The organism is Micromonospora sp. WMMD987, from assembly GCF_029581435.1.
Taxonomy (GTDB): Bacteria; Actinomycetota; Actinomycetes; order Mycobacteriales; family Micromonosporaceae; genus Micromonospora; species Micromonospora rifamycinica.
Genome location: NZ_CP120861.1, coordinates 3,512,501 through 3,570,171 on the forward strand (window position 1 = coordinate 3,512,501; position 57,671 = coordinate 3,570,171).

At 70.3% G+C, this 57,671-nt stretch carries 41 protein-coding genes and 2 rRNA genes (2 of these 43 running past the window's edge); 16 read left to right on the forward strand and 27 right to left on the reverse strand.

Annotation, left to right across the window (positions count from 1 at the left end; genetic code table 11):
- From O7612_RS14810 to O7612_RS14825, 4 genes are all read left to right on the forward strand, one after another.
- A 23S ribosomal RNA gene (locus O7612_RS14810) occupies positions 1–1,709 on the forward strand (it extends 1,401 nt beyond the left edge of the window).
- Between the two features lie 93 nt (positions 1,710–1,802).
- Positions 1,803–1,919, forward strand: a 5S ribosomal RNA gene (gene rrf, locus O7612_RS14815).
- Positions 1,920–2,216: 297 nt separating this feature from the next.
- Positions 2,217–2,900, forward strand: a complete 684-nt coding sequence (locus O7612_RS14820) for a response regulator transcription factor (protein WP_282265001.1) — start codon at positions 2,217–2,219, stop codon at positions 2,898–2,900.
- Between the two features lie 110 nt (positions 2,901–3,010).
- Positions 3,011–3,790, forward strand: a complete 780-nt coding sequence (locus O7612_RS14825; protein ID WP_282265002.1) for a response regulator transcription factor — start codon at positions 3,011–3,013, stop codon at positions 3,788–3,790.
- Here O7612_RS14825 and O7612_RS14830 read toward each other — a convergent pair.
- The 16 genes from O7612_RS14830 to O7612_RS14905 all read right to left on the reverse strand — a co-directional run bounded on the left by O7612_RS14830 (position 3,720) and on the right by O7612_RS14905 (position 21,596).
- Entirely contained in the window at positions 3,720–5,606 is a 1,887-nt protein-coding gene (locus O7612_RS14830; protein WP_282265003.1) for an ABC transporter ATP-binding protein, read from the reverse strand. The two genes, O7612_RS14825 and O7612_RS14830, sit on opposite strands and share 71 nt — an antisense overlap.
- Complete coding sequence (locus tag O7612_RS14835; RefSeq protein WP_282265004.1) at positions 5,603–7,270, reverse strand: ABC transporter ATP-binding protein; 1,668 nt, start codon at positions 7,268–7,270, stop codon at positions 5,603–5,605. Before O7612_RS14835 ends, O7612_RS14830 begins: the two co-directional genes overlap by 4 nt.
- Before the next feature lie 70 nt (positions 7,271–7,340).
- The gene (locus O7612_RS14840; RefSeq protein ID WP_067312693.1) at positions 7,341–7,460 is read right to left on the reverse strand and encodes a SapB/AmfS family lanthipeptide; all 120 of its coding nucleotides are present in this window, start codon (positions 7,458–7,460) and stop codon (positions 7,341–7,343) included.
- 74 nt (positions 7,461–7,534) lie between these two features.
- Positions 7,535–7,654, reverse strand: coding sequence for a SapB/AmfS family lanthipeptide (locus tag O7612_RS14845; RefSeq protein WP_067312693.1), 120 nt, complete (start codon positions 7,652–7,654; stop codon positions 7,535–7,537).
- Between the two features lie 89 nt (positions 7,655–7,743).
- Complete coding sequence (locus O7612_RS14850; protein ID WP_067312695.1) at positions 7,744–7,863, reverse strand: SapB/AmfS family lanthipeptide; 120 nt, start codon at positions 7,861–7,863, stop codon at positions 7,744–7,746.
- Positions 7,864–7,933: 70 nt separating this feature from the next.
- Positions 7,934–10,567, reverse strand: a complete 2,634-nt coding sequence (gene lanKC / locus O7612_RS14855; protein ID WP_282265005.1) for a class III lanthionine synthetase LanKC — start codon at positions 10,565–10,567, stop codon at positions 7,934–7,936.
- 366 nt (positions 10,568–10,933) lie between these two features.
- Positions 10,934–11,641, reverse strand: a complete 708-nt coding sequence (locus O7612_RS14860) for an aspartate/glutamate racemase family protein (RefSeq protein ID WP_282265006.1) — start codon at positions 11,639–11,641, stop codon at positions 10,934–10,936.
- Positions 11,638–12,939 (reverse strand): FAD-dependent oxidoreductase, encoded by a 1,302-nt coding sequence (locus O7612_RS14865; protein ID WP_282265007.1) that lies wholly within the window; start codon positions 12,937–12,939, stop codon positions 11,638–11,640. Before O7612_RS14865 ends, O7612_RS14860 begins: the two co-directional genes overlap by 4 nt.
- A 12-nt stretch (positions 12,940–12,951) precedes the next feature.
- The gene (locus O7612_RS14870) at positions 12,952–13,827 is read right to left on the reverse strand and encodes a family 3 encapsulin nanocompartment shell protein (RefSeq protein ID WP_282265008.1); all 876 of its coding nucleotides are present in this window, start codon (positions 13,825–13,827) and stop codon (positions 12,952–12,954) included.
- Positions 13,828–13,894: 67 nt separating this feature from the next.
- Positions 13,895–14,734 (reverse strand): class I SAM-dependent methyltransferase, encoded by an 840-nt coding sequence (locus O7612_RS14875; RefSeq protein WP_282265009.1) that lies wholly within the window; start codon positions 14,732–14,734, stop codon positions 13,895–13,897.
- A 53-nt stretch (positions 14,735–14,787) separates the two neighbouring features.
- Positions 14,788–15,615 (reverse strand): SDR family oxidoreductase, encoded by an 828-nt coding sequence (locus tag O7612_RS14880; RefSeq protein WP_282265010.1) that lies wholly within the window; start codon positions 15,613–15,615, stop codon positions 14,788–14,790.
- Between the two features lie 5 nt (positions 15,616–15,620).
- Positions 15,621–16,580, reverse strand: a complete 960-nt coding sequence (locus O7612_RS14885) for a sulfotransferase (RefSeq protein WP_282265011.1) — start codon at positions 16,578–16,580, stop codon at positions 15,621–15,623.
- Positions 16,577–17,752, reverse strand: coding sequence for an MFS transporter (locus O7612_RS14890; protein ID WP_282265012.1), 1,176 nt, complete (start codon positions 17,750–17,752; stop codon positions 16,577–16,579). The genes O7612_RS14885 and O7612_RS14890 overlap by 4 nt, the downstream gene beginning before the upstream one ends.
- Positions 17,749–19,107, reverse strand: a complete 1,359-nt coding sequence (locus O7612_RS14895) for an aminotransferase class I/II-fold pyridoxal phosphate-dependent enzyme (protein WP_282265013.1) — start codon at positions 19,105–19,107, stop codon at positions 17,749–17,751. Before O7612_RS14895 ends, O7612_RS14890 begins: the two co-directional genes overlap by 4 nt.
- A gap of 443 nt (positions 19,108–19,550) precedes the next feature.
- Positions 19,551–20,924 (reverse strand): M23 family metallopeptidase, encoded by a 1,374-nt coding sequence (locus O7612_RS14900; protein WP_282265014.1) that lies wholly within the window; start codon positions 20,922–20,924, stop codon positions 19,551–19,553.
- 270 nt (positions 20,925–21,194) lie between these two features.
- Positions 21,195–21,596 carry a hypothetical protein gene (locus O7612_RS14905; RefSeq protein ID WP_282265015.1) on the reverse strand — a complete coding sequence of 134 codons (402 nt, stop codon included), beginning with the start codon at positions 21,594–21,596 and terminating at the stop codon, positions 21,195–21,197.
- Between the two features lie 436 nt (positions 21,597–22,032).
- Between O7612_RS14905 and O7612_RS14910 the strand changes: the two genes are divergently transcribed.
- From O7612_RS14910 to O7612_RS14925, 4 genes are all read left to right on the forward strand, one after another.
- Entirely contained in the window at positions 22,033–23,094 is a 1,062-nt protein-coding gene (locus tag O7612_RS14910; RefSeq protein WP_282265016.1) for a serine/threonine-protein kinase, read from the forward strand.
- A gap of 15 nt (positions 23,095–23,109) precedes the next feature.
- The gene (locus O7612_RS14915) at positions 23,110–25,911 is read left to right on the forward strand and encodes an SNF2-related protein (RefSeq protein WP_282265017.1); all 2,802 of its coding nucleotides are present in this window, start codon (positions 23,110–23,112) and stop codon (positions 25,909–25,911) included.
- Positions 25,908–30,815, forward strand: coding sequence for a class I SAM-dependent DNA methyltransferase (locus O7612_RS14920; protein ID WP_282265018.1), 4,908 nt, complete (start codon positions 25,908–25,910; stop codon positions 30,813–30,815). Before O7612_RS14915 ends, O7612_RS14920 begins: the two co-directional genes overlap by 4 nt.
- 329 nt (positions 30,816–31,144) lie before the next feature.
- Positions 31,145–32,425: a PIN-like domain-containing protein gene (locus O7612_RS14925; protein ID WP_282265019.1), complete on the forward strand. Its 1,281-nt coding sequence runs from the start codon at positions 31,145–31,147 to the stop codon at positions 32,423–32,425.
- A gap of 554 nt (positions 32,426–32,979) precedes the next feature.
- Here the strand turns inward: O7612_RS14925 and O7612_RS14930 are convergent.
- Positions 32,980–33,204 (reverse strand): GntR family transcriptional regulator, encoded by a 225-nt coding sequence (locus O7612_RS14930; RefSeq protein WP_282265020.1) that lies wholly within the window; start codon positions 33,202–33,204, stop codon positions 32,980–32,982.
- Positions 33,205–33,599: 395 nt separating this feature from the next.
- Here O7612_RS14930 and O7612_RS14935 point away from each other — a divergent pair, with 395 nt between their 5' ends.
- Positions 33,600–34,541, forward strand: a complete 942-nt coding sequence (locus tag O7612_RS14935) for a helix-turn-helix transcriptional regulator (RefSeq protein ID WP_282265021.1) — start codon at positions 33,600–33,602, stop codon at positions 34,539–34,541.
- 70 nt (positions 34,542–34,611) lie between these two features.
- Here the strand turns inward: O7612_RS14935 and O7612_RS14940 are convergent, their stop codons facing one another.
- Together O7612_RS14940 and O7612_RS14945 are read right to left on the reverse strand one after the other, a co-directional pair.
- On the reverse strand, positions 34,612–36,039 hold the full coding sequence (locus tag O7612_RS14940) for a hypothetical protein (protein WP_282265022.1): 1,428 nt from the start codon (positions 36,037–36,039) through the stop codon (positions 34,612–34,614).
- A 148-nt stretch (positions 36,040–36,187) separates the two neighbouring features.
- A complete protein-coding gene (locus tag O7612_RS14945) occupies positions 36,188–37,054 on the reverse strand; it encodes a hypothetical protein (protein ID WP_282265023.1) in 867 nt (288 codons plus the stop codon).
- A gap of 201 nt (positions 37,055–37,255) precedes the next feature.
- Between O7612_RS14945 and O7612_RS14950 the strand changes: the two genes are divergently transcribed.
- Both O7612_RS14950 and O7612_RS14955 read left to right on the forward strand, forming a co-directional pair.
- Positions 37,256–43,681 (forward strand): DEAD/DEAH box helicase, encoded by a 6,426-nt coding sequence (locus O7612_RS14950; protein WP_282265024.1) that lies wholly within the window; start codon positions 37,256–37,258, stop codon positions 43,679–43,681.
- Positions 43,678–45,867, forward strand: coding sequence for a UvrD-helicase domain-containing protein (locus tag O7612_RS14955; RefSeq protein ID WP_282265025.1), 2,190 nt, complete (start codon positions 43,678–43,680; stop codon positions 45,865–45,867). The genes O7612_RS14950 and O7612_RS14955 overlap by 4 nt, the downstream gene beginning before the upstream one ends.
- A gap of 115 nt (positions 45,868–45,982) precedes the next feature.
- Here O7612_RS14955 and O7612_RS14960 read toward each other — a convergent pair whose 3' ends face one another.
- The 3 genes from O7612_RS14960 to O7612_RS14970 are packed head-to-tail and all read right to left on the reverse strand — an operon-like array spanning position 45,983 to position 49,245.
- On the reverse strand, positions 45,983–48,367 hold the full coding sequence (locus O7612_RS14960; protein WP_282265026.1) for a tetratricopeptide repeat protein: 2,385 nt from the start codon (positions 48,365–48,367) through the stop codon (positions 45,983–45,985).
- A 1-nt stretch (position 48,368) separates the two neighbouring features.
- On the reverse strand, positions 48,369–48,980 hold the full coding sequence (locus O7612_RS14965) for a DUF6879 family protein (protein ID WP_282265027.1): 612 nt from the start codon (positions 48,978–48,980) through the stop codon (positions 48,369–48,371).
- A complete protein-coding gene (locus O7612_RS14970) occupies positions 48,973–49,245 on the reverse strand; it encodes a hypothetical protein (protein ID WP_282265028.1) in 273 nt (90 codons plus the stop codon). Before O7612_RS14970 ends, O7612_RS14965 begins: the two co-directional genes overlap by 8 nt.
- Positions 49,246–49,360: 115 nt before the next feature.
- Here O7612_RS14970 and O7612_RS14975 point away from each other — a divergent pair, with 115 nt between their 5' ends.
- The 4 genes from O7612_RS14975 to O7612_RS14990 all read left to right on the forward strand — a co-directional run bounded on the left by O7612_RS14975 (position 49,361) and on the right by O7612_RS14990 (position 52,209).
- Positions 49,361–49,744, forward strand: a complete 384-nt coding sequence (locus tag O7612_RS14975) for a hypothetical protein (RefSeq protein ID WP_282265029.1) — start codon at positions 49,361–49,363, stop codon at positions 49,742–49,744.
- A 346-nt stretch (positions 49,745–50,090) separates the two neighbouring features.
- A complete protein-coding gene (locus O7612_RS14980; RefSeq protein ID WP_282265030.1) occupies positions 50,091–50,951 on the forward strand; it encodes a DUF6308 family protein in 861 nt (286 codons plus the stop codon).
- Entirely contained in the window at positions 50,948–51,232 is a 285-nt protein-coding gene (locus O7612_RS14985; protein WP_282265031.1) for a hypothetical protein, read from the forward strand. Before O7612_RS14980 ends, O7612_RS14985 begins: the two co-directional genes overlap by 4 nt.
- Complete coding sequence (locus O7612_RS14990) at positions 51,229–52,209, forward strand: hypothetical protein (protein ID WP_282265032.1); 981 nt, start codon at positions 51,229–51,231, stop codon at positions 52,207–52,209. The genes O7612_RS14985 and O7612_RS14990 overlap by 4 nt, the downstream gene beginning before the upstream one ends.
- 56 nt (positions 52,210–52,265) lie before the next feature.
- On the opposite strand, the gene O7612_RS14995 is transcribed toward O7612_RS14990, so the two are convergent.
- Genes O7612_RS14995 through O7612_RS15010 form a run of 4 tightly spaced genes read right to left on the reverse strand, consistent with a single transcriptional unit; the run spans position 52,266 to position 54,400 of the window.
- Entirely contained in the window at positions 52,266–52,550 is a 285-nt protein-coding gene (locus O7612_RS14995) for a hypothetical protein (protein ID WP_282265033.1), read from the reverse strand.
- Positions 52,550–53,695 carry a WXG100 family type VII secretion target gene (locus tag O7612_RS15000; protein WP_282265034.1) on the reverse strand — a complete coding sequence of 382 codons (1,146 nt, stop codon included), beginning with the start codon at positions 53,693–53,695 and terminating at the stop codon, positions 52,550–52,552. Before O7612_RS15000 ends, O7612_RS14995 begins: the two co-directional genes overlap by 1 nt.
- Positions 53,692–54,012 carry a type VII secretion target gene (locus O7612_RS15005; protein ID WP_282265035.1) on the reverse strand — a complete coding sequence of 107 codons (321 nt, stop codon included), beginning with the start codon at positions 54,010–54,012 and terminating at the stop codon, positions 53,692–53,694. The genes O7612_RS15000 and O7612_RS15005 overlap by 4 nt, the downstream gene beginning before the upstream one ends.
- Positions 53,999–54,400, reverse strand: coding sequence for a YbaB/EbfC family DNA-binding protein (locus O7612_RS15010; protein ID WP_282265036.1), 402 nt, complete (start codon positions 54,398–54,400; stop codon positions 53,999–54,001). Before O7612_RS15010 ends, O7612_RS15005 begins: the two co-directional genes overlap by 14 nt.
- Positions 54,401–54,699: 299 nt before the next feature.
- Between O7612_RS15010 and O7612_RS15015 the strand changes: the two genes are divergently transcribed.
- On the forward strand, positions 54,700–56,184 hold the full coding sequence (locus O7612_RS15015) for an SDR family NAD(P)-dependent oxidoreductase (RefSeq protein ID WP_282265038.1): 1,485 nt from the start codon (positions 54,700–54,702) through the stop codon (positions 56,182–56,184).
- Positions 56,185–56,265: 81 nt separating this feature from the next.
- Here the strand turns inward: O7612_RS15015 and O7612_RS15020 are convergent, their stop codons facing one another.
- On the reverse strand, positions 56,266–57,671 hold the 3' portion of the coding sequence (locus O7612_RS15020; RefSeq protein WP_282265039.1) for an FMN-binding glutamate synthase family protein. The gene runs 169 nt beyond the window's last position; the window shows 1,406 of its 1,575 coding nt (coding positions 170–1,575); its start codon lies beyond the right edge, outside the window; its stop codon occupies positions 56,266–56,268.

Here is a 57,671-nt window from a genome sequence, read left to right on the forward strand (position 1 = left end):
AAACCCTTCCGCCGGATGACCAAGGGTTCCAGGGCCAGGCTAATCCGCCCTGGGTGAGTCGGGACCTAAGGCGAGGCCGAGAGGCGTAGTCGATGGACAACGGGTTGATATTCCCGTACCCGCGAAGGAGCGCCCGTGATGAACCTTGCTGTGCTAACCACCTGAACTTGCTGATGTCTTCGGATTGATGTGGGGGAGGCTGGGAACCTGGTGGGTAGTAGTCAAGCGATGGGGTGACGCAGGAAGGTAGCTGAGCCCGGCCGGTGGTTGTGCCGGGGTAAGCGTGTAGGCCGACATGTAGGCAAATCCGCATGTCATGGGGCTGAGACGTGATGCCGAGCCGATTCAGGTGAAGTCAGTGATCCTATGCTGCCGAGAAAAGCCTCTAGCGAGTTCTGAGCGGCCCGTACCCCAAACCGACACAGGTGGTCAGGTAGAGAATACCGAGGCGATCGGGCGAACTGTGGTTAAGGAACTCGGCAAATTGCCCCCGTAACTTAGGGAGAAGGGGGGCCGGAGACGTGAAGCCCCGTGCGGGTGGAGCGTTGTATGGCCGCAGAGAGCAGGGGGAAGCGACTGTTTACTAAAAACACAGGTCCATGCGAAGAAGTAATTCGATGTATATGGACTGACGCCTGCCCGGTGCTGGAACGTTAAGGGGACCTGTTAGCCCGTAAGGGCGAGGCGGAGAACTTAAGCGCCAGTAAACGGCGGTGGTAACTATAACCATCCTAAGGTAGCGAAATTCCTTGTCGGGTAAGTTCCGACCTGCACGAATGGCGTAACGACTTCCCCACTGTCTCAACCACAGGCCCGGCGAAATTGCAGTACGAGTAAAGATGCTCGTTACGCGCGGCAGGACGGAAAGACCCCGGGACCTTTACTATAGCTTGACATTGGTATCTGAATGGGCTTGTGTAGGATAGGTGGGAGCCGGTGAAACCTGTACGCCAGTATGGGTGGAGGCAATCTTGAAATACCACTCTGGTTGATTTGGGTATCTAACTTCGGACCGTTATCCGGTTCAGGGACAGTGTCTGGTGGGTAGTTTAACTGGGGCGGTTGCCTCCTAAAGGGTAACGGAGGCGCCCAAAGGTTCCCTCAGCCTGGTTGGCAATCAGGTGTTGAGTGCAAGTACACAAGGGAGCTTGACTGTGAGACTGACAGGTCGAGCAGGGACGAAAGTCGGGACTAGTGATCCGGCACTTGCGTGTGGAAGCGGTGTCGCTCAACGGATAAAAGGTACCCCGGGGATAACAGGCTGATCTTCCCCAAGAGTCCATATCGACGGGATGGTTTGGCACCTCGATGTCGGCTCGTCGCATCCTGGGGCTGTAGCAGGTCCCAAGGGTTGGGCTGTTCGCCCATTAAAGCGGTACGCGAGCTGGGTTTAGAACGTCGTGAGACAGTTCGGTCCCTATCCGCCGTGCGCGTAGGATACTTGAGAAGGGCTGTCCCTAGTACGAGAGGACCGGGACGGACGAACCTCTGGTGTGCCAGTTGTCCCGCCAGGGGCACGGCTGGTTAGCTACGTTCGGAAGGGATAACCGCTGAAAGCATCTAAGCGGGAAGCCTGCTTCAAGATGAGGTATCCCACCCCACGTTGTGGGGGTAAGGCCCCCAGCTAGACGACTGGGTTGATAGGCCGGAAATGTAAGCTCGGTAACGGGTTCAGTTGACCGGTACTAATAGGCCGAGGACTTGACTACGAAGCTGCTACGCGTCCACTGTGCAACTCTGAACAAATGATCGGCAACCCCCCACGGTGTGGGTGTGTGTGTTGTTTGATATGTTCATAAGGTTACGGCGGTCATGGCGGAGGGGAAACGCCCGGTTACATTCCGAACCCGGAAGCTAAGCCCTCCAGCGCCGATGGTACTGCACTCGGGAGGGTGTGGGAGAGTAGGACACCGCCGGACACACTTCATGGTCGAGGCCCATCCCTTTTTGCAGGGGGTGGGCCTCGACCGTATTCTTTTTCGTGCTCTGATCCGTCCCCGGGCATCCCGCAGCGACAGGGCAACTCCGCAGTAGTCGACCAGGGGGCCGTTTTTGCCCATCTCGTCGGTAAGCCTCGGCCCAGATCGTTCGTCCTGGAAAAACGGGACCTACCGCATACCCCACTCGTGGCGGGGTTCATCCATTTTTGCGACTCCGGTCCGTCGTCATTCTGACAGTTGTGACTTATTCGGCTCTCATTTGGGAAAATGTCATGAGTGGAAGAACTGACGAGCCGGAAACAGTTGTCGTCGGGGGCGGACCGATCATCAGAACCGGAATCCGACTCATGTTCACCGACTATTCGGGTGGTGGTGGTGGGGCCGCCAGGTCTGTTGCGTACCGCGTTGGCGGCGGTCCTGGCCGCCACTCCCGGCTTCGAGTTGGCCGGGGAGAGTGACCCAGGCCGTCATCTCGCCGATGGTGTGATCACCGGGCGTCCGCACGTGGTTCTGGTCGACCTGGACGCGATCGACGACCCCGCCGCCCTGACCGCACAGTTGCACGCGCGGCTACCGGAATGCGCGGTGGTGGTGCTCACCTCCCGACGGACCGCCCGGGTATTGCGCCGGGCGCTCGGTGCGCGGGTGCGCGGAATCATCGCCAAGGATGTGCCGCCCCAGGAATTGCTTGACCAGCTACGACTGGTCGCCGAGGGGCAACGGGCGATCGATCCGGTGATCGCGCTGGCCGCGCTCGACGCAGCGGTCAACCCGTTGAACGAGCGGGAGCGGGAGGTCACCGCCGCCGCGGCTCGTGGGCTGTCGACAAAGGAGATCGCCGGCCAGCTGCACCTGGCACCCGGCACGGTCCGTAACCATCTGTCCGTCGTGCTCCGCAAGACCGGTGCCCGTAACCGGTGGGAGGCTGTCCAGCGGGCGCAGGACGCAGGCTGGATCTGAATACCGGTGGGAAGGGGTGTCGGACCCGTTACGAAGTCAATAAGATTCCCAACCGTGCGTCATCGAACGCACACATTTCGTCAACACGGGGTTTATGTCGGGAGTCGCTTATGGTTCGCACGCTGCTTGCTCTCCAGGGCGGGTTGCTCCGAGGTGCGCTCGCGCAGGTGCTCTCCGCCGAACACGACATCGAGATCGTGGGCGAGGTGGACAGTCCACGCCGTCTGCGGGCGGCTGTCCAGGCCGAACGTCCCGACGTCGCCGTGGTCGAGTTCGACATGCTGACCGTGGCGGAACTGGTCCGCCTGGCCACCGCCGATCCTGCGGCCAGGTCCGCCCCGGGCGCCCGGGGCGAGCCCGGCACCGGCCCGGCGGTCCCCGCCGCCCGGAAGGCGCCTGATACCGATCCGACCAGCCCGGCCGCCGGCACCGGCCCGACCACCACGGCGGCGACCGCGGATACCGACGTCGGCCCGCCGTCCCGGCGTACCGGCCCACCCGTGGGGGCGCTGCTGGTCCTGGTGGAGCAGCGACGGGCCGGTCGGCTCGGACCGCTGCTCGCCGAGCACGGACACCGGATCGGCTTCCTCAGCCGGGAGGTGCCGCCCGCTCGGATCGTCGACGGGGTCCGTCAGCTCGCGGAGGGACGGGTCGTCCTCGACCCCGACCTGGTGGTCGCCGCCCTGGAGGTCGCTGACAGCCCGTTGACCAACCGGGAACGGGAGGTCCTCGACGTGGTCGCCGAGGGGCATCCGGTCCAGGAGATCGCCGAGCGGTTGGTGCTGTCCGCCGGCACGGTCCGTAACCACCTCTCGCGGATCATGGCCAAGACTGGGGCGCGGACCCGCTGGGAAGCGGTGCGGATCGCCCGTGAGGCGGGTTGGTTGTGACCGCCTCCGTCAGCTCCGTCCCCTGCTCGCCGTAGCCGACCAGAGCGCGATAGGCCGGAGACCGGGCAAGCAGTCCCTGGTGGGTGTCCAGCAGAGCGGCACTCCCGTCGAGCAGCAGGACCCGCCGGGCGCGCAGTGCCGAGCTGACCCGGTGGGCGATCACCACGAGGGTGCCGGGCCGGGTGGCGAAGGCACCCTCCAGCCGGGCCTCGGTCGCCGGGTCGAGATGACACGTCGCCTCGTCGAGGATGACCAGGGCGGCGGGGGAGAGCCAGGCCCGTAGGAGTGCCAGCTGCTGGCGCTCCCCGGCGGACAGGTCGGCCGGACGCAGCAGCGCGTCGTAACCACCGAGGCGGGCGATCAGGCCGGTGAGGCCCAGCCGGGCCGCCGCCCGGTCCATCGTGTCGTCCGGCAGGCCGGGGACCAGATAGTCGATGTTCTCCCGGAGCGTGCCGGTGAAGACGTACGCCTCCTGCGGGATGAGCACCCGTCGGTCGGCCAGCTCGCGCGGGGTGGCCCCGGCCACCGGCGATCCGCCGACGTGGACCGTGCCGGACTGCGGGTGCAGCACGCCGGCGACCAGGCCCGCCAGCGTCGACTTGCCGATCCCGCTGGCCCCCACGATCACCAGATGGTCTCCGGCGGGCACCTCGAGGTCGAGGTGGTCGAGCACCGGATCGGCGTGCGGACCGTACCGGAAGGTGACCGCGCGCAACGACAACGCCGATCCGGCCCGCGGTACTGCAGGCTGTGCCGGCGACCCGGTCGTCGCGCAGTCGGCGGGGCCACCGGCAGCGGCGGTCGGCCCGCAGCCGGTGGCGGCGGTCGACGGCCCGGGGTCGGCGGTGGCGGCGGACGATGCGGTGGCGGTCGGCGACCCGGCGGTCTGCAGGAGCCGGTCGAGGGTGACGGCGAACCGCAGACCACCGGCGGCGACCCCCTGGACCAGGCTGTGCAGGGCCGGCTGCACCCCCCGCGTCACGTAGACCAGGGCGCCGAGCACGGCACCCGGCCCCAGCCCCTGGCGGACCAGCCACGGCGTGGCCAGCAGCAGCGCCGGCACCGGCAGCCACCCGCCCAGCGCGAGGGTCAGGCCACGGGTCGCGGCCATGGTCGCCAGTCGTCGCTCCACCCGGGCCTGCGCGTCGACGGACGCTCCGACCCAGCCGGTCACCCGGTCCCGCGCGCCGCTCGCGGAGACGTCCCGGTGACCGGTCACCGCGGTCACCACGGCCCGGCCGAGCCGCTCGTCGGAGAGCACGTACTCCCGTTGCCGGGCCACCATCACCGGCAGCGCCACCGCGAACAGGCCGAGGCCGGCCAGCACCGGCACCGCCACCACCAGGGCCACCGGCGTGGCCAGCGAGAGCAGGCCGAGCACGGCGGCACCGAAGGCGAACAGGAAACCGCGCACCACCATCAGCAACCCGGCGTAGGTGTCCCGGACCAGCTCCACCTGGTGGGTCAGCCGGGCCACCGCCGCGTCGTCGGCCCGACCGCCGGCCGCGCCGGCCACCGCGCCGCGAACCACCCGGCGCAGCAGGTCGTCGCGGAACGGTTCCACCACGTCGCCGAGCAGGGCGTACGACCGGTGGGTGCCGACCGCGCCGACCAGCACCGCGAGCCCGAGCAGCGCCAGCCAGGCCAGCCCGACGCCCGGTCGACCGGCCAGGAAGCCGCTGTCGACGGCGTGTGCGGTGAGCAGCCCGGACAGGGCCGCCGGCAGCACCTCGGCGGCCGACCAGCCGGCCAGCCGCCACAGCTGCGCCCGCCGGTCCCGCAGCGCGGCGCGGGTCACGCCGGTCACCGTGCTCACGACCGGAACACCTCCCGGTAGTCGGGGTCGGCCCAGAGCACCGGGTGCGGGCCGACCGCGCGGATCCGCCCGTCGGCGACCCACGCCACCAGGTCGGCGCGGGCGGCCATGCCGAGCCGGTGGCTGACCACCACCCGGGTACGCCGGTCACCGGGACCGGTCAACGCCCGGGTGACCTGGTACTCGGTGGCGGTGTCCAGGCTGGACGTGGCGTCGTCGAGGATCAGCAACCGGCCGGCGCGCAGCGCGCGGGCCAGCCCGAGCCGCTGCCGTTCACCGCCGGACATGGCGACCTCGGCCAGTGGGGTGTCGTACCGGTCGGGCAGCCGTTCGACGAAGTCGTGGATGGCGGCGGCCCTGGCCAGCGGCACCGGATCCGCGCCCACCCCGACGGCGGCGCCCACCGTGTCGCCGACCAGCACCGGCCGTTCGAATCCGTAACCCACCGCGGTGTGCAGGTCGGCCGGGCTCAGCTCCGGCAGCGGCACCCCGTCCAGGAGCACGGTGCCGTCGTCCGGGTCGCGCAGCCGGCCGGCCACGGCGGCGAGCAGCGACTTGCCCGCCCCCGACGCGCCCACGACGACCAGCAGGGTGCCACCGGGCACCCGCAGGTCCACCCGGTCGAGCAGGGGCCGGCCGTCGGCGTCGCGCACGGTCACCCCGCGGAGTTCCAGGGTGCCCGGTCCGGGTGGCAGGGGACGGCTGCCGTACGGCCGGGCGGGTTCGGCGAGCACGTCGGCGGCCCGGCGGCAGCCGGCGCGGACCCGGACGGCGGTGTTCAGGGCGGCGACCACGGTGCCGAGGCCGGCACCGAGGGCGGCGTACTGGATGGCGGCCAGGAGTTCCCCGGGCGTCAACCGGCCGGCGGTGAGCGAGAGCCCGCCGACGGCCACGATCGCGACCTGGAGCAGCGGGTTGAGCACCGCACCCCGGGTCGCCGCCCCGGCGAGCACCGTCCAGGTCCGCGCACCGTGCCGGTGCAGCGCGGCGAGGGGGGTCAGCACCCGGTCGACCTCCCGGTCGCCGGTGCCGGCGGCGGCGATGGTGCGCGCCCCGGCCAGCGTCTCCACCAGCCGACCGGCGAGATCACCCTGGGCCTGCTGGTAGCCGGCGACGGCGGCGGAGGCGTCGGCGACGAAGCCGCGCAGCAGCAGAGCGAGCAGCAGCAACCCCAGCACGAAGGTGCCGCCGAGCCACGGGTCGATCAGGGTGAGCGCCACCAGGCTGCCCACCGGCGGCAGCACCACGGTGGCGGCCGTCACGACCGTCGGTGCGGCCTGTCCGGCGTCGGCGACCTGCCCGACCACCCGGCCGGCCAGGTCGCCCACCGGGCGGCGGGCGGCGGTGCGCGGGTCGAGGGCGAACAGGTGCCGGACCAGGGTGTGCCGCAGGTGGGCCACCGACCGGGCGGTGGCCGCGCCGGTGCCGTAGTCGCGGAGCACGCCGGCGACGACCAGGAGGGCGATCAGTCCGGCCACGGCGGTCAGCCAGCGGCCGGGGGAGGCCTGGGGTGCGGTGCCGACGGCGGCGTCCACCGCCCGCCCCAGGACCGCCGGCAGGGCCAGCTCGGCCGCCGTGGCGGCCACGGTGGCCACGGTCAGCGTCGGGGTCCACCAGCCGGCGGCGCGGACGGCGCGCAGCAGGAGCCGGTCAGCCGGCGTCATCACACTCCCTCCCACGCCGCGCGGCCCCGGACCGGCAGGTGCCGGTCCGGGGCCATGCGATACCGGTCGATCAGTTGCAGGTGGTGACGCTCAGCGAGCTGTCGCCGCAGAGCAGCAGGCTGGCCTGGCTGCCGCCGCCGGTGCGCTCGGTGGCCGGGAGTTCCATCGCCTGGAGGTCGAGCAGAGCCATGGTCTTACCTCTTTCGGTAGGAAGGACGTTCCTGGTGGTTCACCTCGGTCGGGTCGTCGGTCGACGACCGCGACTCAGTTGCAGGTGGTGACGCTCAGCGAGCTGTCGCCGCAGAGCAGCAGGCTGGCCTGGCTGCCGCCGCCGGTGCGCTCGGTGGCCGGGAGTTCCATCGCCTGGAGGTCGAGCAGAGCCATGGTCTTACCTCTTTCTGTCGATGTGGAGTCCTGTTTACGGAGGTGCCTGATGGTGAGGTCGGTCGGCCGTCGGGTCGACGACCGTCACCTCAGTTGCAGGTCGTGACGCTCAGCGAGCTGTCGCCGCAGAGCAGCAGACTCGCCTGGCTCCCACCGCCGGTACGTCCGGCGGCCGGCAGCTCCATCCCCTGAAGGTCGAGCAGGGCCATGTCTTTCCTCCTTCCGTTGCTCGTCGGGTCGGGTGGACCCCGGGGTGACCCCCGGGGAGCGGGTGGGCCGTCAGTCGGCCGGGGTGGTGCCGTCGTGCCGGCGGGTCAGCAGCGGCAGCCGGACCGGATCGGTGGGCCGGGTGGCGGCCACCCCGGCCAGCACGCCGGCCGTGCCGGTAGCCAGGTCCATGGAGAGCCGCAGCAGTTGGTCGCCGGGGAAGGCGGTGCCACCGGCGTACGGCAGGGCGTGCCAGCCGAGCAGTCGCGCCTGGGTCCGGGCCGCCTCGTGTTCGCCCCGACCGGCCAGATAGGCCACGATGCCGGCGCGGCCGGCGAACAGACCGGACTGGGCGTAGAACGGGAAGTCGGCGCAGCGGCGGATCGCCGCGGCCTGCTCGCGGAGGGTCTCGTCGGGCCGGTGGCGCAGGTACTGGTCGAGCACCAGTCCCACCCCGACGCTGCCCTCGGCGAGGTACGGCATCGTCCGCCAGCCCTCGTTGACCTCCAGGTGCCCCTCGTCGCGACGGACACACCGGCGCAGGTCCTGGCGCAGTGCGGTGGCCGCGTGGTCGAGCAGCCGCTCGTCGGGTTCCCGCTCGTGCCGGCGCAGCAGCAGCAGGGCCGCCCCGGCGCCGCCGCGCATCAGTCCCGCGTACGGGTGCCGGCCGCCGCTGATCTCACCCACCGAGTCGACGTCGCCGAGTCGTTCGACGACCAGGTCGACGGCCCGCCGGGCGGCGGTGGCGTAGCGGGACTCGCCGGTCACCGCGGCGAAGTGGTCCAGGTTCAGACCGACGCCGGCCAGGCCGCCCATCAGGTCGTTGCCGAGGTCGGTCCAGGGCTCGTCGAGACATCGGTCGAGCAGCCGGCGGGCCTTGTCGCGGCGTCCGAGCAGGTCCAGCACGTACGCCACCCCGTGCAGCCCGTCGAAGAAGCCGAGCCGGCTGCCGGAGGCGGGTTCCCGGACCCGGTCGACGAGCCAGTCGACGTGCCGGGGGTCGACGGGTGCGCCGGCGGCGTGCAGCGCCCAGAGCACCCCGGCCGCGCCGTGGGCGAGGTTCAGCCCGCCGTCGGTGCCGCTGAACTGCCGGATGTCGCCGGGGAAGAGCCGGTCGTCGCGGTGCGGCGTGGCGCTGGCGGTGATCGCCCGGACCAGCCGGTCACGCAGACCGGGCCAGTCGTCCGGGTCGACCCGGACCACGTCGGGGCTCAGCGGAGTCGCCGCGGCGGAGCGCGGTGCCGGGCCGCTCCCGGTGCTGGTCGGCGCCGTCGTGGCGGCGGTGGCGGGCGGCGCGTCCGGCGGGTCGCCGACGATCACCGCGACCGTCTGGTCGAGCACCGCCCGGTCGACCGGGAAGTTCTCGGCCACCAGGTCGGCCAGGTGCGCCGCCTTCTCCGGGGCCAGCCGCAGCATCGCGGTCAGCGGTAGGAACAGGGCCAGGCGCAGGCAGGCCAGGGCGTACCGGTCGACGGCGAAACCGACCCGGTCGCGGGGCGCGGCGAACGCCTGGTTGCGCAGGGCCGGTCGGCCCGCCTCGGCGGCCGGCGCGGCGACCTCGAAGTCGATCAGGGTGACCGCGCCGTCGTCGCCGACCATGATGTTGAACATGTGCAGGTCGCCGTAGACGATGCCGTGCGCGTGGATGGCCTCGACGGCCTCGGCGACCTGCCGGTGGACGTCCAGCGCCCAGCGGGTGTACTCGGCCCGGTCGGCGTCGGGGTGCACCAGCGGGTAGCGCTGCACGACGACCTTGTTGAGCGGGTCGCCCTCGACGTAGGCCAGGGCGAGGAACTCGTGGCCGCCGAAGCTGAACTCGTCGTGCACCCGGACCAGGTGCGGCACGTCGGCGAGCTGGCGCAGCACGGTGGCCTCCCGCCGCAGCCGGGTCACCGCGTCCGCCCCGGTGGCGTCGAGACCGGCGTACGGGCGGGCCTCCTTCAACACGACCCGGTCCCCGGTGCGGGTGTCCTGGGCCTGGTAGAGACCGCCGCCGTTGGAGAAGTGGATGACCTTCTCGATCCGGTAGGGCAGCTCGGTGGTGCTGGCGGCGTTGCGGGCGGCCAGGTGCGGGGCGAGGAAGTCCGGCAGGGTGACCCAGTCGGGCAGGTGGAACACCGGGTCGCGACGGTCGGGCACCAGGGTGCCGGTGGCATCGGCGATGGCCGGTACCACCTGGCCCTCGGCCGACAGGCAGTAGCGGGCGGCGAAGCCTCCGTAGCGCAGGTAGACCGGCCCGTCGCCGTAGCGCAGGTCGCTCAGGATGTACGGCCCCTGCTCGCCGTGCAGCAGCGCCGCCAGTTCCTTGGCGGCCAGCTCCAGCTCGGCGTCGTCCCGCGGGTAGATGGTGACGAACTTGCCGCTGCCGCCCCGGCGGGCGTACTTGCTGTTGCGCATCAGCAGCATCCGGGGACCACGCAGGTGCTTGAACGGGATGCCGCGCGGCTGGCAGTAGTCCATCACCCGGGTCAGCACCCGCTCGGCGTTGTCCAGCCGGGCCGACACGTGGATCTTCCAACCCTGGGCCGGCAGGGTGCCGCCGACCGGGGCGTGGATCATCCAGTCGTCCTTGACCTCGGACTCCCAGCCTGCCGGCTGCGGGCGGTCCGCGGCGTAACCGATGCCGGCGGCGGTGGCGCTCGCGCTGGACAACGAGTCGTAGAAGAGCGGGTCGACCGCGCAGTACGAGTCGTACCGTTCGTCCATCTCGGTGCCTCCCATCGCCTGATCGGTTCGGGTCGTCCCCTGTTCGGTTCGGGTCAATCCTGCAATCGGGGGAGGGTGGGGCACAGTGTGATGCGTCATCGACCCACGGTGAGATTCCGGCCGGAAACTCGTGACAATAGCGGAGTTTGAAATCGTGAATACGGCATCACCTGCGGGTTCGCGCATCGACATCGCCCAGCCTGCGGGCACGATCGGGTGCCGGGTGCCGGGTGCCGGGTGCCGGGTGCCGGGTGCGAGGTGCCGGGTGCGGGATGCCCGGCGGAAGGGGGCGGCCCGCGCACGGCGGACCGCCGGCCGGCAGGGTCCGGTCAGGACCCCGCCGGCCGGCGGGAAGAGGCGGTGCGGTTACCGGTCGCCGGTGGCGGCGGTGTAAGGGCGGCGGGCCAGGCCGGAGTGCACCATCGTGGTGAGGGTGACGATGTCGTAGACCGGCACCCCGAGGCGGGCCTGCACCAGGTGCGCGAACGGCACCAGGTCGGTGCACTCGATGACCACCGCGCCCAGGTCCGGCCCGGCCAGCGAGGCCGCCCGCTCCAGCACCTCGGCGGCCAACCGGTCCACGTCCAGGGCGTCGCGTCGGCCCTCCAGCATCACCTCGCGGAACTCCGGAGCGTCGGCCATCCCGGCCACCCGGATCGGCACGTCCTGCGCCCCGATCGCGGCCAGGTGCCGGGGGGTCAGCGCCGCCGCGTCGGCGGTCAGCACGCCGACCGTCCGGCCGGCACCGAGCATCCGGTGCACCATCGGCAGCTGGAGCAGGCTCGACGAGTGCAGCGGCACGTCCACGGCGGCGGCCAGCTCGGCCTGGAACAGCACCAGGAAGCCGCACGCCCCGGTGATCGCGGCCACCCCGGCGGCCTGGAGGTCCCGGGCGGCGGTGACGAACGGTTCCAGCAGGGTCGGATCGGCCTCGCGGACCAGCCGCTGCGGGGTGGCCCCCTCGACGACCCGGTAGACCACCGGGAAGTCGAAGGTGGCCGGGTTACGGATGTGCCCCGGGATCTTGTCGAAGCTGGTCTGGAGGCAGAGCACCCCGACCGCCGGGGTGCTCACCGGTGCCCCCGCCGGTGCCGGTCCACCGCGAACGTCGCCAGTGGCACGTCCGGAGGTGCACCGGTGACGAGCTGGGCGAGCAGCCGCCCACCGGCCGGGGCGAGCCCCATTCCGATGTGCCCGTGCCCGGTGGCGACGCTGACGTTGTGGTAAGACCCGAGCCGGCCGATCAACGGCAGGCTGTCCGGGGTGCACGGGCGCAGCCCGGTCCACACCCGCACCTGACCGCCGGTGTCCATTCCCGGCAGGTACGACCGTACGGTCCGCAGGATCCCCGCCACCCGGCGCGGGGACACCGTGGTGTCCAGCCCGGTCAGCTCCAGGGTGCCGGCGAGCCGGACCCGGTCACCCAACGGCATGACCGCCACCTTCCCCTCGCTGAGCAGCACCGGCAGTGTCGGGGTCGCCGGTCCGGAGTCGACGGTCACCGCGTACCCCTTGGCGGGTTGCAGCGGCAGGCCGACGCCGAGCTGGCGGGCGCAGGCCGCCGACCACACCCCGGCGGCGAGTACCACCTCACCGGGACGCAGGTCACCGCGGCTGGTGCGCACGGCGCGGACCTGCCGGCCGACGGTGTGGAAGCCCCGTACCTCGGTGTCGGTGAGGATCTCCACCCCCGCGGCGCGCAACAGCCGGGCGAACGCCACCAGGAACGTCGGGATGCGCAGGGCCGCCCCCTCCTCGTTGAGCAGCGCCCCGGCGACGGCGAACTCCACCCCCGGCGTCAGCCGGGCCAGCTCCGCCGGGTCCAGGACCCGCAGCGGCACCCCCCGGGCCACCGCCGCCGGCACCGTCGCCCGCGCCTGCGCGTACCCCTCGGGGGTCTTGCAGGCCAGCACCAGGCCGCGGGCGGTGAGGGTGTCGGCCAGCTCGTCGCGGGCGCAGACCTCCCGCAGGATGGCCAGGCTGCGTTGCTTGAGGTCGAGCAGCACCTCGAAGCCGGCCCGGGCCTGCCGCTCGGTGCAGTGCCGGCGGAAGTGCCAGAGCCAGGTCAGCAGCTCCCGATCGAGCCGGGGCCGGACGTGGAACGGGCTCTCCGGGTCGAGCAGCCAGCGCAGCCCCTTGGCGGGCACGCCGGGCTCGGCCAGCGGCGCGGCGCCCTGGGTGCCGACGAAGCCGGTGTTCCCCGACGAGCAGGCGGCCGGGTCACCCACCTCGCCCCGGTCCACCACGGTCACGGTCAGCCCGGCCCGCCGCAGGAACCAGGCGCAGAACAGTCCGGCCACGCCCGCGCCGACGACCAGCACGTCGGGATCGCCGCGCCCGGGTGCGTCACCCGGCGCGGGCGCCGTCGCCACGTCGTCCCCCGACTACAGGGTGACGACGAAGAAGCAGGTGGGCAGGTTGACCACGACCCGCTCCCAGATCTCGGCGCAGAGCGCCCGACCCGGCTCGGCGAAGGTCCCCGGCGGCGGCTCGGCGAACCTGATCGTCGACCGGCCGGCGTCGAACAGCACCGCGCCGTGCCCGAAGTCGCCGACGATCGCGGTGCCCGGATCGACCAGCCGGGTCCGGACGATGAAGACGCCGTTGTCCTCCACGTCGCGCAGCAGGTGGCCCTCGCCGAGCAGCCGGTAGTAGTCGGCCGGGTTGATGATCAGCCCGTCGGCGGTGCTGCCCATCTGCTCCACCTCGTTGCAGGCGGCCAGGATGGTCGAGGCGAACGGCGCGGGGTCGGTGAGCCGGCCGAGCTGCGGCATGTTCAGCAGCCCGCCCTCGCCACGCAGGATGGTGTGGTTCTCGGCGGTGGCCAGCCGTACCACCAGGCGGTAGTCGATGAACTGGGCGAAACCGACCGGGTCGTGCCACAGCTCGTCGGGCACCTGCACCCAGGCCCGGGTGGTCAGCAGCTCCGGGATGGGGGAGCGGTGGAAGTGGTTGGCGGCCTCCCGGCGCAGGTCCGCGCCGTCCACGGTGGGGTCGCCGGGGCGCGGGGGGCTCTCGTGCCAGTAGAACTCCTGCGGTTCCCGGGACAGGTCCACCACCTTGAGCATGTTCCGTGACGGGTAGCGGGGCTTGCGCCGGGAACTGGTCAGCGAGTCGGTGATGGTGACGTCGTAGCCGACGGCGGTGTCGAATCCGTCCCGACCGAACGCCTCGACGAACATGCCACCGGGCGACATCTGGGTCCGACGTTCGGCGACGACCTCGGCGATGGTCCGCTTGACGGTGTCGGTGCGCTGCATGACTTCCCCTCCTGGGCTGAGCTGGTGCGCGGGGCGGGCCGGCGTGGATGCGCTCCGGCGGGCGCGGTCAGGCCGGCTTACGGGCGACGAACAGGCCCCAGCCGAATTCACCCCGGTCGATCGCGGCCTGGATCTCGTCGCAGGAGGCGGCGAAGCCGAGGATCCACGTCCGGGCCGCCTCGTCGTCGGTGGCGGCGGCCCGCTGCCGGGCGGTCTCGCCCAGCACCCGGTAGGTCTGCCGGATGTGGCTGTCCAGGCTGCGCGCGACGGTCACCTCGAACCCGGCCGCCGTCAACGCCTCCCGGTAGCCGTCGAGGGAGTAGCCGCTGCTCCACCGCACCCGGTCGTAGACGTGCCGGCGGGCCGCCTCGCCGATCTCGGCGACGGGTTGCAGGAAGTCGGTGACGGCCAGCGTCCCGCCGGGGGCGAGCACCCGGAACATCTCCGCGTGGCTGCGCGGCTTGTCCGGCACCAGGAACAGCGCGTCCTGGCTGACCACGTGGCTGAAACCGCCGTCGTCGTACGGCAGGGCGGTGGCCGAGCCGTGCCGGAAGGCGACCGGCAACGCGTCGTCGCGTCCGGCGAGTTTGCCCTGGGCGAAGCGGACCCGTTCGATGCTCAGGTCCACCCCCTCGCCGCGGCACCCGGTGCGCTCGGCCAGCCGCAGCAGGAAGTTGCCGCAGCCACAACCGACGTCCAGCACGGTGGCCGAGGCGTCGATGCCGGCGTCGGCGGCGAGCAGGTCGGAGGTCCGGTCGGCCGCCGCCGGGTAGTCGGTGTCCTCCGGCCCGGCGAAGTAGCCGGTGTGCAGCACCCCCTCGCTGTCCCAGAAGCTGAGGTACGTCTGGGTGGTCTGGTCGAAGAACTCGGAGACGTCCCGTTCGGTGAACTGGCTGGTCGTGGACATGCAGGCACTCCTTCGTGCGGGGCGGGCGTGGGGCCGGCGCGGCCGGGCGGGGGTCAGGCGTAGGTGTCCTTGCGGACCCCGGTCAGGTGGGGCAGGTCCGGGCCGGTCGCCGCGGCCCCGCCGTCGATCAGGTGCACCCCGGCGGTGACGAACGAGGCCCGCTCGCTGGCCAGGAAGGCGGCCACTGCGGCCACCTCGTCCGGCCGGGCCAGCCGGCCCAGCGCGCTGTGGTGCCCCATCGCCCGCAGCCGGGCCTCCGCGTCACCGTCGGTGGCGAGCCGGGCCGCGGCGCGTTCCATCGGCGGGGTCCGCACCCCGCCCGGGGCCAGCACGTTGACGGTGATGCCGTCCCGGCCGACGTCCACGGCGAGACCCTGGGCGAAGCGGACCAGCGCCGCCCGGGTCACCCCGGACAACACCAGTGGCCCGATCGGCACGCAGGCGGTCTCGGAGGCGACGAAGAGCAGCCGGCCCCACCCGGCGGCCCGCAGGTGCGGCAGCGCGGCGGTGGCCAGCGCCACCGCCGGCAGCAGCACCCGGTCCACGGCGGCCCGGTAGTCCTCGACGTCGAAGCCGGTGGCGGTGCCGACGGGTGGGCTGCCGCCGCCGGCCACCAGCACGTGCACGCCGCCCAGGTCGGCGGCGACCGCGTCGACCCAGCGGCGGGCCGCGTCGGGGTCGGTCAGGTCCACGCTGGTGGCGCTGACCCGACCGGTCGCCACCTGCGCCACCTCGCGTTCGGCGGCGGCCAGCCGGTCCGGGTCACGGCCACAGATCGCCACCTGGGCGCCCTCGGCGGCGAACTCCTTCGCGCAGGCCAGCCCGATGCCGCTGGAACCCCCCGCGACCAGGGCCACCCGCCCCTTGAGCCCGAGATCCACGCCCGTTACCTCCCGTTGTCCGGTGCGGTGTCGACCCGTGCCGCGCCGGGACCGGCCGGGGACCGGTAGCCGTAGCGGCCGAACAGTGGCCAGGCCAGCGCGGTGGCGGCCAGCCGGCGGCGGGGTGACAGGGTGCGCCGCCAGCCGTCGTCGGAGTCCCGGATCACGGTCGGCCCGGTGCGGAACCGGTCCGGGTTGCCGGTCACCGTGTGGTTGGGGTGCAACCGCACGGTGCGCCCGTGCACCGGGTTGCCGGCCGGGTCGGCGTCGCAGAGCCGCAGCAGCGCGTCGACGGTGCCGGTCGGGTCGGCGGTGAACTCCTCGTAGCGCAGGAACATCGACCGCTCCGGGTGCCGGCGGGTGATCGCGGCGGACGCCAGGTTGAAGCCGTGCCAGTAGGCGGTGCTCCGGGCGGCGGACATCGCGTAGACGTACTGCTTCGGTTCCCGCCACGAGTGCGCCACCGCCCGGGGGTCGCGGACCAGGTGCACGTAGTACGGCCGGATGCCGGGCAGGTGGGACAGCAGCGCGGCCTCCCCGGGGATCTTCGTGGTGTCCACGATCACCCGCGCGCCGGTGCGTTCGGCGATGCCCCGGTAGACCCGGCCCATCAGGTCGGCGTGCGCCCGGATCTCGTCGTCGTACAGGCCGCGCCGCAGCACCCGCCAGGTGTGCCTCGTCCGCACCCGGCTCCACTGCCGACGGATCACCGTCTCGGCGTGCGCGTCGGGCGACGTGCCCTCGGGGCGGCCGATCGGCAGCACCGACGACCAGATCGGGCAGCCGGTCAGCGCCTCGCCGCAGCCGCACCGGTCGTTGACCCCCCGGCCGGTGGCGTTCTTCCACAGGAAATGCAGCTCACCGACGTGGAAGAAGCCGGGCACCTCGTTGAGGACGTTGCCGATGATGGTGCTGCCGTTACGGCACCAGCCGGTGACGCAGAGGACGGTCAACGGTGCGCTCATCCCGCGGTCACCCCCGTCGGCGCGGCGGCCGGGCGGCCGATCCGTACCGCGAGGACGGCGGCGAGCAGCGCGCAGGCCGCGCCGACGGTGAAGACCGCCGGATAGCCGAAGCCGGCGGCGACCAGGCCGGTGACCGGCCCCCACACCGCGAGCCCCAGATCCCAGAACGAGGTGTACGCGCCGATCGCCGCGCCCTGCCGCGCCGGGTCGGTCCGGTTCATCACCATCAGCGCCAGCGACGGGTGCAGCAGCGAGAAGCCGACCCCCATGATCACGCTGCCGACGACGGCGACCGGCAGGTTGGGGGCGACCGCGATGACGGCCAGCCCGACCGCCTCGCCGACCCCGCACCAGGCGGCCACCCGGCGCGGGCCGAGCCGGTCGGGCAGGTGGCCGATGACCAGCCGGGTGCCGGCGTAGACGGCGCTGAAGCAGCTCAGCACCACCACCCCGTGGCCGATGTCGCGGGTGTCCAGGTGCAGCACCACGAACGCGGCGAGCCCGGCGTAACCGGCCGCGCCGAAGGTCAGCGCGATCCCGGGCAGCAGCGCCGGCCGCAGCAGCAGCCCACCGCCGCCACCGGTCGGGGCGGTCCGGGGCGGCGTCGGCACCATGGCGATCAGCCCGGCGGCGACCAGCGGCGCGGCGGCGCTGAGCACCCAGACCGCGGTGAAGGAGACCTGTTGCAGGGTGGCGCCGAGGAACGTGCCGGCGGAGATGCCGCCCCACATGCTCACCCCGTACAGGCCGATGAGCTGGCCGCGCCGGTGGTGCGGGGCCAGCGCCACCGTCCACACCGCGCCGGCGGTGAACAGGGCGGCCTCCCCCGCGCCGAGCAGCAGCCGGACCGCGACCAGCGCGGGCACGCTCAGCGGCAGCAGGTAGAGCAGGCCCCCGGCGGCGACGACCAGCGCCCCGGTCAGCATCACCGTGCGGTGGCCGTGCCGGTCGGCCAGCGCGCCGGCGACCGGGCGGACCAGCAGTGCGGTCGCCGCGGTCACGGTGACCACCAGGCCGACGGTGAAGTCCCCGGCGTCGTGCCGGTCGCGCAGGAACGCCGGCAGCACCGGGATGACGGCGGTGAGCCCCAGGTAGCCGGCGAAGAGGCCACCGAAGATGCCCACCATCGCCAGCCGGGGGACGGCGGTGTCCCGGGTGGGGGTGGCGGTCATGCGCGCACCGGCTCCACCCCGACGGGTGCCGGGTCGGACGCCGCCGACCCGACCGCCACGGGGGCCGAGGCGGCGGCCACCTTGCGGACGGCGCGGATCAGCTGGTCGCAGTCGTCGGGGGTCAGACTGGACGACAGCGGCACGTCGACCGTCTCGGCGAGCAGCCGGGCGGTGCGCGGCAGGGTGGCGCGGATCCGCGCCGGGTCGGTCTCGTCGTACATGAACCGCCAGTTCCAGAAGGCGCGCACGTTGAGGTCGTCGTCCGCGCCGATGTTGCGGGCGTCGATGCCCTCGGCCCGCAGGGCGCGGGTGAACCAGCCCGCGTCGCCGCCGGGCACCCGGAACACGAACGCCTCGCCGAGGTACGCCCCGGGCGCGACCGGGTTGCGCACCGCGATCCCCGGCAGGTCGGCCAGCGCGCCGCTGACCTGGGCGTAGTTGCGGTGGAACAGGGCCAGCCGTTGCGGCAGCCGGGTCAACTCGGCCCGCAGCAGGGCGGCCCGGATCTCGTCCATCCGTAGGCTGAGCAGGGGCAGTTCCAACCCGTCGACGGGTGGCTCGGTGTCCGGGAAGTGCCGCCGCAACCGTCCCTCGTACGCGCCGGAGAGCGCCACCGCCCGCCCGAACAGGGTGCTGTCGTCGGTGACCAGGAAGCCGCCCTCGCCGCAGTTGAGCGCCTTGTCGGACTGGGTGCTGAACGCCCCCGCCACGCCGAACGTGCCGAGCTTGCGGCCGTCCAGCTCGGCGCCGAGGGCGGGCACCGCGTCCTCGATCAGCGGGACGCCCATCTCGGCGGCGAACGCGGCCAGCGCCGCCACGTCGGCGGCGAAGCCCCGCATGTGCACCACCAGGATCGCCTTGATCTCCGGTCGCCAGCGGCGGCGCAGGTCGTCCAGATCCATCCGTAGGTCGTCGTCGACCTCGACCAGGAATGGTCGGCAGCCGGCCAGCACAATGGCGCTGGGGGTGGCCACGAAGGTGAATCCGGGGCAGGCCACCAATGCGCCGGGCGGAACGGCGGCCCCCATGATGGCCAGCGCGAGCGCGGCGGTGCCACTGGATACCGCGAGTGCGTGCCGGGTGCCGAAGTAGCGGCACAATTCGGCCTCGAACTGCCCGCACTCGGTTTCCGACTCGTTACGGTGGTCGTAGCGGAAGTAGAGGTGGCTGCGGATTGCCCGCATCGCCGCTTCCTCGTCCTCCTGGCAGACGTGCACGGCACCCTTGTCGTAGGTCGGCCAGGGGGTGCGCCGGACCGGTGCACCGCCGTGGAGGGCGAGCTGTTGGTGCAGCTCGACGCCGTGCGACCCGGCTTCGGGCCGGGTTGACGCGGGAGCTTCGTCGTTCCCGTTCACCGGTGTGCTCCTGACTGCCTGCGGTGGTTTTTCCGAGTTAGTCGATAGGAAATGCGCGCGGGGCTTCCACCTCGCGGGCAACCGCATCGAAATGCCGAAACAACCACCAGATCCGACATTTGCGCGGGCCGGGAATCCAGTGAACAACATGATTGCCCTCGGGATGCGGGCCGTCAACCGTCGATCTCGTGTGGAGCGCCGACTTAGCATCCGTTGAGGAGGGTCGACCGTGCCCGTCATCGCGCACAGTGACGATTGGCAATGGCGAATGGCCAGGCGCGTCGGTGCGTCGTATTGCCCGGCCTGCACGAAGGCGACGCCGGTGGGCCGCCGGCCTCCTACCGTCCGTGCGGGGCTGCCCCGCGGGGCAGACATCCCGGCACACGGTGGCCCGCCGGCCGCCGACCGGGGCGGCGGGTTGACCGGACGGGTCGGGACGGCCGTCAGACGGTGTAGAGGACCTTGACGCCGCTGATGCTCGTCGCCGAGACGGCGGTGCCCCGGACGCCGGAGTTGAGGTTGCGCCAGCCGTTGTCGCTGGCGGCCTCGTGCACCATGCCGCCGGCCACGGTGTAGATGATCTTCACGCCGTTGAAGGCGATCGCGGCCAGGGCGTCGGGGCTGACCCCGGAGATCCCCGAGTTGAGGTTGCGCCAGCCGTTGACGCTGTTCGCCTCGTGCACCCAGCCGCCGACCACGGTGTAGACGTACTTCACGCCGTTCAGGCTGATCACGGCCAGCGCGTTGGGGCTGACGCCGGAGATGCCGGAGTTGAGGTTGCGCCAGCCGTTGTTGCTGGCGGCCTCGTGCACCCAGCCACCGACCACCGTGTAGATGATCTTCACGCCGTTGTGGTTGATGGCGGCGAGAGCGTTGCTGCTGACCCCGGAGATGCCGGTGTTCAGGTTGCGCCAGCCGTTGGCGCTGCTCGCCTCGTGCACCCACCCGCCGACCACGGTGTAGATGTACTTCACGCCGTCCACGTTGATCACGGCCAGCGCGTTGTTGCTGACCCCGGAGATGCCGGTCCACAGGTTGCGCCAACCGGTGTCGCTGGACGCCTCGTACACCCGGCCGTCGTTGACCGTGTAGAGCAGCTTGTTGCCGCCCATGACCATCGACGCGGTGGCCGAGCCGGTGATGCTGTTGACCGGCAGCATCTGCCAGCCGCTGTGGCTGCCGGACTCGTACACCTGGCGGTTGGCGGCCTGGCCGCAGTTGCGGCTGGTCATGTTCCGGGCCGGCGAGGTGGGGCCGGAGACGTACAGCGGGCCGGTGGACGGGCTGCCGTCGGAGGTGATGCCGGAGGGCACGCCGTCGAAGTACGACTCGGTCTTGACGCCGTCGCGGACCTGCTCGTAGTGCAGGTGCGGGCCGGTGGAGTTGCCGGTGCTGCCGACCCGGCCGAGCTGCTGGCCGGTCGCCACCCACTGCCCGGTGGCGACCATCGGCGTCTCGATCATGTGCAGGTAGAGCGTCCGCCAACCGCCGCCGTGTTCGACGATCACATGCCAGCCACCGCCGCTGCCCCAACCGGCGAAGGCGACGGTGCCCCCGTACGAGGCGAGGATCGGCCGGCCGTTGCTGGCCCCGCCGGTGAAGGTCAGGTCGATGTCGTAGTCGTCGTGACCGTAGTAGGTGGCCAGCCGCCAGGTCTCGCCGCAGGGCACCGGCATCTGGAAGTTCGGTCGGGGTCCGGCGGCCCGGGCCGGGCCAGCCACGACGGTGGCGACACCCCCGGCGGCGAGCACCACGACACCGACGGTCGCGAGCGCCAGGCGGGCCGAGGTGAGGACCCGGGCGAGTGGACCCGTCATGACGGACTTCCCTCCTGAGCGGAGCATCGTTCGAAGGAAGTCGATCCTACGGGTCGGACGTCCCTCCGGGGGGAGCTGTGCGGGCGGAGCACGCGGTCCCGGTCCGGATCCGTCGGGCGTCGTCGAGGCCGGACGGGCCGGGCCGCCCGCCGGTGATCGCCCCGTAGAGGAAACGGGCGACCCTCCCGTCGGTATCGGACCGGGGCGCGATGCCGCGGACGTGAGCGGTCCCCGCCACCGACCGGTGGCGGGGACCTGGATGCGCCGGTGTCACGACGAGATCGTCAGGTGGAACGCCCGGTCGGCGGGTGCGCCCGCCGAGGTGAACGTCTGGACGAACACGCCGTTCGGCACGCCGGCCCGGCCGACCACCGCGATCTCACCGCTGGGTGAGCCCCCGACGGAACCGGTCAGACCGATGCTCCCCACGTACGCGGAACGGGTCACGTCGTGGCTGAACACCACCTGGTACTGCCCGACGGCCAGGCGGGTGGACGAGACCACCCCGAAACCACGGTTCAGCACGCCTGTCGACTCGACCACCGCCCAGAAGAGCTGCGCTGTCGGCGGCATGCCGGCGGAGGTGGCCGGGACGAGGAGCGCGGTGGCCTCGGCGACGTCGCTGGGGCTCGCGACGGGCTGGGCGGTCTGCTTGGTGGACTCGGTGGACATGGTGCCTCCTTCGGTGGGCCGCACGGATGCGGCGGTGTGGTGGTAAAAGGGCGAATTTGCTGATCAGATACCAGATGCTGGTTGAATCTGATCAATGCACCTTTATAAGTTGAACGGTACGTACTCCGGCCCGGGTCAAGCCAGGGGTAAGGGTGTCCAATCATGGACAGGCGACTATTTGATCACGCTACTGAGCTGCGTATATACCGCGAGTGGCCGGTGGGCGGGAGGGCGTGGGAACCCGCCGCGCGGGGTGGAGTCGTAGCGGGGACCTGAACCGCAGGGCACGCCGTCGGATATCTGACGGCCTGGTGACGGCAGGGCGGTCGTTCCACGGCTGGTCGCATGATCGTCCACCGTGTACGGTCGCGTCCGTTGCTCGCTAGGTCGGCCCGGTGGTAGTCGAGGCGGGTGGATGTCGCCGTGAGGGGGCCGGATGGCGTGGGACAGGATCGGCGGCTACGAGATCGTCGCACCGCTCGGGTCGGGCGGAATGGGCGACGTGTTCTTCGCGGTGTCGCCTACCGCGGAGCGGGTCGCGGTCAAGGTGATCAAACAGCACCTCATCGAGGCGCCGACGGTCCGGGAGCGGTTCGCCGCCGAGGTCGACAGCCTGAAGCTCGTCTACGGTTCCCGGGTCGCCCGGCTGGAGGGCGCCGACCCGTACGCTCAGCCGGCCTGGCTGGCTGTCGAGTACGTCCCCGGTGCGACGCTGCGTCAGCACGTCGACGCCCGGGGGCCGTTGCCGTTGCCGCTGGCCGCCCTGGCCGGCGCGATGCTCGCCGAGGGCCTCGACAAGGTGCACCAGGTGAAACTGCTGCACCGCGACCTGAAACCGCAGAACATCATCCTGGGGCCGGACGGACCGAAGCTGATCGACTTCGGCCTCGCCATCCTGATCGAACGCCACGCCTACCTGACCGAGCCGGGCGCCCTGGCCGGCACCCCCGCCTACATGTCACCCGAGCAGGTCAAGGGCGATCGGAAGCTGACCGAGGCGGTGGACATCTACGGGCTGGCCGCGACGCTGGTCTTCGCGCTCACCGGCCACGGCCTCTACCCCTCGACCAACTCGTGGAATCTGCTGCTGCGGATCAGCGAGCCGGACGACCTACCCGATCTGTCCGGTGTGCCGGGCGAGCTGGCCCAGCTGCTCGGCACGATGCTCGCCTTCGACCCCACCGCCCGTCCCGGGCTGCACGACGTCCGTACCCGGCTGTTGGCGGTCGCCACCGCCACGAGCGGCCGGAGCATCCACGCCCTGCGGCAGGAGCTGGCCGCGCTCACCTACGACGGGGAAACCGAGCTGCTCGTCCCACCGGACCTGGACGACCCGAAGCAGGACCCGGAGGGTGGCCCGCTCGTCGAAGGCGACACCGGCACCACACCGGAATCGACCCCGACCACAGCCGATCCCGACCGGCCCGCCGGCCGATCGGACGTCACCTGGCTGGTCGACAAGATCCGCCGTCAGTACGCCCGCCGCGCGACCCTGTAGGAAGGCTCCACCCCGATGACCACCCCCCAGGCCACCACCTTCGCCCCGGGTTCCCGCATCGTCGTGCGGGACGAGGAGTGGCTGGTCCGCAGCGTCAGGACCGGCACCGCGGACGGCACGATGGTGAAGGCCGTCGGCGTGTCCGAGTTCGTGCAGGACGTCGAGGCGAGCTTCTTCACCGCCCTCGACGAGATCACCCCGCTGGTGCCCGAGGACACGGCGCTCGTCCAGGACACCTCGTCGCGGTTCCGGCAGAGCCGACTCTTCCTGGAGGCGGTGCTGCGGCGTACGCCGTTGCCGCGTACCGAGCGGGGGTTGGCGCTGGCCGACCGCTTCCTGTTGGATCTGCTGCCCTACCAGCAGCGGCCCGTCGAGCTGGCGTTGTCCGGGCTGCGGCCCCGGATCCTGCTGGCCGACGTGGTGGGGTTGGGCAAGACGCTGGAGATCGGGCTGATCCTCGCCGAGCTGATCCGCCGGGGCCGGGGCGACCGCATCCTGGTGGTGTCACCGCAGCAGGTCCTGGAGCAGTTCCAGCGGGAACTGTGGACCCGGTTCGCGATCCCGTTGGTCCGGCTCGACTCGACCGGCATCCAGCGGATCCAGCAGGAGATCCCCGCCGGGCGCAACCCGTTCACCTACTTCAAGCGGGCCATCATCTCGGTCGACACCCTCAAGGACGCCGGCCAGTTCGGGCACCACCTGGAGGCCACCACCTGGGACGCCGTGGTCATCGACGAATCGCACAATCTGATCAACAAGGGCACCCAGCGCAACGAGCTGGCCCGCCGGCTGGCCGCCAAGACCGACGCGTTGCTGCTGGCCAGCGCCACTCCGCACAACGGCGACAAGGAGTCCTTCGCCCGGTTGATCTCGTTGCTCGACCCGGCGGCGATCGCCAACGAGAAGGACTACCAGGCCAGCGACATCGCGCACCTCTACCTGCGCCGCACCAAGATCAGCCCGGAGGTGCGCGACCAGATCGGCGACACGTGGGCCGACCGGGGACCGTCGCAGGCTCTGCACTGCCCGGCGGGCCCGATCGAGGAGCGGATCTTCGACGAGCTGACCGACGTGTGGTTGGCCGGCAGGTGGACCGACAGGGCGATCACCGGTCAGGACCGGCTCTTTCCGTACACGCTGCTGAAGTCGTTCCTGTCGTCGCACCGAGCGCTGCACGAGACGGTGACCAACCGGCGGAAGAAGGCCACCGGCACCGAGCGGGCGGCGCTGGACCGGCTCGCGGAGCTGACCACGGCGATGACCGACCAGGACTCCAGCAAGCTGCGTCGGCTGGTCGACGCGCTGCGGGAGATCGGGGTCGGCCGGGGCAGCGACACCCGGGCGGTGGTCTTCTCCGAACGGGTGCCGACCATCACATGGCTCGCCGACGTCGTCCCCGGGATGCTCGGCCTCAAGCCGACCGCCATCCGGGTGCTGCACGGCGGGGTGGCCGACTCCGACGAGCAGCGGATCCTGCAGGAGTTCGAGCTCGCCGGCAGCGAGGTCCGGCTGCTGTTCACCGGGGACGTCGCCTCCGAGGGCGTCAACCTGCACCGGCAGTGCCACCACCTGTTCCACTACGACATTCCGTGGAGTTTGATCCGGATCGAGCAACGTAACGGCCGGGTCGACCGCTACGGGCAGCAGCACCAGCCGCAGTTCCGGGCGCTGATCCTCACCTCCGCCCGCCCGGACGCCAAGGACGACCGGACGGTCGCCGAGAAGCTGCTGCGGCGGGAGGAGACCGCCCACCGCAGCCTCGGCAGCGTGGAGGCGGTCACCGGCCGGTACGACCCCAGGGCCGAGGAGGACCGCCTGGTCCGGGACCTGCTCGCCGGAAAGACGGTGGACGAGTCCTACGACGCCGCGCACGCCGAGATCGACGTGATGGCCGACCTGTTCGGCGAGGTGGGTACCGCCCCGGTGGCGGCGGACATCCCCCGTGCCCGGGTGCCGAAGCTGTTCGACTCGACCCGGGACTTCGTCGACGCCGCCCTCGCCGAGATCTACGACGACCGCCCTGAGGACCACCTCGACCTGCGCCGCGAGGACGAACTGTTCACCTTCCTCGCCCCCGACGACCTGGTGCACCGGCTCACCGACCTGCCCCGCTCCTACCTGCGTGCCCACCGCGAGGGCGAGGACCTGCGGCTGAAGGTCACCTTCGACCGCCGGCTGGCCCAACGCAAGCTCGACCAGGCCCGGCAGAGCAGGACGCCGACCTGGCCGGAGATCGCCTTCCTCAGCGACGTGCACCCGATGGTCGACTGGCTGGTCGACAAGGTGCTGATCCGGTTGGGCCGCCAGCAGGCCCCGGTGCTCACCGCCGACGTCGCCGCACCGACGTTCCTGATCCAGGGCGTCTACGCCAACCGCCTCGGCCAACCCACCGTCGTGCAGTGGATGGCGGTGACCGACCTGCCGGCGGCCCCGACGATCCGGCCGATGGACGAGGTGCTGCGCGAGGCAAACGTCGGTCCGACGATGGTCAACCGCGCCGAGCCCATCGCGATCGACCCGTTGCAGGCGCTGCTGCCGGCGGCCGTCCACGCCGCCCGGCAGTACCTCGAGGGCAAGCGCGCCGACTGGGCCGAGGCCAACGCCGAACCGCTGCGCCGGCACCGCCGGCAGTTGGCGGCCTTCGAGCAGACCAGCCTGCTCGACGAGCTGCCGGGTGTGCACCGGGAGAAACGTCGCCGCCGCGTCGACACCACCGTCAAGGAGCAGCACGACCTGCTGGACCGGCTGGAAACCACCGGCGATCCGCTGCTGCGGGTGCTCGCCGTCCTCGTACCGTCGCAGGGGAGTGCCGCATGAGTTTCGAGTCGCTGACCAACCGCGGCGAGTACCTTTCCGCGCACTACCTCGCCGAGCTCCTGCCCAGCACCCTCAAGGGTGGGCTGCTCAAGAAGTGGGCCGGGGACGAGAAGTCCGGGCGGGTCACCCCGCGCGCCGGGCTGCGCGGTATCCGCCGGCAGTTCTTCGACGCCAAGACCGAGCTGACCGACGTCGACCTGTTCGATCCGGAGCGGCTGCGTAAACACCACCACGAGGTGCTCAAGGCCCTCGGGTTCGACCCGCGGCCGCAGACCATCACCGTCGAACGCTCCGGCCAGGAGCACGAGGTGGTGGTGGCGCACGCCGAGTTGACCACCGCGCACGGCATCGTCGCGCTGGACTGCGGGTGGGCGGTCGACACCGAGGCCGCGCAGGACCCGGACGACGCCGGCCGGCTGCTCGACCCGCTCACCCTGTCGGGCACCGAGACCATCGCCACGGGCGCGAAGCTCGCGTCGCTGCTGTTCGCCGCCGACAGCCCGAAGCCCCGGTACGTGCTGATCCTCAGCGGTGGCGTGCTCACCCTCGCCGACCGCACCGCCTGGGGGGAGGGTCGTTACCTGGCGGTCAGCCTCGACACCGCGTACGCCCGCAACGACGAGCGGGAACTCGACGTCGTCGCCGCGTTGTTCGGCGCGGACTCGCTGCGCCCGCCGGCTGAGGGCGGCACCGAACCCCTCGCCGAGCTGGTCGCCGGCTCCCGGCAGCACGCCGTCGGGGTGTCCAGCGAACTCCGCGAGGGCCTGAAGGTCTCCGTCGAACTCATCGCCAACGAGGTGCTCGACCAGATCCGGCAGGCCGGCTTCCAACCGCAGGACGTGATGGACCTCGACGAGTTGGCCAAGGAGCTGGGCCGGGAGGCGCTGCGCTACCTCTACCGGATCCTGTTCCTGCTCTATGCCGAGGCCCGCCCCGAGCTGGGGGTGCTGCCGGTCAACGACCCGCAGTACGTCGAGGGTTACAGCCTGGCCCGCCTCGGTGACCTGGTGTCCCGCCGGTTGGCCCCCTCCGGCGAGGGCGGCTACCACCTCTACGAGTCGCTGGACCTGCTGTTCCGCATGGTCAACGACGGGCACCGGCCGCGCGGCGGTGTGGCGGTCGACGACCATGCCAGCGAGGGGGAGGGGCTGCGGTTCGAGCCGATGAAGTCGGACCTGTTCCTGCCGGAGCGGACCAGACTCATCGGCCGGCTGATCCCCGAGCCGGGCAGCGACCCCGACGACGAGCACGGCCCGAAGATCGACACCCGGCTGCGCAACAAGGTCCTCTACGAGGTGCTGCGCCGGCTGATGCTCACCCGGGGCGGCAAGCGGCGGCGCGGCGGTTTCATCTCGTACGCGCAGCTCGGCATCAACCAGCTCGGCGCGGTCTACGAGGGACTGATGTCGTACACCGGGTTCGTGGCCACCGAGCAGCTCTACGAGGTTGCCAAGAACGGCGACCCGAAGGACGGCTCGTGGATGATCCCGGCGTCCAAGGTCGACGACTACGACGACGGCGTCTTCGTCTACCGGGAGCACCCGTACACGGGCGTCCGCAGCCGGGTCAGTCACCAGCCCGGCGAGTTCGTCTACCGGCTCGCCGGCCGGGACCGGCAGACCAGCGCCTCCTACTACACGCCGCAGTCGTTGACCGAGGTCACCGTCCAACTCGCCCTGAAGTACCGGCTCGACCAGGACGGCACCGTCACCCCGGCCCGCGAGCTGCTGGACTGGACGATCTGCGAACCGGCGCTCGGCTCCGGCGCGTTCCTCAACGAGGCGATCAACCAGGTCGCCGCCGAATACCTGCGCCGCCGCGCCCGCGAGTTGCAGGTCGACCTGGAACCGGAGCAGTACCACCTGGAACTCCAGCGGGTGAAGGCGTACATCGCGCTGCACAACTGCTACGGCGTCGACCTCAACCGCACCGCCGTCGAGCTGGCCGAGGTGTCGCTCTGGCTCAACGTCATGCATGCCGGCCTGCAAGCGCCGTGGTTCGGCCTGCACCTGCAACGTGGCAACTCGCTCATCGGCTGCGGGCGCAAGACCTACACCCCGGCGCAGCTCGCCGACAAGTCGTGGCTGACCACCGCGCCCAAGGAACAGCCGTTCCGGGACGGCCCGATCGACCCCGACACCATCCACCACTTCCTGCTCCCCGCCGATGGCTGGGGCGCGGTCGCGGGCGAGAAGGAGGCCCGCGAGCTGGCGCCGGCCGAAACCGCCAAACTCAAAGCCTGGCGTACGGCGATGAAGCGCACGCCCTCCACCAAGGGCAAGAACTCGCAGGTCAAGCGGTTGCAGGGGCTGGCGCGGCGGGTCGAGTTCCTGTGGGGGCTGGTGCAGCAGCGCCTCGACATCTCTGAGCGGGAGATCCGCCGGCACATCCCGGTGTGGGGGGCCGACGACCTGCCGCCGGTCACCGAGGCGGTGCCCCGGGACGAGATCCTGGCCGACCTGACCGCGCCCGGCACGCCGTACTGGCGGCTCAAGACACTGATGGACGTCTGGTGCGCGCTGTGGTTCTGGCCGCTGGACAAGGTCGGCCTCCTCGACGGCACCGACCCGGCATACCCAACCACGCCCGTCCAGGTCACCCACGTCAAAGACGAGCCGGCGTACGACGAACCGGTGGTCTATGAGACGACGGACATCTTCGGCAACGTGCAGCCCCAGCAGCTGAAGATGCCGACGAAGGCAACCGGAACCCGACGGATGACGGTGGCGGAACAACTCCGCCAGCAGGTCCCCCTGACCAACCTGGACGACTGGCTCACCTTCGCCGAAGCACTCATCGGGCGCAGTGACGTGGACGAAAACACCGAGCGTTTCTATGGGCGGACTCTCACGAGTCTGAGCGAGATGAGTGACTTCGAACGGAAGCTCGACGGCGTCATCGGTGTCGACTCGCCGTGGATGCTTTCGGACCGGTTCCCGTGGTTGCTGGCTGGGGAACAGCTCGCCGAGCATCATGGCTTCTTCCACTGGGAGCTTAGGTTTGCTAGAGCCTTTTCGAACGGCGGGTTTGATTTGCAGGTGGGCAACCCGCCTTGGGTGAGGCCGAGATGGATAGAAGATACGGTTCTTGCCGAGTGTGATCCCTGGTTTGGACTCGTCGACAGGCCGGATCCTCCGACTGTCATCGCTCGCAAGGCTCACGTTCTGACTCCACATTCTATCGCGCGGCAATATTCTGAAGAGTTGTCTGCCCATTCCGCAACAATGAGTTACTTCTCGTCGCAGTCTGAGTACCCCCTCTTGGTGAACACTCAACCGAATTTGTATCGGGCCTTCATTGTTCGTGCATGGGCTAACTCCAGGGCTGTGGGGGTGGTTGGCTTTCTTCATCCGAACTCACATCTGAGTGGTACGAATGAGGGGGCACTTCGCGCTGCTTGTTACAAAAGAATGAGATTTCACGCCCACTTCATTAACCAAAGAAGGCAGTACCTGTTCAGCGAAGTCGATAACCATGTAGAGTTCGGTGTTCATGTTTATGGTCACAGTCGAGCGGTATTATTCAGACAGGCCGCTTGGCTATATGATCCTTCAACGCTCGTTGGCTCCCTTTCCCACGATGGTGTAGGTGATCTTCCTGGATTGAAATTCGCAGGGGATTGGGATTTGCGTCCGCACGCAGCTCGGATCGTGGAGGTCGACGAAGGGGTTTTGGCCGAGTGGCATATGATGGCGGGACATACAGATATGTCAGCCGGCGAAGCGAAGGTCCTTTATCCAGTAAGCTCGGCAGAGCAGGGTGCAATAAATGTGCTGGCGGGCTTTTCTCGGCGGCTTTCTGCCGACAGTATCAACCTTAGCCGCGGCTTTGTGGAGCGCGATGCGCAGCGTGAGGGCTTAGTCCGATGGGATACGGGCGCTGTGTCAGACTGGGGTGGCGTGGTGCTGCAAGGTCCGATGATTGGCATTGCGAATCCACTTGCAAAGCAACCGAACATGCCTTGCAGAAGCAATAAAGACTATCGGTTGATAGACCTCGTGAATGCGTCTGACGACTTCGTTCCGCGGACTAACTATCGGCAAGGCGTCGATGTGGTCGCTTTCAGGAGAGCGTTGGAGGAATGGAATGGTAGGCCCTTTACTGAATACTACCGGCTTGCGTGGAGGGAGATGATTTCGGTTAGCGGAGAGCGTAGTTTGTATTCTGCTCTCTACCCGCCGGGGCCGTCGCATGTTAAAGCAGTCCATACTCTTTGGCTGGGCAGCGACCGGAAGACTGCTTTGAATGCGGGGTTCTGGGCATCTCTGCCGTTGGACTACAGCGTGCGCATGTCTGGGAAGTCAACGCTGTATGGTAAAGAGATACTCGCTATTCCGGCTGCAAGCGAGTTTCATCCCTTGGCCGAGGCGCTTCTGCTGCGCATCCTTCGGCTGAATTGTGTCACCAATGCTTACTCCTCGCTGTGGAGTTCGCTCTTTAGCGTTTCTTGGGTAGGTAGCGAACAGTGGGCGGTGGCCTGGCCCAGGATTAACTCCCTATGTCCATCTCGGTCGCTATGGACGACGGAAACCCCCCTCCGCACCGAGTTCGAGCGACGTGCTGCTCTCGTGGAAATCGACGCATTGGTGGCAGCCTGGCTTGGCATCAATGCAGACGAGTTGGTTGCGCTGTTCAGGGCGCGCTACGCCGTGCTCGACTCGTACGAAGGCGAGATGTGGTTTGACGCCGCTGGGCGCAAGATCTCCCGTGAATTCCATGCTCAAGGCGTTGATCAGTCGAAAGATACATATAGTAAATTAAAAGCATATTTTGATGGCGAGGGTCAGTTGCCAATTCCGGAAGGCTATACCGCACCCTTTTATAAGGCGGATCGTGAGTCGGAGTACCGACAGGCTCATGAGTTCTTTAGTAGGCGATTGCAGGATGCTTCTGCGGGAGGCTGAGAGGATTGGCTGCCGGCCCTGACCGAGATGCCTAGCTTGCCTGCATCGAGTAGGTCTGCGTGTATGTCCCGCAACGGGTGTCCGCTGTGACGGGCTCGGAACACTGCTCACCCGTCCGTAGGCTACAGGTACTCTAAACAACTACCGTTGAAGTATTAAGGGTTGCTCCACTTAGGTTCGTAGCTATCCTGGCTCTCGTTTGAGGCCTTGCAACGGGCGTGCAATGTGTCTGCTGGTTGACAGCAGTGCGACTCCTGAGAGATTAAACTGCCGCAGTGGCGACTGTCAATCATGGCTCAAGCGTGTCCTCTTCTAGTCAAGCACGGGGAATGACCGACGGCTTCGAAGGATATGTGACCCCGACCCCTGAAGAATACGCGGAGGTTTTACGGACGGGCTTGGTCGTGCTCGATGCCAACGTCTTGTTAAACCTCTATCGTTACACGGAGGCTCTCCGTAATGATTTACTCGCTGTTATGTCGAGTTTGGCGGATAGGCTCTGGATTCCGCACCAGGTGTTGACAGAGTTCTGGCGCAACCGGGATCGGGTGTTACGAGATCCGCGGGAAACTGCGAAGACTGCCGTTGAGTTGCAGAAGATCCGTGGGCAAGCGGTGAGTGTCGTGCAGAGTTGGGTGAATCGAGTTGCGCTAAAACCTGAACAGGCCTCAGTGATCATTAAGGGTCTCACCGAAGGGTTTGATTCGGTGCTAGCCAGCGTGGGCGAATTGAACGACACTGTCGCGATTGACGCTGCTCGCGATACAAATAAAGATATGGCGCTTGCCTCGCTGAACATGATCTTGCGCGGCAAGGTCGGTGAGCCATTGAGTGAGGATAAACTCGCAGCCGCACTCATCGAGGCGCAGCGTCGGATCGATGAAAAGGTTCCGCCAGGATACATGGACCGAAAGAAGGATAGCGCCGAAGGTGCTGGCGACTATCTGATTTGGGAGCAAACTCTCATAGAGGTAGAGAGGCGCCGTGTTAATGTTCTCTTTGTGACCGGTGATGCTAAGGAAGATTGGTGGCGGGGGGAGGGTGGGGAACGGCGTGGCCCCCGCGTCGAGCTGGTGGACGAGTTGCGCGAACGGGCTGGTGTACGGCTATTCATGGTCCGGCCCGCGCAGCTACTTGCCTATGCAAGCGAGATTCTCTCCGTTTCCATCCAAGAGGACTCTGTCCAAGACGCGGATCGAGTCGACACCTTCCTGGCCGAACCGGAGCCTTACATGGAGCATGGCGGTTGGAACCAGGAAGCACTTAACTACCTGCTCAGTCGTCTGGTAGACGAAGCCCCCAGTCAAGCGCTCGTACTTGTGCAGGCGGCCAATCAGGGTGGGTATGTGACTAGGAGCCAGGTGTTCGAGGTTGCTAATTATCCTGAGGAACGCAGTTTGCGCGGCTTTACCCGGCCGTTCAACCGGATCGCGCAGCTGATGCGTGAGGAAGGCCGCCTTCCTGAGCAGGCAGTCGATCTTTTTCGTGCTGTCTACAATGAAGACTCACCGGCAGTCGGCGTGGCTGCCGGATTTCAAATCCACGACGACGTTCTGCCGCTGTTCCTGCGACGTATCCGAGAGCGCGTGCCTGAGGCAGAGGACGATTAGTCGGCAGGTACGAAGACGCGATGCCAGTCGAGTACTCAGCTACGCCTACGAGGCCGTCCGCTCAAAGCCCAACTCGGCTGGCTCAGTTCGAGAGCCGTGTCGAAACGGACGAGGTGGTCGTAGCTATCAGCCCGGATCGCGACCAAGGATGGTTTCGTAGTGGTCGATGATGGGAGAGGAGCCCTTCGACGGTCCATTCACCGTGATCGGCGTGCGGATCCGTGGGATCCCGGCTAAGCTCATAACCATGCCGGTGCAGGTGAACCCCAGCGGCTGGCTGTTGACCACGAACGCCGTTTTTCGGGGTTCAGCACACGATAACAGTGGTGACCAGGAAGGCACACAGGCCAAGACAACCGTCGTGTGACTGGGAGGTGTGTAGGGCCGGCCGTTGTCAGCGTGCCGGCCAGGTACCGGGAATGCTCAACAGCCGAGTGCCGCTACTCTCGTCCACCAGACTAGATGCCGACGTAGGGCCAGCCATCTCGTCATGTCCACCTGATGGCTGAGGAGGGCGTTGGTAGTAGGGCTAGTCAGATCGATTAGGGGGTCTGCTATGAGGTATCGGCAACAAAGACGCCCAAGCCTTGCCGGCCGATGAGCTCACCGGACTCGATCATGGAGTCGACCGCTCTGCGTACGGTGGCAGAGGTCGTCGAGTGCTGGGCCATCAGTTCACGAGTGGTGGGGATCTTCTCGCCCGGCTTCAGTAGACCTGCCTTGATCCGTGCCCTCAGATCATCACGGATGGATCTCCAAAGGGGCTGGGCGTAGGGCATACCCGATGGGATCACCGGACCCGACGAGGTGGACGGGTAACCCTAGGTTTACTAGGAACCCTAGGAAAGATGCGCTAGCCTGAACGAACGACAGGAGGGAGTAGCCATGAACCGGCCGTGGAAGTGGTTCTTGCGGGTGGGGCGGGTCAGCGCTGACCTGGTGGGGGAGGTCGTGCCGGAGGGGAGTAGGTCGGGGCGTGCGCGGCCCTCGGGCGGGTTGGTGGGCGTACCCGATGGGGCTGGGGCCTTGCCGGGCGGCGGTGCGGTGGGGTGCGGGCGGGCCGTGCGGCGGGTGGGGGTGGCGCGGAACCAGCGGGCGGGCCGGTACGCGCTGCTGCCGTCAGGCGGGGGCCGTCGGCGGCGGGGGAGCGGGGTGGGCGAGGGGCGGCGGGCCGATGGTTGACGACGGGTCGTCGGTGCCGCGTCGGCACCTCGGGCGGGTGCTGCGGCAGTTGCGGGTCGAGGCGGGGATGACGGTGGACGGCGCGGCCGAGGCGTTGCAGTTCAGCCGGCGCAAGCTGTGGCAGATCGAGGCGGGCCGGTCCGCCGTGAGCCGTAGCGACGTGCGGGTCATGTGCGAGCGTTACGCTGCGCGGCCCGAGCTGACCGCCGCGCTGGTCACCCTCGCCGGGGAGACGCGGGCGAAGGGCTGGTGGCACGCCTACGGTGATCCGCTGCCCCGCTGGTGCGAGCCGTACGTCAGCCTGGCCGCCGACGCCTGTCGGCTTCGTGAGCACGCCGACGGGATGATCCCCGTGCTGCTACAGACCCGCGACTACGCGACGGCTGTGTGCCGGCAACGGCCGGACCTCACCGTGGGGGATCGGGACCGGCTGATCGAGGTACGGCTGCGGCGGCGGGAGGCGCTGCTGCGGCGGCTGCCGGCGGCACCCCGGTTGGAGGTGGTGCTCGCCGAGTCTGTGCTGCTGCGTGCCGTCGGTGATCCGGCAGTCATGGTCGCGCAGTTGCGGCACCTGGTCGAGACGAGCCGGTTGCCGCAGGTGTCGTTGCGGGTGGTGCCGCTCGCCGTCGGGGTGCACCGGGCCCTGGTGGCGGGTCCGTTCCTGCTGCTCGACTTCCCGCCGGTCAACCGGGTGGAGCCGGACCCGCCGGTGGTCTACCGCGAGTTGTTGACCGGCGCGCTCTATCTCGACCGGGCGGCGGAGGTGATCGAATACGAGGAGGCGTGGGCCGGTCTGGACGCGGTGGCCCTGGACCACGACGAGTCCCGCCGGTTGATCGAGAAGATCAGCGCCGAGGTCCACCGCGGCGGCGACCGTCAGCGGCCACCCGGTGCGCAACCGGAGCCCCGACTGCTCCGGGCCAGGGCGATATGAGTTGGACGGTCCGCGCCGACCCACCCGCAGCCGCGCCAGACCCGCTGGACCGACGTCGGGGAGGTGCCGCTCAGCCGCTGCCGTCGAGTGCCCGGACGACGAGGATGGTCCCGTCGGAGCCGTACGAGTAGATCCCGCCGTCGACCGGCGCTGCCGACCGCTTGCGGGAGAAGGCCGGTGCGTCCCGCAGGTAGGCGCCGATCCGGCCCCCGGCCAGCTCGCGGTAGAGCTGGCTCTCCACGCCACGGAACACCTCCAGAACCCGGCCGCCGCCCAGAGGCGCACGGTGCCGGGTGCCCTCCGCCGAGATCCCGTGCGGCAGGTGGAGGGTCGTCGCGCTGCTCGTCGCCCATGCCGGGTCCAGGTCGAACAGGCCCGGTGGGGATGCCAGATCCTCCGTACCGCGCTGCCGTGGGGTGGCGTACTCGCTGGCGGCGGAGCTGTTGCCGGCGAAGAGCAGCGCGGTGGCCGCCACGGCGCGGGTGAGGATCTGGGTGAACCAGCCACGCTCCGGCTCGGGTATGTCGAAGACCTGGGGTGCGCCGGGTGGCAACTCCTCGACCGGGTCGGATCCGGTGCCGGTCGCGCCCACCGGCGACGGGGACGTGGTGGGGGCCAGTGCCGTTCGGATGTCATCCCGGGTGGCCGTGCGCGGTCGCCAGAACTGGTCCTCGGGGCGGGTGCTCAGCAGGCCGTCCAGCTCCTCGTCATCACCGGACCACAGCTCGTCGTCGCCGGGCGGATCGAGCACGTAAGCGGTGATCCCGGTCTGGGTGAGGTGCGAGGCGACCATCAGCGCCGGCGGATGCCTACCACCCACCGACAGCGCCTCCACCTGGACGGCGGCCCGGGCGAGCTGGCCATGGAGGAAATTCGGCGGCTGGTGGGTGCCCTTGCACTCCAGGATCACGATCTTCATCCGGCGGCGGGTCTTCGTGGCGTGGTGCCCGAGCAGGATGTAGTCCGGTCGTTTCTTGGTCGGCGAGACGGATTCCACCGCACCGCCCCCGTCCACGAAACCGGCTTTCAACGCCACCTCGGCGTCGACCGCGTGGAACGTCCACCCCGGGTACTGCCGGCGGAGCACGTGCCTGGCGACGACGAGGGCCAGGCCGATGCCCAACTGCTCGGACTGGGTCACCTTGTGGTGGTAGACGACCTCGTTGGCGTCGCGTGTCAGCGCGAGACGCCCATTGTTGGCCCTGGTCAAGGTCGCGCAGTAGCGTACGGCGGCCCAGTGCCGGGCGACCTGCGACAGCGGAGACGCCGTCAGCAGGGTGGTGGCCACCCCCAGCTCGTGCAGCACCCGAGCCGGGCTGGTCCGCAGCCCGCCGCTACCGACGTCCACCGTGGTCAACCGCTTGTGATACCAGTACGCCTCGCGGCTCTTGGCGTTTGTCTCGGCATACCGCAGCACATCAGCGACGAGGTCCGGAGAGGATTCCAGCGCGAGCAGCGACCGTTGGCTCAGAGCCCTGACGAAGGAATCAATCTCCACGCCCACCCCCGGTGCTGGCACATGGCACAAGCGGATACCCAGAGTGTTTGAGTGATCTCAATCTGTCAATGGCTGATGCTGGCTGCCTTCGCCAGTTGCCCGGGGTGCTCCGATGGTCGACCAAGCCGCCCGGCGGGTCGACCTGGGGTCAGGAACAGCGGCACGTTCCCAGTAGCGACGGCACGACCCCGCATGCGAAACAGGCTCCGGGGTGAGTCATGCGTTCCGCCGGGGACGGCAGCGGCTTCAGAGGCCTGCGAGGCGTCCGGGCGGGTTGCGACTTCTGGAGGACAGCTTGCACCTGCTGCGCCGTCGCGTTCGGCCAGCCCCGTGACCTGACCTTGCTGGTCAGCTTGCGGATGCCGATGCCGGGAATTTGCGCGCGTACCTCGCGGACGACCTCGGCCAGGGACGGCTGCTGGCGAGCAGGCTTGGCGGTCTTTGCCGGCTTCCGGGTGGCCTTCGGCGCAGTGATGATGGTGATGGGGCCGTTGGTTTGTGGTTTCCGCCGCTGCGGTGCGACTGCTCGCGCTGGGGCGGATCCTCCCCGCGCCGGCCTCTTCTCAGGCTGCGCGGGATGATCGCTCAGTGCCTTGCGGATCTTCTCGGCGGAGAGACCTGACCAACCGAGGCTCTGCTGCAGATGCCGGACGATCGTCTTGTCCTTGATACCGGGCATCCGCGCCTTCAGCACGCGGGCGGCATCCGCCAGCTCGCGCGGGGCAGGAGTGGAACGGCGACCGTTGTTCAGCGTGCCCCGTGGGTTGCTGGACCCACGCGCTGCCCGTGCGGGCGGTACCCGGTTCGTCCGTGGGAGCCGGTCGAGCCATACGTCGGGGGTGCGGTCGGGCTGGTCGTCGTTCTCCCAGTCGTGCCGGGAGTCCATCGAGCCCCGACCCTCCGCATTGGTGTACCAGTCGTTAATGGTGTGCCGGATGACCAACGCTGCCTCCGCTGCCGTCGGGGCCGAGATCAGCCGCAGCTCCACCCGAAAGGGCGCCTGCCGCAACATCACGCAAGTCGCTCGATGTTAGGGCGCGGTCGCGTTTCTTCGGAAGGGACGCTCTGTCGTCTCTGGACGCCGAATGGCCAATGGTGGACCGAATCAAGACAATTGCGGGTCCGAACAGTCGCCAATCCGACTCGGTGTCGCTGAGTGGCGGTGAGATGGCAGACCACTGTGGATGCTGACGTAGCATCCTCGGGTGATTCGCTCATGAGGCCGACCATCGCCGCCGATACGTTGCGTCGGACCCTCACCCAGTACCTCACCACCACCTTCGGCCTCACCGAGGACGGCGTACGCCAAGGTTTGGAGGGCTTCCTCTCCCACCCCGAGCAGGGCATCTTCCGTGGGCCGTACCTACGGATCCGCACCCCCTTCCGCCCGGCGGTGGGGGAGTGGAAAGCATGCCTGGACTGGGCGCCGGCCAACTTCACCCCCTACCTGCACCAGGCGAACGCGTTCGCCCGGCTGTCGAGCAGGGGCCGGACGCCCGAGCCGACCCTGATCACCACCGGCACCGGCTCGGGCAAGACGGAGTCGTTCCTGATCCCGGTGCTCGACCACTGCCGACGACAGAAACAGCAGGGTCGGCCCGGGATCAAGGCGATCCTGCTCTACCCGATGAACGCCCTCGCCACCGACCAGACCCAGCGGATCAACGAGCTGCTCACCGACCCGGCGCTCAACGGGGTCACCGCCGGCCTCTACATCGGCGACGTCGCGGCCATCGAATACGCGCACGTGCTCACCAAACGCTCCGAGATGCGGCGTACCCCGCCGGACATCCTGATCACCAACTACAAGATGCTGGACCTGTTGCTGCAGCGCGACGACGACCTGCCGCTGTGGGAACACGCCGAGCCGGCGTACGTGGTGCTGGACGAGTTCCACACCTACGACGGCGCGCAGGGTACCGACGTGGCGATGCTGCTGCGCCGGCTCGCCGCCGCGCTCGGCCTCGCCGAGCCGGACCGGCCGCTCGGGCCGATCTGCCCGGTGGCCACCTCCGCCACCCTCGGCGAGGGCGGCGGCCGGGACGGCCGAACCGCGATCCGGGAGGTCGCCGAGCAGGTCTTCGGCGTCGCCTTCGACGCCGGATCGCTGGTGGGGGAGGACCGTTACGGGGCCGGCGAGTTCGTCGCCCACCAGGACTTCAGCCTGCCGCTACCCAGCCCCGAGCAGCTCGCGGCGGTCGACGACCGCGACCCCGCACACATGCTGGCCGACATCGCCGAGCTGCTGCTCGGAGAGCGCTGCCTGGACGATCCGCCGCGTCTCGGCGCGCTGCTGCGGCGGCACCCGCTGACCAAGGCGGTGCTCGACTCCCTCCAGGCCCGACCGTGCACCCTCGACGAGATCATCGACGTGTTGCCCCGCAAGAACGCCACCGGCTGGGGCAGCGTGATGAAGACCCGGCCCGAGATCACCGCGAAGGCCCTCGCCCGGTTCGTCGGCCTGCTCTCCGTCGCACAGAACCCGCAAGCGCCCGGCCGTCCCCTGCTCAACATCGAAACCCACCTGTGGGTACGCGCCGTCTCCCGGCTGCTGCGCGGCACCTCCCACCGGGCCACCTTCGGCTGGTACGGCGAAGCGCCGCGCGAGTTGGACCCGTACGCCACCGACGCCGACCTGGTTGTGGCCGACGGCCGGCACCCCCGGCTGCCGGCCGTCTACTGCCGGCACTGCGGTCGTTCCGGGTGGATGGCGCTGTCACCGGAGAAGGATCCCCACGAGCTGGAGACCGACCCGGACAAGATCTACCGGGCCAGTGTCGGTCGGGACAAGCGCCGGGTGCGCGCCCTGATCGCCGCCACCGACGACGAGGTACGCCAGCGTGTGCGGGGCCTGCTGGTCCTGGAGTACGGCCGACGGGTGCGCCCCTTCGACGAACACCGGGACCGGGAGGTCGGCGACGACGAGATCGTCGTGCTGGGCGACATCGTCGACACCGACGGCGCCGAGAAGGACCGCTGCCCGTCCTGCGAACTCGACCACGGCATCCGGTTCCTCGGCGCCGGCCTGGCCACCCTCGCCTCGGTGGCGATCACCCAGCTCTTCACCGGCGGCGAGCTGGACGAGACCGAGAAGAAGACCCTGCTCTTCAACGACTCGGTGCAGGACGCCGCGCACCGCGCCGGATTCGTCGCCAACCGGTCCTACTCGTTCTCGCTGCGTTCCCTGCTTGCCAGCCAACTGGTCACCGGGGAGTCGATCGGGCTCGACGACCTCGTCGCCCGGATGATCGAGGCCGCGGCGCAGCCGGAGATCCTCTGCACCGTCGTACCGCCGGACCTGCACGACCAGCCGGGGGTCGACAGCCTGCTCGCCGGCGAGCACAACGGCAGCCGGGACACCTGGGAGCTGATCAGCGAACGGCTCGTCTTCGCCACCGTGATGGAGACCGGGCTGCGTTCCCGCCAGGGCCGCACCCTGGAGCTGACCCGCAGCGTCGCCGTCGAGGTGGCACTCGACGATCCGGTCCGCGCCGCCGCGATCTGCCGGGACGTGCACCTGACCGGACCGGCCGGCATCCTCGGCACACCGCCCGACGACGCCCGTTACCTCGCCTTCCTGCGTGGTCTGCTGGAACGGCTGCGTACCCGGGGTGCGATCTACCACGAGTGGCTGGTGCCGTACCTCAAGCGTGGCGGCACCCGGTGGCAGGTCTGGGGCGGCCGGCCGGCGGGGATGCCCGCCTTTCCGAAGGGCCTCTCCGCGCCCGCCTTCCTGCTGGCGACGCCGAAGTCCCGCTCGGAGTTCGACGTGGTCACCGCACGTGGCAACTGGTACCAGGACTGGGCGTCGCGTTGCCTCGGGCTGGACCTCGGTGACGCCGCCGGGCTCCTCGCCCGACTGCTGCCGGCGCTCGCCGCCGCCGACATCCTCGCCGTGGGCGACACCGACGACGGCAACACGGTGTACGGCCTGCTGCCCGGCCACCTACGGGTGACCCGGCTCGACGACACCTCCGCCACGTCGGCCGGGGTCGGCTGCGACACCTGCCACTGGCAGCAGACCGAACACCCCGACCGGGTCGGCGACTGGCTCGGCCAGCCGTGCCGCCAGTACCGCTGTCGCGGTCGACTCCGGGCCGCCCCCGACGAGACCGCCCCCGACGACTACTACCGCCGGCTCTACCTGGACAGCCCGGTGTTTCGCGTGGTCACCGGCGAACACACCGGCATGCTCACCCGCGCCCAGCGGGAGACGGTGGAGCGGCAGTTCCGCGACGGCGAGCGGTACACCGACCCGAACGTGCTGTCCTGCACGCCCACCCTGGAGATGGGCATCGACATCGGAGCCCTCTCGGCGGTGGTGCTGGCGTCCCTGCCGCACGGCCCGGCCAACTACGTCCAGCGGGCCGGTCGCGCCGGCCGTCGGAGCGGCAACGCGCTGGTGCTGACCCTGGTCGGACGGTCCGAGCGGGACCGCTACTACCTCACCGACCCGCGCGACATGATCGCCGGGCAGATCGTCCCGCCCGGCTGTTTCCTGTCCGCCGTGGAGATCCTGCGCCGCCAGTACCTCGCCCACCTGATCGACCTGGCCGCCCGGGGTCGGCTGGCCGGTGTGCTGCCGATGCCCCGCCGGGCGCACGTGCTGTTCGGGCCGACCGGCTGGTTGACCGCCCTCGCCGAGGCGGGTCGCCGCGACGGCGGCCGGCTGGTGGGGGAGTTCCTCCGGCTCTTCGGAGACAGGATCCTGCCGGCCGCCGCCGACCAGCTGCGCGAGTTCGCGGTCGACGGCATCGTGCACCGGGTCACGGAGGCCGACGAGGTGTGGGAGTCCCGGTTGGCCGACCTGCGACGCCGGTTGCGGGAACTCGCCGCCGCCCGGGGCACGCTGGTGTCCAGCGACCCCGACCACGCCCGTGAGATCAAGATGTTGAAGGCGGAGGAGGGCGCGGTGCGTCGCCGGCTGCGCGACCTCAGCGCCGCGCCCGCGCATGGCACGCTCGTCGAGTTCGGGCTGTTGCCGAACTATGCGCTCGTCGACACCCGCACCGACCTGGAAGCCACCCTGACCTGGGAGGACAAGTCCAACGGTGACCGTCGGTTCCACAGCGAACTGCGCGAGTACGCCCGCCCCGCCCGGCAGGCGCTGGTCGAGATCGCCCCCGGCAACAGCTACTACGTCCGGGGCTACCGGCACGAGATCTCCGGGCTCGACGTCGGCCCGGCCGATCGGCCCGCGTACGAGCAGTGGCGGATCTGCGCCCTGTGCGGCTATGCCCGTACCCACCTGGCCAAGGAGGACACCAGCGCCTGCCCGCGCTGCACCGACTCCGGCATCGCCGACCACGGGCGGCTCTTCCAGGTTCTCCAACCGACCCGGGTGCTCAGCCGTGACCGGCGCGATGATGCCCGCATCCGCGACGACAGCGACGACCGGGTGCGGCGCTTCTACGCCACCGCCGTCGCCGTCGACATCGACCCCGCCAGGGTCGACTCCTCCTGGCGGCACGCGCGGGACACCTTCGGTGTCGACTACAGCCGGCACGCGGTGATCCGCCACTTCAACCTCGGTGCGCAGCGCTACGACCGGACCGCCGAGTTCTTCGCGGGCCACGAGGTGCGGATCAACCGGTTCCACACCTGCACCTCCTGCGGCGGTACCACGGTCGACGGCGCACCGGCGGTGGGGCAGCAACTCGCCGCGCAGGCCGCCGGGTCGACAGTGGCGCAGGGTGCCGAGCACCACCGGCCGTGGTGCCCGTACCGACGCTCGCCGGCCGGGCCGGACACCCACGTGGAGCTGATCCTGGCGCACCGATTGGAGACCGAGGCCCTACGCATCCTCATCCCGGCGGCGACAGCCGTCGTGGCGGAGCGGGTGGTCTCCTTCGCCGCCGCCGTCCGCCTGGGCATCGCCGCCCAGTACGGCGGCGACCCGGCGCACCTGCAGGTCGTGTCGTCCACCATGCCCGACGGGCAGAGCGACGGCACCCGCAACTTCGTCGTCGTCTATGACACCCAGCCGCAGGGCACCGGATACCTGCACCGGCTCGCCCGGCCCGAGGAGTTCCGCCGCATCCTCGACCTGGCCCGCACCCGGATCGCCGACTGCGTCTGCCGGCACGAGGGCCGGGACGTCTGCCACCGCTGCCTGCTGCGGTACGCCCGCAACGAGGAGTTCGCGCTGATGAGCCGCGACGAGGCGTTGGGCATGCTGGACCGGCTCCTGGACACCTGGACCGTCGAGGAGGGCACCCGCACCGACGAGATCTCGCTGATCCACCAGGTGGAGAGCGAACTGGAGATGCGGTTCCTCACCAAGCTGCTCGCCCTCGGCGACGCGCCGGGGTCGGGTCTGCGCATCGAGCGGCGCACCGACCACGACGGTGCCCGGATCGCCGACCTGCGGTTCGTCAGCGCCGACGGGCACAACGCCACGCACTGGCAGATGAAGCTGCAGAACACCGTCAAGGGCACCCGACCCGACGTGCACTTCAAGCGTCTGGACGGCTCGTCGCCCGAGGTGGCCGTCTACCTCGACGGCTTCAAGTACCACGCCACCGCCCGGCACAACCGGCTCGCCGACGACGCCGAGAAGCGGGCCCGCCTGCGCGCCCACGGATACCTGGTCTTCGCCGCCACCTGGGACGACGTCATATCCTGGGGGAACACCGACGGATCGGGGCGGTGGACCCCGTACGGAGGGGTCTGCAAGCAGGCGGCCAGGGAAAACTACCGCAAGTTCCTTCCGGGCGCTGACCCGGACGAGCTCGAGACCACCGTCTGGGTGAACCCCGTCGAACAGCTGATGCGGTTCCTCGCCGAGCCGGACCTCGCCCGCTGGCAGCGCCGTGCCGAAGCCACCGCGGCAGGCCTGCTGAAACAGGCCCGGGAGAACACCGCCACCGACTCCGGCGGGGTGCCGCAGCGGGTGCTGGCCGCCCTGCGCGGGGAGCCCCTGCCGGGACCGAACGCCCGACACATCATGATCGCGCGGGCTAGCGACAACGCCGACTGCCCGGTGACCCTCGTCATCGACGGTCGCGGCAAGCCGCTGCCCACCTGGACCGCCCTGACCCTCGTCGACGACCGTCCCGGCGCGATCGCCGACCCGGCCCACAAGGAACGTTGGGCCGGCTGGCTCACCTGGGGCAACGTGATCCAGTTCCTGACCAACGGCGGCGGGGACGCCGGCCAGCTCGCCGTGTCTGCCCTCGACGCCTTCGAGCCGGCCTCGCTGGCGGTCACCGAAGGCACCGGTCTCGCCCTGGCCCGACGCGCGCTGCCGCTCGACGAGGAGACAGCGACGTGGCTCGGCGTCACCACCGAGCCGCCCGCCGACATGGCGACGCTCGACGAGGAATCACCGTGGCGCGACGTCCTGCGCCTCCTGGACCCGGACGAGAACACCCTCGACCAGCTGGCCCGGCAGCTCGCCCGGCAGGACCTGCCCGCGCCGGTCGTCGGCTACGAGCTGGGTGACCAGGGCTGGCCCGCCGAGCTCGCCTGGCCCGACCAGCGCATCGCCGTGGTGCTCACCGGTCGCGACGACGACCCGGAGACCGAGGACCGCGACCGGGCGTACGCCGCGGCGGGTTGGCACGCCCGTACCGCTCGGGAATGGGCGGTGGACGAGTTGACGGCACAGATCAGGGCGACAGGCGGGGGAGAACGTCGATGAACAACGGGGCAACCCTGCGCATGCTGGACCGCGCCGACAAGGAGGTCATGAAGCTCACCCGGGCCGACATCGGCGCGGTCTACGAGTTCATGCACAAGTTCCGCCACAACCCGGAGAACCCCGGGCTGAGCCTGAAGGCGCTCAACGGCGACTCCCGGCTGATGTCCGCACGGGTCAACAAGGACTACCGCGCGCTGCTGCTGCACATCGTCGAACGCGACTACCTGCTCGTCGCGGTCAAGCACCGGGGCGAGGTGTACGACGATCTCAGCCGGTACGCGTACCGGATCAACCGGATCACCGGCGGCATCGAGGTCGTCGACCTGGGACCGGTGGGCGACAGCATCATCGGGCGGGTCGTCCCACCAGAGCCGGAGATCGCGTCGGTCCCTGCGCGTGAGCCGCTCTTCGCCGCGTACACCGACAGGCAACTGCTGGAGCTCGGCGTCTCCGAACCGCTGTTGCCGCAGATCCGCGCCCTCACCGCCGAGGCGCAACTGCTGGAGTTACTCGACCGGGCGCCCCAGCTCACCACCGACGTGCTCTTCGCGCTCTTCGACGGCACCCCCTACGACGCGGTCCTCCAGCAGGTCACCGAACCGGTACGCGCCGACGGCCAGGTCGACCCGGACGACTTCGAGACGGCGGTGGAACGCCCGGCCACGCAGGTGACCTCCGACGACGAGGCGTTGCAGGCGATGCTGGGTGAGGCGTTCGAACGGTGGCAGATCTTCCTGCACCCGACCCAGCGGAAACTGGTGGAACATCCCTACCGCGGGCCGGCCAGGGTCGGCGGCGGGCCGGGCACCGGCAAGACCATCGTCGCCCTGCACCGGGTCGCCCACCTGGCCCGGCAACTGCCGCCCGGAGCGGACAAGCCGATCCTGCTCACCACCTTCAACCGCAATCTCGCCGCCGACCTGCGCACCCGGCTGATGGCGCTGGGTGGCCAGGAACTGGTGTCCCGGGTGGACATCATCAACATCGACCGGCTCGCCAGCCGGGTGGTCGCCGAGGCGAAGGCCGGCGGCGGTCGTCGGGTGGTCGACGACAACCAGGTGCCCGACCTGTGGGCCGCCTTCCTCGTCGAGACCGGCGAATCCGGATGGGAGGCGGAGTTCCTCGCCGCCGAGTGGACGCAGGTGATCCTGGGCCAGGTGCTCACCTCCCGTACCGACTACTTCAAGGCCCGCCGTCCCCAACGCGGTCGCCGCCTCACCCGCATCGAGCGGGACCAGGTCTGGCAGCTGACCGAACGCTTCACCAACTGGCTGGAGAGCCGGGGGGTGTGGACCTGGCGTCAGGTCGCCCAGCGTGCCGCCCGCCTGGAGATGGACCGGACAGCGGCGCACCCCGGCACCCTCTCCGGCGAGTCCTCCGGCGGGTTCTACCGGCCCCGCTACCGTCACGTCGTCGTCGACGAGGCACAGGATCTCAGCGCCGCGCACTGGAAGATGCTGCGCGCGATGGTCGCGCCCGGCCCGGACGACATGTTCCTCACCGGCGACACCCACCAGCGCATCTATGACAACCACGTCACCCTGGGCAGCCTCGGCGTCAACATCCGGGGCCGCGCGTCCCGGCTCACCCTGAGCTACCGCACCACCCGGCAGATCCTGGCGGACGCTCTGGAGATCATGACCGGGGAGGTGTACGACGACCTCGACGGCGGCGAGGAGGACCTGGCGGGATACCGGTCGCTCCTGCGGGGTAACCGGCCGACCTTTCGTGGCGCGGCCACCTGGGCGCAGGAACGGGAGCTCGTCATCGAGCAGTTGCGCGACTGGGGACGCCCGACCGACGGCTCCGTGGCCGTCTGCGTACCCACCCGGGAGATGGCGACGGAGGTGATCGCCAGCCTGGAGGCCGACGGGCTGCCGGTGGCGGAGATCGGCCCGGACGGCCCGAAGCAGCCCGACGGCGTCCACGTCGGCACGATGCACCGGTTCAAGGGCCTGGAATACCAGCGGATGATCATTGCCGGCGTGGCCGACGGCCTCGTGCCCCGCCAGATCATCAACCGGTACCGGGACACCGACCCCAAGCGTTACCAGCGGGAGCGCCAGCGCGACCGGTCGCTGCTCTTCGTCGCCGCCACCCGACCCCGTGACGAACTGGCGGTGTTCTGGCACGGCACCCCCAGTCCGTTCCTCACCAGCCGCCTCGTGCAACGCCAACAACCGTGACTGAGCGCGTCATCTGTCCGACTCCCACAGTCGTGAAACACCCCGCTGCGCCGAAGAGTGCTCGACCAGTGGCGGTCGACGCCGTTCGCCGGAGGGCTGGGCTGAGCGGCCAGGTTCAGCTGTCTCCGGCGGCGTCGAGACTGCCGAGCAGGGCGACGGCGCGGGCGTCGTCGAACCCGGCGAGCAGGTCCCGTGCCTCCCGGCGCGGCGACTCGGCCTCCCCGGGGCGACCCGCCCCGACCAGGGCCGCGGCCAGGTTCGCCAGGGAAACCGCCAGGTGCCAGGCGTCACCGAGCCCCCGGTGGGTGGCCGCCGCCCGCAGATGGAACGCCACGGCCTCCTCCGCCCGGCCCGACTCCAGGTATGCCTCGCCCGCGCCGTCGAGTGCCATCGCCTCGCGGCTGCGGTCGCCCAACCGCCGCTGGATCGTGGCCGCGCGATGTGCGGCTTCCAGTGCCTCCGCCGGCCGCCCCGACGCGCACAGGACGCGGGCCTGCTCGACCAGCCAGTGCGCCAGCCACACCGGACTACCGGCATCCTCGGCGATGGCGAGTGCCCGCCCGATGGCGGCCTCGGCCTCCCCGACGCGTCCGAGTTCCCGCAACGCCATGCTGAGGAAGAACAGCGAGTTGCCCTCCTGCCCCCGGTCGGCGATCTCCCGCTGCACGGCGAGCGCCCGCTCCAGTAACTCGACAGCCTGTGCCGGATACCCGAGTTCGTAGCGGGTCTCGGCGAGATTGCTCAGCAGCAGGGCCTGCCAGCGTCGGCTACCGAGCCGTTCGAACCGGGTGAGCGCGTCCGTGAAATGGGCGAGTGCTTCGGTGAGCCGGCGGTGCCGCAGCCCCAGCAGGCCGAGGGCGTTCACCGACACCGCCGTGCCGTGCTCGTCGCCGATGTCGCGGCGGATCGCCAACGCCGCCCGGTGGTGTTCGGCCGCCTCGTCGAGCTGACGGGCCTGGAAGTGGGCCTTGCCCAGGCTTTCCAGCGCCTCCGCCTCGCCCCGGCGGTCGCCGAGCGAGCGGGCCGCCGCCAACCCGATCCGGGCGGTGGTGAACCAGCCGTCGAAGGCGTTGCGGTGCATGAAGACGCTACGGAGGATCGCGGCGAGCTGCCACGCCACGCGCGACAGGTCGGTCTCGGCGGCGATCCGGGTGGCGGCGACCAGGTTGTCGCGTTCCCCGTCGAACCAGGCGTCCGCCTCGGCGGGGCTGGCGAAGGCCAGCGGCACGACGCCGGCCGGTGGTTCCAGCGGCACGGTGCGGTTGAACGGCAGGGTCCGCGCCAGCGCGGCGTCCGCCGAGTGCAGATACCACGCCAGTACGCGACGTAGCGCCTCCAGCCGGTTCTCCTCGTCCTCGAACTGCCGTACCTGGTCGACCGCGTACGCGCGCAACAGGTCGTGCAGCTGGTAACGCCCGGACGCGTGCTGCTCCACCAGATGGGCGGTGACCAGCGCATCCAGCGGCTGCCGCACCTGCGCGGTGGGAACCCCGGCCAGCGCGGCAACCGCCGGCACGCTGAAATCCGGCCCGGGATGCAGCCCGATCAGCCGGAACAACCGGGCCGGCACGGTGCTCAGCCCACGGTAGGACCAGGCGAAGACGGTCCGCACCGCGTCGGCCTCCTCGTCGTCTTCGGCGGTGAGCGCGTCCCACAGTGCCGACTCGTCGCGCAGGTCCTGGATGAGATCCCCGAGCGGCATGAACGGGCGGCCCGCGGCCCGTTCCGCGGCGATCCGTAAGGCGAGCGGCAGACGGGCGCAGAGCCGCGCCAACTCGATGAGCTCGTCGGGATCATCGCCGGCTCGATGGTCCGCTGTGACGGTGCGCAGCAGGGCGACGGCGTCGTCCTCGGTCAGCATGGGCAGGGTGAGCCGCCGACCGCCGTCACGGGTGACCAGCCCGGAGAGCATGCTCCTACTGGTGACGATGGTCAGACAGGTGTCCGAGCCGGGCAGGAGCGGACGCACCTGTCGGGCGGTGGCGGCATTGTCGAGGACCAGCAGCACCCGCCGGTCGGCCAACCGGGAGCGGTACAACGCCTCGCGGTCCTCCCGGTCGGTGGGAATGGCGGCAGCCGGGACGCCGAGCGCCCGCAGGAACCGGTCGAGCACCGCTTCCGGTCGGGTCGGCTCGCCCGGGTCGTATCCGCGCAGGTTGGCGTAGAGCTGTCCATCCGGGAAGCGGTGCCGGGCGCGGTGCGCCCAGCGCAGGGCGAGGGAGGTCTTGCCCACCCCGGCCGTTCCCGTGATCACCGAGAGGGTCACCTGGGCGTCGCCGTCGCCGGTCAGCCGGTCGAGGGCACTCAGCTCCACGATCCGGTTGACGAAACCGCGCACGTCGCCGGGGAGCTGCCGAGGTGGCGGCTCGCGGTCGGCCGCGTCGCCGTGGAAGTGCACTCCGCCGAAGACGTCGCGCGCCTGGACCAGATCGGCGGGACCGTCCAGCTCCGACCGGTTGACATGGCGGGGCGTCGGCTCCTGACCGTCCCGCTCACTCACGTCAGTCGACCCGCGGGGGCTCCAGGGGCGCCACGGCGCGGGCGAAGAACGCGTCGAGAGGCTCGCCATCGCGGTAGAGCGACTCGATGAACGCCTGGCAACGCGCCACCAGCTCCGGATCGCGCCAGCGGCGGGCCGCCGCCAGCACCCCCTCGCCGTCGTACACCGCTTCGTACATGACCTCGGTGCCGAGGGTGTAGATCTCCGGTAGCACACCTGTCGACTCGGCGCTGGCGACCCGTGCGGAGTCGACCACCCGGGTCAGGCCGCCGTACTCGTGGCGCAGCCGCAGCACGTGCAACTCCCACTGAAGGTAGGGCGTGAGTGGTTCGTCGACGACACGTACCCGTCGGGTGGCGAAGCCGGTGTCGGCGATCCGGCGGTAGTAGTCGGCGAACTCGGGACGACGAGCCTCCAGGATGCGCAGCGAATCGGCCCAATAACCCTCGGCGAAGGCCCGCCAGCCCTCGTCTCCGGGCTCCTGGAACGTCTGCTGCCGTTCCAGTTTCCAGAACCCCGGCGCTGCCGTCTTCCAGAACCGGTCCTCGAAGTCTGCCCAGTAGTCCGCCAGGTCGAGCCGCTCGCCGGGATCGCCGCCGAGGAGGTCATGCATCGGGGATGTCCACCTTCGCCGCGACGACGGTGGAACGGGGAACGATGATCAGTCGTTCGCCCGGGTCGATCGACACTCCATCGGGCAGCCGGCCGCGATACTCCTCCGTGGCGTCCTGCCCGATCATCGCGACGTCGCCGTTGCTCAGCTCCCAGATGTCCGGGCAGCTACCGTCGCCGGAGGTGTTGCCCAACTCGTGCGACGACTTTCCCCAGCGTCGAGTGAGTTCGGCGGAGGTGTCCGCCCGCCAACGGTTCCCACTCATCTGGACCTCCAGATGGGTTCACGAATGGAATATCGACCGTATTATCGAGTTGCCCGACTTCGTCGCTCTGTCAGCTGTCGTATTTCCGACGCAAAGCGCATTCGAGGAGAACCGGATGACGGACCCGATCATGCTTGCCGCCGTCACCACGCTCGTCACATGGGGCACCACCCAACTGGCCCAGGGCGGTCGGGAAGCGGTGGGTTCCCTGGTCGCCTTCCTGCGTGAACGCCTCCGGCGCGAACCGGCCGCGCAGGCAGCGATCGAAGCGGCGTTCGCAGAGCCCTCACCTGCGGCTACCCGCCTGCTGGCTGCCGTCGTAGCCGAGGAGGCGCAGCGCGACCCCGGCTTCGCCGCCGAGTTCCACGACCGGTGGGCGCGGGTCGAGGCGACCCTCGCCGCCGGCGCGGGCGGGGTGGTGAACTCGGTCTCCGGCGACGTCGGTGGCCCGGTCGTCCAGGCACGCGACATCCACGGCGGTATCTCCTTCGGCAGGTGACGGCGCGCGAGATCGCGGTAACGCTCGTTTGCCCACGCGGTCATTGATCTGATTGTCTTGCCGGCTCAGAGACGAGACCACAGGGGACGGGGTCGGCATGGTCACAGCGCAGGAAACCACGTTGCAACGTCTGCTGGCTGCCGGGTGCCGAGATCGCCGCCGCCAAGCTCGCCCTGCGGCCGAACTTCCCGTTGACGGTCCTCGCCGACGCCGACGCCGAGGCCCGGGACGCGCTGCTCGACCATCTGCGCTGGTTCTACGACCAGGCGCAGGTAAGCGCCGCCGAAAAAGTCGCCCCGGTCTAGCCGGTCCAGCCGCTTCGATCCCTTGACCCGGAGGTCCGTCCGTGCCGCAGCTCGCCTTCGCCCACAGCTTCCGGCACAGCTACGACACGCTGGAGAAGCCGGCCAAGGCCGGCGTACGCAAGGCGATGAAGAAGGCCCGGACATTGCCGATGGTGGCCCTCAACGCCGAGACCATCCTCTTCGCCAAGGAGGTCACGCCGCCGTTGACCGCTAGACCCCGAAGGAGAACAGTGCCGCAACCCTTGACTCTCGCCGAGATGCTGGCCGTGCTCGACATCCCCCGGTCGGTCTCCGACCTGCGACGTTACTATCTGGCCACCGGCGACGCGGCGTTCACCGGTGGCCAGTTCGACCATCTCGGTGGCGGCGGCGACCGCCCCGAAACGGCCGGTGCCATCACCGCCGAGGATCTGGTCGCGGTGGAACTGCTCAACGTGCGGGTGCCGCCCCGGAGCGCGCTCGACCTGTTGCAGGGGCCGCTCGGTGAACGGGTCGCCGTCGAACTGGCGAGGATTCCGGTCGACGTCGCGCTGGGCGCCGACAAGGCGTACCCCCTGGTGGTGGCGGGCGGTGCTGCGGACACCGCATGGCGGGCGCTGCGTGGCGCAGACGGCATCGGGCGGGTCATCGCCGGCAAGCTGCTCGCCCGCAAGCGTCCCAGGCTGGTGCCGGTGTACGACGCGGTGGTGTCCTGCGCTTACCGCACCGGCACCGGTTTCTGGGAGTGGCTGCACGGCAGGCTCCGCGAGGAGGACGGCGTGTTGGGGCAGCGGCTCCGCGCACTGCACGAGAAGGCGGAACTGCCCGACGTGGTGAGCCTGATCCGCGTCCTGGACGTGGTCTTCTGGATGCGGCACCGCCCCGCGCACAGCAATCCCTGCACCGGAATCCGCCTGCCGTGAGCCAGGACGAGCGACAGTTCACGGTACGCCTCCGGGGCGTGGGACCAGAGAAGTACGCCGACATCGTCAACGCGGTGTGGATGCAGATGCAGGCGATCGGTTGCGACTTCACCGTCACGCCGGACGGGCAGAGCGACGCGGCCAAGCTCGACGCCCGCTGGGACGACTACAGCGGGGTCTCCTGGACGGAGGGCGGCCGGGACGGAACCCCGCAGGCGAAGGCGGCGCGCGCCCGCGCCCACCGGACCCGCAACCGGCGCTCCGCCGACACCGGCGAATGACGACGCGAAGGTCGGCAGCCAGCCGACCCACGGAGCGCGTCTGCGTCAACTGCGGGGAGATCGTCGACGGTCGGGCGAACACCCGTCGGCGTGGCCCGGACATCGCCTGGTTCGTCCACTGCCGACCGTGCGCGGACCTGGTCGCCGACCAGATGCAACCACTCAACCGGCTGCCGGACAGCGGCGTCGATCTCTACCGGTGCCGGGTGTGCGGCAGCCTCCGGGTCTGTCGCACCGGCTGGCGTACCCGGTGCCACATCTGCCTGGACGAGCGCTCCGCCGGCACGGGCCTCGCCGCCGGGGCACGCCTGCTGTCTCGACTGTCCGACGAGCCGGGACTCGCGGACCAGGTACGCCGCTTCGCCGGCCTGGCCGTCACCGACACCATCCCCACCCGGGCCGCCGCCGAGTTCCAGGCCGTGATCGCGCTCGACGCGGAACTCGACAGGCGTCGCCGCGACGGCTGGGTCGACCTGGCCGGCGACGTCCACGGCCTACCCTGGTACGGCGAGCGGCAGGAATCCTTCTCGCACGGCACCTGGGGACGGCACCTGCGCTGCGACTCGTGGCAACGGCTCCGCGACCGCAGTTGCGCCCGGTGTCCACCCGAGCACGAGGACCGGACCTTCGCCGCACTGCGCGACACGCCGTACCTGCTGTATCTGGTGCGGCACCGGGGGGTGCAGAAGTTCGGCGTCGGCGGGGTGGATCGGGTGCGGCAACATCTGCGGGCGGGTGCCCAGGTGGTGGAGGTCGTCGAGGGCCGGCACGCCGACGTCATCGAGGCGGAGGCGGACCTCAAGCGGGAGAAACGGGCGGCGGGGGAGTCGCTGAGCTGGTGGCGAACCCGCCGGATGCCGCCGACGTTCGGAGCGGGCACCGAAGTGGTCCGGGCCGGCGTACGGATCAGACTCGCCGACCACCTCCGCGACGGAAGCGACGTGACCAGCCGCTTCACGGGCACCGGCGAGACATGACCCGATGATCCCACGCTATCGGACGAGCGGAATGGTGAACGGACTGGCTGTCGGCACTACGTGATGAGGCGGTAATTGGGGATGCCCCGATTGCGTTCCTCGGCGGGCAGGTCAAGGGAGAGCGCACTGACCCCTTCGGGGACGAGCGCTCTGGAGAGGTGGATTCCCTCCAGGCAGGTTCCGCACCAGAATGAGGCGTAGCCGTGTCGTGCCCCTAGAGGAGCGGTGAAGACCAGGCGGAGCGTCTCATGGCCGCAGTTCGGGCACGGAAGATCGGAGGAGGCCGGCAGAGTGCGGTACACGACGTCGTACGCATCCAGCCACTCGTCGAAGTTAGCCATCACTGTCCTCCGTCTGGCCTGACCGGATGGTCGTTCCACCATCGTTCTTCGTGGGCGTATGCTCGGTCCTCGAAGGCGTCGGCCTCGTCACGTGTCGTAGGGTAGGGATGCCCGTCCCGGAGTTCCGACACGTGGAACCTCTCGTGCTCAAGGGTCCGGGCCAGATCCTCCTCGCTGCGGAACGCCTCGCGGCAGAGCATGACCGATTGATCGGGTCTGGTCACCCCACACACGCCCGAGATCCGGTTGTTAATGCTGAACCGGATGCCGGACACCTCGATGCCGTATTTGGTGGCGATCCCCTGAACCGATTCCAGGCTCATCGGCATCCGGGGTCCATGGCCTCTGCCCCGTACCCGATTGAGGTCATCAGCGGTGGGGCCGGCGTGCCGGAGCCGGTTGAGGGCCTGCTTGAGCGCGTCGATCAGGTCGCCGAGGCGGCGGAGTTCCGGCAGCAACCGTCGCAGGCTGGCCAGCAACCCGCGTAGCAGTCGCGCGATCCGGGCCGCCCAGGAGCCCACCAGCGTGGTCACCTGCTCCACCACCAGCGGTGTCGCCAACCCGCCGGTGATGAGCAGTTCGCCCGCGTACACGATGAGGCGGGAGACGCAGGCGGCGATGGCGTCGCGGACGAGGAGCCGGACGGCGGCGACCAGGCCGGCGGCGCCCTCGGTGGCGGCGGCGAGGGTGTCCGCGCCCTGGGCGAGCCCGGTGACGGCCCGGTGCTGCTCGGCGGCCCAGGCCCGGTAGGCGGGGCCGGCGCTGCCGCCCCAGCCGGCGACCTCGGTGCGGACCGCGTGGGTCAGTTCGGCGGCGTCGGCGCGCAGCGAAGCGGCGACGTTGCGCCAGGTCCGGGCGTGCGCGGTGATCTGCGCGGGGTCACCGGCGAGCCAGTCCAGGGCCTCGCTGAGCGGTCTGACGTGCTCGATGAGCCAGGCGATGCCGTACTGGAGCAGGGCACCTACCGGGTCGGACACGAGGGCGAGGGCGTCCAGGCCGGCACTGACCACGCCGAGGCTGCCGTCGATCCAGTTGCCGGTGCGGACGCCCTGGGCGATGAGGTCGATGTCCTCGCAGATCCAGATCCCGGCCCAGGCGGTGGGGCCGGCGGACGACGGGGTGGCGACCAGCGGGTTGCCGGTCACCGGCGGTCCCGTAGCCGGTCGAGCTGCCGGGCGGCCCGGGCGTCGGCGGCCCGGTAGCCGTCGGCGCCGGACCGGAGTTTTCCGGCGGTGTCGCGGACCGAGCGGGCGGCGGTGCCGACACCGTCGACCAGGGTCCGCTGGAGGTCGGCGAGCAGCACCGGCATGATCGCGCAGAGCTGTCCGTACGCGTCGGTGTCGAGCTGGACGTGTTGGCCGGCCCGGCGGGCGGTGTCGAGGCTGTCGGCGCAGCGGTCCAGGTGGGCGGCGTGGGTGGTCAGGTCGTCCGGGTCGACCCGGATGTGGTCACCGGCCGGCATCCGGTGTGCCCTGGCCGGGGTGGAGCCGCTGCCGGTGCGACTCGATGATCGCCCGGGCGGTCGGGTCGTCGGGGCCGAGGCTGCGGGTGGTGGCCTCGGTGATCCGTCGCAGCAGGTCGGCGCGGGCGGCGCGGCTGGTCGCCATGATCTGCCGGGCGGTGTGGGTCGCGCTGTGCTGCCGGGTCTGTTCGTCCAGCCGCAGGTCGACCAGCAGGCCGGTGGGGTCGACGGTGACCTCGACGGTCCGGTCGGGACTGCGGGCGGTGCCGGTCAGGGCCTGCACCTGCGCCGCGAGCTGCCTCGCCCGCTCCGCCCGGTCGGTGAACGATGCTTCCCACTCGTCCAGTCGACGGGCCGTCGCGTCCAGCGCCGCCTCGTCCGCCCACATCCCACCCTCCCCGGGGAGCACCGGCCACGGCCGCGCCGACACCGTGCCTGACAATGCCGCGAGCTCCGGTGACCGGCAGACCGTGATCACCGACAGGCTATCAACCGGTCACTCCGCGGAGTGTCCCCTGGTATCGATAAATGCTGATGCAGTGTGGCGTTCGCGCCCTCGGGGCCGGCGGTGGCCCAGCTCACCGCCGCTACCGGGCCCGGACGTCGCGCCGGTCCGGTCCGGGTGCGTAGAGTTCCCGGGTCGGGCCGGCGGTCGGCCCCGGAGGCCAGGGCGGGACGATAGCGGACATGACGGTGGACAACGTCGGACAACCGGGCGACGCCGACGGCCGGGGGCACGGGCCCGGCGGCCCGGGGGTCGACCAGGACGAGTTGGCGGTCGCCCTGCGCGTCTTCGCGGCGTTGGAGTCGCTGCCCAGCGACCATCCGGACGTGGTGCGGGTGCAGCGGGCCACCGCCCGGCTGTTCAAGATGGTCAAGCAGCGCCGACGCGAGGAGCGGCGGGAGGCCGTGCTCGCCCACGACCGCGCGGTCACCGCCGCCACCGCCACCGGCGCACCGGGCCGGATCGACGACGAGACCAGGGGCATCCCGCTCGCCTCGCCGACCGCCGGGGACAGCGCCGGTACGCTGATCAACCCGCGCGGCTGCTACATCTGCAAGACCCGCTACCGCCAGGTCGACGCGTTCTACCACCAGCTCTGCCCCGACTGCGCCACCCTCAACCGGCAGCGCCGCGACGCGCGGTGCGACCTGACCGGACGGCGGGCGCTGCTCACCGGGGGACGCGCCAAGATCGGCATGTACATCGCGCTGCGGCTGCTGCGCGACGGCGCGCACACCACGATCACCACCCGGTTCCCGCACGACGCGGTCCGTCGGTTCACCGCCATGCCGGACAGCGCCGACTGGCTGCACCGGCTGCGGGTCGTCGGCATCGACCTGCGCGACCCCGCCCAGGTGGTGGCGCTGGCCGACGCGGTGGCCGCGCAGGGTCCGCTGGACATCCTGATCAACAACGCCGCCCAGACGGTACGCCGCACCCCCGGCGCGTACGCCCACCTGGTCGCCGCCGAGGCGGCGGCGCTGCCCGAGGGTCCGCTGCCGGAGCTGCTCACCTTCACCGGCGGCCGGGGGGTCACCCTGGCGCTGCCGGACGGCACCCTGCCGGCCCCCACCATCGCCCCGCACGCCCTGACCGCGCTGGCGTTGACCGGCCGGTCCGCCACGCCGGAGCGGATCGCCGCCGCGACCGCCGTCGACGCCGGTGGGCTCGCCCCCGACCTCGGGGACACCAACAGCTGGGTGCAGCGGGTGCACGAGGTCGACCCGGTCGAGCTGCTCGAGGTGCAGCTGTGCAACGTGACCGCCCCGTTCGTGCTGGTCAGCCGGCTCCGGCCGGCGCTCGCCGCAGCCCCGACCGGGCGGGCGTACGTGGTGAACGTCTCGGCGATGGAGGGGCAGTTCGCCCGGGGCTACAAGGGGGCGGGACATCCCCACACCAACATGGCCAAGGCGGCGCTGAACATGCTGACCCGCACCAGCGCCGAGGACATGCGGGCCGACGGCATCCTGATGACCAGCGTCGACACCGGATGGATCACCGACGAGCGCCCGCACCCGACGAAGATGCGCCTCGCCGACGAGGGTTTCCACGCCCCGCTGGACCTGGTCGACGGCGCGGCCCGGGTGTACGACCCGATCGTCCGGGGCGAGCGGGGCGAGGAGCTGTACGGCTGCTTCCTCAAGGACTACGCGCCCTGCGCCTGGTGACCGGCGTGGGGTGACCCCGGTGGGCGGGCCGCGACGGCCGGACCCGGCACGTGGTCGGGCCGAACCGGGTGGCCCGGGGGGTCAGCCCTGCGCGGTGGCCGACGGGAGGGCGCTGCCGCCCTGGGGCGCCTCACCGGCCATCAGCCGGGCGATCTCCGCCCGGTCGGCCGCCGACGGCAGTCCCCACTGCGGCCGGTAGCCGTAGACCTCCCGCAGCGGCCGGGCGGAGGTCCGGCCGTCGAGGATCTCGACCGCGTCGGTGTCGATCAGCCCCGGGTGCTCCACCCCGCACGCCTCGGCGACCTTGACCAGGTCCCGGCGCAGGGTGCCGATGTAGTTCGCCGCCCGCACCGACTTGCGGGCCGGGTCCAGACCCCGGGCGAGCCAGGCGTTCTGGGTGGCGACACCGGTCGGGCAGGTGTCGGTGTGGCACTTCTGCGCCTGGATGCAGCCGATCGCCAGCATCGCCTCCCGGCCCACGTTGACCAGGTCGCAGCCGAGCGCGAACGCCACCACCGCGTTGTCCGGCAGACCCAGCTTGCCCGCGCCGACGAACACGGTCTGCTCGTGCAGCCCCCGCTCGGCGAAGGTCCGGTAGACCCGGGCGAAGCCCTGCTGGAACGGCAGCGACACCGAGTCCGTGAAGATGAGCGGCGCGGCGCCGGTGCCGCCCTCGCCGCCGTCGACGGTGACGAAGTCGACACCCCGCCCGGTGTCCCGCATCAGCGTGGTCAGCTCCTCCCAGAACCCCAGGTCGCCGACGGCGGACTTGATCCCGACCGGCAGCCCGGTCTCGGCGGCCAGCAGCTCCACCCAGTCCAGCAGGCTGTCGCAGTCGGAGAACTCGGCGTGCCGGGACGGGCTCACGCAGTCCCGACCCGGTTCGATGCCCCGGGTGGCGGCGATCTCGGCGGACACCTTCGCCCCCGGCAGCAGCCCGCCCAGGCTGGGCTTCGCGCCCTGGCTGAGCTTGATCTCCAGGGCGCGCACCGGTGCGCCGGCGACCAGGTCACGCAACCGGGCGAGGTCGAACCTCCCCCGGGCGTCCCGGCAGCCGAAGTACGCCGTACCGAGCTGGAAGACCAGCTCACCACCGTGCCGGTGGTACGGCGACAGCCCGCCCTCGCCGGTGTTCTGCAGGCAGCCGGCCAGCGCGGCCCCCTGGTTCAGGGCGCTCACCGCGTTGCCCGACAGCGAACCGAAGCTCATCCCGGAGATGTTGACCACCGAGGCGGGGCGGAACGCCCTGGCCCGGCCGCGTGCCCCGCCGAGCACCTTCGCCGCCGGCAGCCGCACGTCGTGTCCGGCGGTCGGGACCGACGACGGGACGGTCCGGGCGAAGGTGCGGTGCTTGATGATCGGGTAGCCGGGGCTGCGTTCGATGTCGTTGTCGGTGCCGAAGCCGAAGTAGTTGTTCTCCTGCTTGGCCGAGGCGTAGATCCAGCGCCGCTGGTCCCGGGTGAACGGCCGCTCCTCGTCGTTGCCGG

Coding starts and splice junctions, on each gene's coding strand:
- O7612_RS14970 (WP_282265028.1), bottom strand. CDS start 49,245: ATGAGTGGGAACCGTTGGCGGGCGGACACCTCCGCCGAACTCACTCGA.
- O7612_RS14935 (WP_282265021.1), top strand. CDS start 33,600: ATGGTTGACGACGGGTCGTCGGTGCCGCGTCGGCACCTCGGGCGGGTG.
- O7612_RS14835 (WP_282265004.1), bottom strand. CDS start 7,270: ATGACGCCGGCTGACCGGCTCCTGCTGCGCGCCGTCCGCGCCGCCGGC.
- O7612_RS15005 (WP_282265035.1), bottom strand. CDS start 54,012: ATGCCGGCCGGTGACCACATCCGGGTCGACCCGGACGACCTGACCACC.
- O7612_RS15010 (WP_282265036.1), bottom strand. CDS start 54,400: ATGTGGGCGGACGAGGCGGCGCTGGACGCGACGGCCCGTCGACTGGAC.
- O7612_RS14845 (WP_067312693.1), bottom strand. CDS start 7,654: ATGGCTCTGCTCGACCTCCAGGCGATGGAACTCCCGGCCACCGAGCGC.
- O7612_RS14840 (WP_067312693.1), bottom strand. CDS start 7,460: ATGGCTCTGCTCGACCTCCAGGCGATGGAACTCCCGGCCACCGAGCGC.
- O7612_RS14955 (WP_282265025.1), top strand. CDS start 43,678: ATGAACAACGGGGCAACCCTGCGCATGCTGGACCGCGCCGACAAGGAG.
- O7612_RS14965 (WP_282265027.1), bottom strand. CDS start 48,980: ATGCATGACCTCCTCGGCGGCGATCCCGGCGAGCGGCTCGACCTGGCG.
- O7612_RS14930 (WP_282265020.1), bottom strand. CDS start 33,204: ATGCCCTACGCCCAGCCCCTTTGGAGATCCATCCGTGATGATCTGAGG.
- O7612_RS14905 (WP_282265015.1), bottom strand. CDS start 21,596: ATGTCCACCGAGTCCACCAAGCAGACCGCCCAGCCCGTCGCGAGCCCC.
- O7612_RS15015 (WP_282265038.1), top strand. CDS start 54,700: ATGACGGTGGACAACGTCGGACAACCGGGCGACGCCGACGGCCGGGGG.
- O7612_RS14920 (WP_282265018.1), top strand. CDS start 25,908: ATGAGTTTCGAGTCGCTGACCAACCGCGGCGAGTACCTTTCCGCGCAC.
- O7612_RS14825 (WP_282265002.1), top strand. CDS start 3,011: ATGGTTCGCACGCTGCTTGCTCTCCAGGGCGGGTTGCTCCGAGGTGCG.
- lanKC (WP_282265005.1), bottom strand. CDS start 10,567: ATGGACGAACGGTACGACTCGTACTGCGCGGTCGACCCGCTCTTCTAC.
- O7612_RS14925 (WP_282265019.1), top strand. CDS start 31,145: ATGACCGACGGCTTCGAAGGATATGTGACCCCGACCCCTGAAGAATAC.
- O7612_RS14915 (WP_282265017.1), top strand. CDS start 23,110: ATGACCACCCCCCAGGCCACCACCTTCGCCCCGGGTTCCCGCATCGTC.
- O7612_RS14850 (WP_067312695.1), bottom strand. CDS start 7,863: ATGGCCCTGCTCGACCTTCAGGGGATGGAGCTGCCGGCCGCCGGACGT.
- O7612_RS14910 (WP_282265016.1), top strand. CDS start 22,033: ATGGCGTGGGACAGGATCGGCGGCTACGAGATCGTCGCACCGCTCGGG.
- O7612_RS14885 (WP_282265011.1), bottom strand. CDS start 16,580: ATGAGCGCACCGTTGACCGTCCTCTGCGTCACCGGCTGGTGCCGTAAC.
- O7612_RS14950 (WP_282265024.1), top strand. CDS start 37,256: ATGAGGCCGACCATCGCCGCCGATACGTTGCGTCGGACCCTCACCCAG.
- O7612_RS14870 (WP_282265008.1), bottom strand. CDS start 13,827: ATGCAGCGCACCGACACCGTCAAGCGGACCATCGCCGAGGTCGTCGCC.
- O7612_RS14900 (WP_282265014.1), bottom strand. CDS start 20,924: ATGACGGGTCCACTCGCCCGGGTCCTCACCTCGGCCCGCCTGGCGCTC.
- O7612_RS14890 (WP_282265012.1), bottom strand. CDS start 17,752: ATGACCGCCACCCCCACCCGGGACACCGCCGTCCCCCGGCTGGCGATG.
- O7612_RS14975 (WP_282265029.1), top strand. CDS start 49,361: ATGACGGACCCGATCATGCTTGCCGCCGTCACCACGCTCGTCACATGG.
- O7612_RS14990 (WP_282265032.1), top strand. CDS start 51,229: ATGACGACGCGAAGGTCGGCAGCCAGCCGACCCACGGAGCGCGTCTGC.
- O7612_RS14995 (WP_282265033.1), bottom strand. CDS start 52,550: ATGGCTAACTTCGACGAGTGGCTGGATGCGTACGACGTCGTGTACCGC.
- O7612_RS14875 (WP_282265009.1), bottom strand. CDS start 14,734: ATGTCCACGACCAGCCAGTTCACCGAACGGGACGTCTCCGAGTTCTTC.